The organism is Halomonas sp. NCCP-2165 (assembly GCF_023708045.1).
In the GTDB taxonomy this organism is placed as follows: Bacteria; Pseudomonadota; Gammaproteobacteria; order Pseudomonadales; family Halomonadaceae; genus Bisbaumannia; species Bisbaumannia pacifica.
This window is the reverse complement of the sequence record NZ_BRCY01000022.1, coordinates 1-55,675: the sequence shown is the minus strand read 5'-3', so window position 1 is coordinate 55,675 and position 55,675 is coordinate 1. Positions and strand designations below refer to the sequence as shown.

Here is a 55,675-nt window from a genome sequence, read left to right as displayed (position 1 = left end):
CCGGCCGGCCGGCGTCGTCGTAGACCGCCACCGCCATGCCCAGGCCGCGGCACTGTAGCTGGCCGCGGTAGACCGGCCGGACGGGGCAGCCCAGGGCGAAGCAGGAGACGATATCGGTGCCCCCGGAGATGGAGGCCAGCAGCAGGTCGGCCTTGATCTCCCGGTAGACGTAGTCGAAGGCCTCGTGGGGCAACGCCGAGCCGGTGGAGAGCAGGCTCTTCAGGGCCGAAAGGTCATGGTCGCGGCCCGGGCTGAGCCCGGCCTTGGCGCAGGCGGTGAGATAGCGGGCACTGGTGCCGAAGCAGGTCACCCCCTCCCGCTCGGCCAGGCGCCAGAGGCTGGCCCGGTCCGGCGCGAAGGGGGAGCCATCGTAGAGCACCAGGCGGGCGCCCGTGGCGAGCCCCGAGACCAGCCAGTTCCACATCATCCAACCGCAGGTGGTGTAGTAGAAGAGGACGTCCTCCTCGCCCAGGTCGCAGTGCAGGCGGTGTTCCTTGAGGTGCTGCAGCAGGGTGCCGCCGGCGCCATGCAGGATGCACTTGGGCCGACCGGTGGTGCCGGAGGAGTAGAGCACATAGAGGGGGTGATCGAAGGGCAGGAGGGAAAAGGGCGGATCGCTGGCCTCGTTATCCAGGGCCTGGGACCAGGCCATGGCGCCGAGGATGGCGTCGAGCTCGGGGGCCGCCCGGGGATCGAGAAACGGGAAGACGATCAGCCGCTCCAGCCCGGGTAACTGCCCGGCGAGCTCTGTCAGTTTGTCATGGAGGGGGATCGCCTTGCCGTTCCAGTAATAGCCGTCGGCGGCGATCAGCACCCGGGGGGCGATCTGGCCGAAGCGGTCGAGCACCCCCTGAACGCCGAAGTCCGGCGAGCAGGAGGACCAGATGGCCCCCAGGCTGGCGCTGGCCAGCATGGCGATCAGGGCATGCTCGCTGTTGGGCACCAGGCCGGCGACCCGATCACCGGCGGTGACGCCGAGCTCGCCGAGGGTCCGGGCCAGCCGGGCGACCCGGCGATAGAGCTCGGCATGGCTCAGCGGCTCGCGGCGGCCGCGCTCGTCGCAGGCCACCAGGGCGATGGCGTCGTCCTGTCGGCGCAGCAGGTTGGCGGCCATATTGAGCCGGGCCTCGGGGAACCAGCGGGCGCCGGGCATCGCCTCGGGGCGCTCCAGGACCCGCTCGCCGGGCTCGCCGATCACTCCCAGCGCCCACACCTTGCGCCAGAAGGCCTCGGGGTTGGCCAGGCTCCAGGCATGCAGATCGGCGTACTCGTCCATGGCGATGCCGCTCTCCCGGGCCACCTCGTTCATCAAGTGGGCGAGCCGAGTGGCCTGGCGATGCCGTGGGCTGGGTTGCCAGAGGGGCGTGGTCATGGCGGCCTCCCTTATGGGGTAACGTATGCCTATAACCCTAGCAGGGCGGGACGTCCTGGCCTCTCACCCTGCTATCACGCCCTGGCACACCCTGTTAGGCCATGCCCCGTAGTGGCTCGGCGAGGATCTCGCGCAGCGCCTGGGCCGCCACCGAGAGCTCCTGGCCGGCGGGGCAAAGCACCCCCACCGGGCGCGAGATGATCGGTGCCTCCAGGGGCAGGCAGCGGGCACCCAGCTCGTGCATCTGCTGGCGACACAGGGCCGGCACCGCGCTGACCCCCAGGCCGCTGGCCACCATGCGTCCCACCGTCACCAGTTGATGGCTCTCGAAGGTCACGGCCAGCTCGATGCCCTGGGCGGCCAGTTCCGACTCCAGCAACAAACGCACCATGGAGGGGCGCTGCAGGGTGATCAGGTCATAGGCCAGCAGGTCGGCCCAGCGCAGGGTACCGGCCGCGGCCAGGGGCGAGTCCGCGGGGACCACCGCGACGAAGCGATCCTCGAACAGCGGGGTAAAGGTCAGGCCCCGCTCGGCCTCGGGGGCGAAGGCGATGCCCAGCTCCACCTGGCCGCGGCGCACCATCTCGATCACCTGCTCGTTGATCACGTCATGCACCGTCACCGTGATACGCGGGTGGCGGCGGCGAAAGGCCATCAGCGCCGCCGGCAGCAGGTTACAGGCGAAGGCGGGCATGGCGGCCACCGCCACCCGCCCCAGTTGCAGGGTAAAGCGCTGGCGCAACAGCTCTTCGGTGTTGTCCCACTCCGCCAGCAACCGCTTGGCCAGGGGCACCAGGGACTCCCCCTCCGGGGTCAGGCGCACGCTGCGGGTACTGCGGATCAGCAGCGGCCCGCCGAGGCTCTCCTCCAGTCCCTTGATGGCCAGGCTCAGGGCCGGCTGGGAGAGGTGCAGGCGCTCGCAGGCCTGGGTAAAGCTCAGGGTCTGGGCCACCGCCAGGAAGGCCCGCAGCTGCTTGACGGTCATCGCCTTCGGCTCCGTGATTTATATGGCTGGTAAATTAATCCATAAAAAAAACAAACTTAACAAATATATTGTCCGGGGCAACACTGGGAGCACTTCTCCGACACCAAGACGAGGCAGAGCAATGGCCGGATTCGACAAGCGGGTCTACTCCTATGAAGACGCCATGGCGGGCATCGAGAGCGGCATGACCGTGATCGCCGGTGGCTTCGGGCTGTGTGGCATCCCCGAGAACCTGATCGACGAGATCAAGCGCCGCGGCGTGCGCGATCTCACCGTGGTCTCCAACAACTGTGGTGTCGATGGCTTCGGCCTCGGCGTGCTGCTGGAAGACCGCCAGATCAAGAAGATCCTCGCCTCCTACGTGGGCGAGAACGCACTGTTCGAGCGCCAGATGCTCGACGGCGAGATCGAGGTGGTGCTGACGCCCCAGGGCACCCTGGCCGAGAAGATGCGTGCCGGCGGCGCCGGTATTCCCGCCTTCTACACCGCCACCGGCTACGGTACCCCGGTGGGCGAGGGCAAGGAGGTGCGCGAGTTCAATGGGCGCCCGCATATCCTCGAGGAGGCCATCACCGGCGACTTCGCCATCGTCAAGGGCTGGAAGGCCGACCGCTACGGCAACGTGGTCTATCGCCATACCGCCCAGAACTTCAATCCGGTGGCCGCCACCGCCGGACGCATCACCGTGGTCGAGGTGGAGGAGATCGTCGAGCCCGGCGAGCTGGATCCCAGCCAGATCCATACGCCCGGCATCTACGTGGATCGCATTATCCAGGGCCGCTTCGAGAAGCGCATCGAGAAGCGCACCGTCCGCGACTGAGACCGGGACCCGACGACAGCGACTCCGAGTGTCCGGCATCGCCGGGCTTCTCCCCCAGACAAGAGGCAACACAGCATGGCACTGACCCGCGAACAGATGGCGCAGCGCGTGGCGCGCGAACTCCAGGACGGCTTCTACGTCAACCTCGGCATCGGCATTCCCACCCTGGTGGCCAACTATGTGCCCGAGGGCATGGACGTGATGCTGCAGTCCGAGAACGGCCTGCTGGGCATGGGCCGCTTTCCCACCGAGGAGGAAGTGGACCCGGACATGATCAACGCCGGCAAGCAGACGGTCACCGCCCGCCCCGGGGCGGCGATCTTCTCCTCGGCGGAATCCTTCGCCATGATCCGTGGCGGTCACGTGGACCTCACGGTGCTGGGCGCCTTCGAGGTGGATCAGCAGGGCAATATCGCCTCCTGGATGGTGCCCGGCAAGCTGATCAAGGGCATGGGCGGCGCCATGGACCTGGTGGCCGGGGCGGATAACATCATCGTCACCATGACCCACGCCTCCAAGCATGGCGAATCCAAGCTGCTCTCCGAGTGCAGCCTGCCGCTGACCGGTGCCGGCTGCATCAAGCGGGTGCTCACCGACCTGGCCTACCTGGAGATCGAGGACGGCGCTTTTATTCTCAAGGAACGCGCCCCAGGAGTCAGCGTCGAGGAGATCGCCGAGAAGACCGCCGGTCGCCTGATCGTCCCGGACGAGGTGCCGGAGATGACCTTCGAGTAAGGCGGTCTGCGGCTCAGACGACGCCTTCTAACAAGCAACGCCCGGGTCCGCCCGGGCGTTTGTCGTTGGCCCAGGGGTTATTGAACGCCTGATGACGAAAAACTGACCAAGTCGTGACGGTGTCCCTGCGGCTCTCGCCGGACGTCCCCTATGCAGGCCCTTTGCACAGCGTTATCCACAGAAACTGTGCATAACCCGCGGCCTCGCCGTTGAACTAGACCAGCGCGCAGCGGGTGGTGTGGGTATCGCGGGCAGCCGGTCGAGCCCCACCCGCATGTTGATTCTGTCGCCAGGCTTAGACCAGCGCGCAACGGGGGGCGTGGGTATCGCGGGCAGCCGGTCGGGCCCCTTCCGCATGTTGATTCTGTCGCCAGGCTTAGACCAGTTCGCAACGGGTATGACTGGGCAGCAGCAGTTCGGCGGCGCGTTCCTGGCCCCCGACCAGGCAGCGCTGGATCAGAGCCAGGCCACCCAGGGGAATACGGTGCTCGTCACCGTCGGCGAAGGCCAGGCGGCGGGAACCGGTGGCATAGAAGCGATACTGGAGCAGCGCCGAGACCGGGAAGATGCCGTGGTGGCGGTCGGCGTCGCCATCGAGGCCGGCCTGCTGCAGCTCGTCGTCCAGCCGCTCGATGGGGCTGCCCAGGCGATCGCAGTCGAAGCCCACATGGTGCAGGCGTGGCCCCATCACCGCCAGCCAGGCGGCGATGGGGTGGGCGGCCAGCAGCCGCTGGTAGCCGTCCCAACTGGGCATCGGCCAGGGGCGGCCGCGACACAGCAGGTTCTGGCCGCGGCAGTCTTCCCGATGGGCCTGGTCGATCAGGGCCTGGAGCTCGGCGCGCGGCTTGCGGGTCAGGGTGCCCAGCTGCAGTTCGCCCAGGGCCAGCCAGGGGCCGTCATCGGGGGGCGCCAGCAGGGTGACCAGCAGGCCTCGGTCGGCCATGGCATAGTGTTCGCAGCGGCGATAGCCGAAATGGCTCAGGGTGGGCAACAGGGCGGCCGCCGAGAAGTTGCCGTGGTTAAGGGTCAGCAGGGCCAGGTATTCCGGCGACTGTTCCAGGGGCCACAGGCGAAGCGCGCCGATCTCGGGATGCTGGTGCACATAGTCGAGCCACAGCTGTTGTAGGAATTCGTCCCGTTGCATTGCCTGGTCGCTCCTCACCCTGGTTATGGCCCGAGTATAGGTGGGCGGCGATCTTAAGCTTTCAACGAGGGGAGAACGCGGGCCCTGGGCTCGGGGCAACCCTTCGGCAAGGCGGGACGGGGCCTCTCGGCTCGCGGGCTAGCGGTTGGTCGCTCGCGTCAGCGTCATGGCCTCCCGGCGCATCTCGGCCTCCTCGTCGGTGGCCAGGACCCAGAGCCTCGGCCCGTGACCGCGGTCCAGGCGTGGCCCGTGCGCGGCATTGCGTTCGGGATCCAGCGCCACGCCCAGCCAGGCCAGCGCCTCGCAGACCCGCCGGCGAATCGGCGCGGCATGCTCGCCGATGCCGGCGGTAAACACCAGGGTATCGAGGCCGCCGAGGACCGCCACCAGGGCGCCGGTCTCGCGCACCAGGCGATGCACGAAGAGATCCACGGCTTCTTGGCAGGCCGCCTCCTGGCGGCTCAGCAGGTCGCGCATATCGTCGGAGTGGCCGGAGACCCCCAGCAGGCCGCTGTCGTGGTAGAGCAATCGTTCGATTCGCCGGATATCCCAGCCGCGCTGCTGCTGGAGGTAGAGCACGACCCCCGGGTCCAGGGCGCCGCAGCGCCGGCCCATCATCAGCCCGTCCAGGGCGGTAAAGCCCATGGTGGTGGCCTGGCTCCGGCCCCGGTGCATGGCACACAGGCTGGCGCCCTGGCCCAGGTGGGCGACGATGGCGCGGCCGCCGGCCTCATCGCCATCGAGCTCGGCCAGGCGGCGAGCGATATAGGCATAGGAGAGGCCGTGGAAGCCGTAGCGCAGGATGCCCTCCTCGCTGAGCGCCCGGGGCAGGGCGAAGAGCTGATGGAGCCGCGGCTGGTCGTGATGGAAGGCGGTATCGAAGCAGCCGATCTGGAGGGTCCCGGGCAGGCGCTCGCGGCAGGCGCGCACCACCGCCAGGGCCTGGGGCTGATGCAGCGGCGCCAGGGGCGAGAGGGCGTCGAGGCGGGCCAGGGTCGCCTCGTCCAGGATCACCGGATCGGCGAAGTCGCGCCCCCCATGGACGATCCGGTGGACGATGGCGTCGAGGCCCGTGAGTTCGTCACTCGCCGCCAGCCAGTCGAGCAGTGCCGCGGCCGCGGCGGGGGTGTCCGGCGCCGCGAGGGCCGCGGGGGGCGAGAGACCGGCGGGGGCCCGGGAGAGGCGCAGCCGCGGCGTCGCGCCGATGCGCTCGATCAGCCCGCGCAGGCGGCGCACCTCGCCCTCATAGAGCGCGAACTTGAGGGTCGAGGAGCCGCCGTTGAGGATCAGGTGCCGTGGTGCCGTCATCGCCAGTCTCCCGGGTAGGCCATAGATCGCTCACTCATCGTCCGCCGCGTCCCGGCCCTGATAATAGCGGGCCAGCAGCAGGGCCAGGGCCGCCGAGGCCAGGCGTGACTGGCAGTCGTCGGAGCGACTGGTCAGCATGATCGGCACCCGGGCCCCGATCACCAGCCCCGCCGCCTGAGCGCCGGCCAGGTGAATCAGCAGCTTGGCGATCATATTGGCGGCCTCCAGGTCGGGCGCCACCAGCACATGGGCCTGCCCCGCCACCTCGGAATGCAGGTGCTTGCCGTGGGCGGCGGCCAGCGACACGGCATTGTCGATGGCCAGGGGGCCATCGAGCAGGCCGCCCTCGATCTGGCCGCGCTCGGCCATCTTGCACAGGGCGGCGGCCTCCAGGGTCGAGGGGATGGTGGGACGCACCGTCTCCACCGCGGAGAGCAGGGCCACCCGGGGGCGATCGATGCCCATGGCCCGGGCCAGGTCGATGGCGTTCTGGACGATATCGCGCTTGGCGGTCAGATCCGGGGCGATATGCAGGGCGCCGTCGGTGATCAGCAGCGGCAGGCCATAGCTGGGCACGTCCAGCGCGTAGACATGACTCATCTGGCGTTCGGTGCGCAGTCCGGCCCGGCGGGCAAGGGTCGCCGACATCAACTCGTCGGTATGCAGGGCGCCCTTCATCAGTGCCTCCACCGTGCCCTCGGCGGCCAGGCTCACGGCGCGCTCGGCGGAGGCGTGGCTGTGGGGGGTGTCGATCAGCTCGATGCCCTCCAGGTCCCAGTCGATGGCCTCGGCGGCGGCGACGAGGCGTCGCCGGGGGCCCACCAGCACCGGCTGGATCAGTCCCTCGCGCCAGGCGGCCAGGGCGCCGCCGAGGGAGGCCTCGTCGCAGGGATGAACCACGGCGGTGCGCAGGGCGGGCAGGCCATGGGCATTGACGATCAGGCGGCGGTGACGCTCACCGGGACGGGGCTGGGCTTCCATGGTGCTGACTCCCTGGGGCGGCAATCGAGAGTCTCACTCTAGGCCATGGCGGGCGAGGGGATAAGGGGAGCGACTTGATCCAGGTCATCGGAGTGGACAATAAAAAACGGCCCCGAGGGGCCGTTGGCGAGGGACGCTGGCGCTTACTGGGCGGAGGTTTCCGGCAGCAGGGCCTGGTCGCGCACGTACTGGTCGAATTCGGTGAAGCCGCCGATATGGGTCTGGCCGACGAAGATCTGCGGTACGGTTTCCACCGGCTTGCCGATGGTCTTCTCCATGTCGGCCTTGGTGATGCCCTCTTCGTGGATATCGATGTAGCGGTAGCCCTCGATGGCCTTGGCCTCGCTGAGGCGCTCGGCGAGCTCCTTGGCACGCACGCAGAAGGGGCAACCGGGACGACCGAAGATGGCAACGAACATGAATCTCTCCTCTAGAAAAACCGGGGGTAACGAAAAACTGGCGCCATTGTCACCGATCGCCCCCCGCTTGGCCAATAGGGCCTGGCTACATCGGCCATTGGGTCGGCTTATCGGCGGCCAGGCTTCCGGGGGGATCACTCGCCCTGGCCCGGCTCATAGCGATCCTCGTCGGCCAGGCGCAGCAGCTCGCCCAGGGCGTCATGGATGGCCGGGGCGGTCACCAGCAGGTTTTCCCCATAGAGCTCCTCGTGCAGGCCGCTGGGGCAGGGGTAGAGGTGGCCGGCGCTGGCGCCGGCCTCCCGGGCGATCAGCAGGCCGGCGGCGAAGTCCCAGGGCGAGACGCTCTCGTAGTAGGCGTCCAGGCGGCCGCAGGCCACGTCACACAGGTCCAGGGCCGCCGAGCCATTGCGCCGCACGTCGCGGCACTGGTCGAGCACCGCCGCCAGGCGTCGCAACAGGGGCGCGCGGCTGTCGCGGCGATAGGGAAAGCCGGTGGCGATCAGGCTACTAGAGAGCGTATCCGCGCGGCTGGCGCGGATCCGTTGCCCGTTGAGGAAGGCTCCCTGGCCGCGCATGGCGGTAAAGGTCTGGCCCAGGAAGGGGGCATGCACCACCCCCAATTGCGCCTTGCCGTGTTCCATCCAGGCGATGGAGACCGCCACATGGGCCAGGCCGTGGGCGAAGTTGACGGTGCCGTCGATGGGGTCCACCACCCACAGCGGCCCCGACTGCTGCATGGCCTCGCGATCCGGGGCGAGCTCCTCGGTGAGCCGTGCCTCCGTGGGGAAGTCCCGATCCAGGCCATCGCGAATCGCTTCGTCCACGGCGAGGTCCACATCGGTGACCAGTTCCTGGCCCGCCTTCATGCGGGTGGAGAAGCCGTGATCGCGGCGGGCGGCGACGATCATCTCGCCGGCGGCTTCGGCCAGGGCCTGGGCGCGGGCGAGGCGTTGGGAGAGGTCCATGCTGACTCCTTGAGTAACCGGGCTTGCTTGCCAAGCCTAGCATCGCCCTTGGAATGATGGAGGGGGCGCTGTGCCCAGGCCCAAGCACGAGAGGTGTACTCACGGCGTCAGGTGTGACCTCCACGGAGGCGCCGTTATACTGGTCCCTCGATACGCCGGAGAGATGCCATGCAGGCCCTGAGCGCCGACGACTACGTCCGTTTACAGCAGCTGGCGCAGCGCTATTCGCAGCGCTTTGCCGCCGAGATTCACCGCTCGCCCCACTACAACGACCGCTTGCGGGTCGACCTGCTCTGCTTCCAGCGCTTCGCCGGGGAGTGGTGCGGGGCCCTGCTGACGCCGGTCTCGCTCTCCCTGGTGCTGGTGTCGCCGACGCCGGGGGGCTTCGATGCGGAGGCGCCGCCTCGCCGGGTCGACCTGCCCGGCGGCGGCTACCCCTTCGAACCGCTCGACCTGGGCGAGGGGGAAGGGCTGTGGTGCTGTGAGCTCCTCGACGACCTGAGCGACCTGGACTCCGCCGCCGAGGCCAGTCGCCTGGCCCAGCATCTACTGGCACGGGTCATGACCCCGGCGGAATAGCGCGGCGGCTTGTCGCCATACGGGCCGCTTCTGCAGCTTGCCCTGTCGAGGGTGCGGCGCCTTATCGCCGTACGGGCCGCTTCTGTAATTTTCGCTGCAGGGTGCGGCGGTGCATCCCCAGGGCCCGGGCGGTGGCGGAGATATTGCCATCATGCTCCTGGAGCACCTTCTGGATATGCTCCCAGGTGACCCGGTTGATGGAAGGCGGGTTATCGGCCAGCTCGGCGTCTGGGTCACCGCCCTGCTTGTCGAAGGCGGCGAGGATCTCGTCGGCGTCGGCGGGCTTGCACAGGTAGTTGACGGCCCCCAGCTTGATCGCCTCCACGGCGGTGGCGATGCTCGAGTAGCCGGTGAGCACCACCACCCGGCAGGCGGGCGCCACCTCGAGCAACTCGGGCAGCAGCTTGAGGCCGGAGTCGTGCTCCAGCTTCAGGTCCAGGGTGGCCAGGGCCGGCGGCGCCTGGCGTGCCTTGGCCAGGGCCTCCTCGGCATCGTGGGCCACCTGCACCTCATAGCCACGGCGGCTCATGGCACGCTCCATCACATGACAGAACATCTCGTCATCGTCGATGATCAGCAGTCGTTCGGGGCTCTCGCTCATGGGGTCCTCTCTCGTCGGGGTCAGGCGTCACCGGGCGCCTGGCGGGGCAGCTTCACCTCGGTCAGGGTGCCGCCCTCCTCGTGATTGTACAGGCTGACGCCACCCCCGAAGCGATTGATGGTGGAGTGGGTCAGGAACAGGCCGATCCCCATGCCCTTGGACTTGGTGGAGACGAAGGTGTCTCCCAACTGGTCGGCGATGGACATCGCCACCCCGGGGCCGTGATCGCGAATGTCGATGATCACCTCCTCGGCGTTCCAGTCGAGGCTGATGGAGATATCCTGGGGATTGGCGTCGGCGGCGTTGTTGAGCAGGTTGAGCAGCGCCTGCTCCAGGGTGGTGTCCACCGCCATGCTCGGCGTGCCGCGCCGGTCGGCGACCTCGAAGCGGTGGCTGACATCGGGGCGCAGCACCAGCCAGCGCTGGATCACCCCGCGCAGCCAGGCCACGGCGGGGGCGAGCTCGGGTTCCGCCAGGCGTCGTCGGTCGGCATTGGCCACCAGCGCCTGGAGGCGCGTCTTGCAGGTATCGACCTGCTGGCGCAGCAGATCGATATCCGCCTCCAGGTGGGGGTGTCCCGCGGCGTCCTGGCGCATCTCCTTGAGCAGTACCGCCATGGTCGAGAGCGGCGTGCCGAGCTCATGGGCGGTGCCCGCCGCCTGGGTGGCCACCGCCAGGACCTGTTCGTTGCGCAGGGCCGCCTCCCGGGTGCGCGACAGGGTCTGGTCCCGGCGCCGCAGGGCATGGGCCATCTTGAAGATAAAGAAGGTCACCAGGCTGGCCGAGAGCCCGAAGTTGATCCACATCCCCAGCACATGCAGGTTGACGTCACCGATCAGGGCGCCCGGCCCCAGGGCGCCGTGGCTGAGCTGGGGCACCGGCTCGTAGAACACCATCAAGAAGGTGTAGCCGGCCATGGCGCCGCTGGCGGTGATCCAGGCGTAGAGCCAGGGCAGGGTGGCGGCGGCGATGGTCACCGGCACCAGGTAGTAGGTGATAAAGGGGTTGGTGGAGCCGCCGGTGAAGTAGAAGAGCAGGGTCAGGCCGGTGATATCCGCCAGCAGATGGACGAGGTACTCGGTATCGGTGACCGCCCGGGGGCGGCTGAGTCGCCACCAGGTGGCGATATTGATCAGTCCCATGGCGATGATCACCGCCACCACCGGCAGGGTGCTGAGCTCGAAGCCCAGTACCTCGATGCCGAAGATGATCATCCCCAGGAACCCGGTCCAGGTGATGCCGCGCACGAAGGTCAGGCGCACCAGGTTGCGGTTGGGGGTCGATAGCGGCAGGGGCAGGGCGGCTTGCATGGGGGCTCCATCCGGTCGGTGGGCTTATGATACCGCAAGGCGCCGTGCCCCGGGCCGGCGACGGGGTGGCCGTTGCGCCTTGGCGGTGGGGCAGGTTGTCGCAGCGAGCGCCGGGTGAGGCTCGTCGCCGAATCGCGGCGCCTCCGGCTCGGCTGATCTTCGCTGTCGGTGCCGATCGGGGGGCGGGGCCATCAGCCCCCGGAACCAGGCGGGGGCACGCCCTGGGTGAGTTCCTTGTGGGTAACGATGGCGTTACCATAGTACTCCCGTTCCCCCATTCGTCGATCCGACCAGGATAAGGAAAGGTTTCAATGCCCCTGCTGGACAGTTTTCGCGTCGATCATACCCGCATGCAGGCCCCGGCGGTGCGCATCGCCAAGACCATGCAGACCCCCTCCGGTGACCCCATCACCGTCTACGACCTGCGTTTCTGCGTGCCCAACGAGGAGCTGCTCTCCGAGAAGGGCATCCATACCCTGGAGCACCTCTTCGCCGGCTTTATGCGTGACCACCTCAACGGCGATAACGTGGAGATCATCGATATCTCGCCGATGGGCTGCCGCACCGGCTTCTATATGAGCCTGATCGGCACCCCCGAGGAGGCCCGGGTCGCCGAGGCCTGGAAGGCCGCCATGCAGGACGTGCTCCGGGTGCCCGGCATGGACCAGATCCCCGAGCTCAACGAGTACCAGTGCGGTACCTACACCATGCACTCCCTGGACGAGGCCAAGGCCATCGCCGAGCAGATCCTCGCCCGTGGCGTCAGCGTCAACAGCAATGACGAGCTCTACCTCAGCGAAGCGTTCCTCGACCAGGCCACCGCCAAGCCCGCCGACTAAGGGCTCCCGAGAGCCGACGGCCGCCCCGCCGGGTGCGGCCGTCACGTCATCGGCTTGCGCCGCCCACCCGGGCGGCGTTTTGCTGCCGAGCCGGCGGGTGCGGTCCTGGCGACAAGGCGGGGCCGGGCAAGCTACAATGCGCGCCAACCGACACCCATCGCCCCGCTCGCTACCCCTGGCGAGCCCCGGGGCGAATACAGATAGGCGACAGCGGATAATGCAAGACCAACAGCTGGCCCACGAAGCGGGGCTTCGACGCACTTTCGCGATCATCTCGCACCCGGATGCGGGAAAGACCACCATCACCGAGAAGATGCTGCTGTTCGGAAACGCCATCCAGATGGCCGGCTCGGTGAAGAGCAAGCGTGCCGATCGCCACGCCACCTCCGACTGGATGAAGATGGAGCAGGAGCGGGGCATCTCGGTGACCACCTCGGTGATGCAGTTCCCCTATGGCGGGCGCATCGTCAACCTGCTCGATACCCCGGGCCACGAGGACTTCTCCGAGGACACCTATCGCACCCTGACCGCGGTGGACTCGGCGCTGATGGTGATCGACGGCGCCAAGGGCGTCGAGGATCGCACCATCAAGCTGATGGAGGTGTGTCGCCTGCGCACCACGCCGATCCTCACCTTTATCAACAAGATGGATCGGGATATCCGCGACCCCATCGAGGTGATGGACGAGGTCGAGACGGTGCTCAATATCCAGTGTGCGCCCATGACCTGGCCCATCGGCATGGGGCGCCATTTCCAGGGGGTCTATCACCTCTACAACGACACCATCCATCTCTATACCCAGGGTCAGGGCAATCGCATTCCCGAGGACAAGCGCATCGAGGGGCTCGACAACCCCGAGGTGGACGCCGTGCTCGGCGAAGACCAGGCCGAGGAACTGCGCATGGAGGTGGAGCTGGTGCGCGGCGCCTCCCACGAGTTCGATCTCGAGGCCTACCGTCGCGGCGAGCTGACCCCGGTCTATTTCGGCACCGCCATGGGCAACTTCGGGGTGCGCGAGATGCTCGACGGCTTCGTCGAGTACGCCCCGGCGCCCCAGCCCCGTGAGACCGATAGCCGTTCGGTGGAGGCCGGCGATGGGCGCTTTACCGGCTTCGTGTTCAAGATCCAGGCCAACATGGATCCCAAGCACCGGGATCGCATCGCCTTCCTGCGGGTCTGCTCGGGCAAGTACGAGAAGAACATGAAGATGCGCCATGTGCGGATCGGCAAGGACGTGAAGATCGCCGATGCCTTGACCTTTATGGCCTCGGACCGGGCCCAGGTGGAAGAGGCCTGGCCCGGCGATATCATCGGCCTGCACAACCACGGCACCATCCAGATCGGCGATACCTTCACCCTCGGCGAGGACATGCGCTTCACCGGCATTCCCCACTTCGCCCCGGAGCTCTTCAAGCGCGTGCAGCTCAAGGACCCGCTGAAGATGAAGGCCCTGCAGAAGGGCCTGCAGCAGCTCTCCGAGGAGGGCGCCACCCAGCTGTTTATGCCGCTGGACAACAACGACCTGATCCTCGGCGCCGTGGGTAGCCTGCAGTTCGACGTGGTGGCCCACCGCCTCAAGGAGGAGTACAAGGTCGACTGTGTCTACGAGGCGGTGAACGTCCAGACCGCCCGCTGGGTCTATAGCGACGACGCCAAGAAGTTCGAGGAGTTCAAGCGCAAGGCCAGCGCCAACCTGGCCATCGACGGTGGCGGTTACCTGACCTATATCGCCCCCACCCGGGTCAATCTGCAGATGACCCAGGAGCGCTGGCCGGAGATCCGTTTCCAGCCCACCCGAGAACACTGATCCCCTTCGGGGAGCTGTAAGCTGTAAGCTTGAAGCTGTAAGAAAAACACGGGCCTTTTGCCATCGCCAACATGTGTGGCAAGGTCTCCGGCTTCCGGCTTCCGGCTTCCGGCTTCCGGCTTCCGGCTTCCGGCTTCCGGCTTCCGGCTTCCGGCTTCCGGCTTCCGGCTTCCGGCTTCCGGCTTCCGGCTTCCAGCTTCCGGCTTCCAGTTTGTGCTTATGCTAATCGACGCCCACTGCCATCTGGACTTTCCCGATTTCGATGCCGACCGGGAGGCGGTGCTGGCGCGGGCGCATGCCGCCGGCGTGGGGCACCTGGTGGTGCCGGGAACCACCCGGGCCCGCTGGCCGAGCGTGCTGGCGCTGGGGGCGCGTGACGACATCAGCGTCTGCCTGGGGCTGCATCCCTACTTTCTCGACGAGCACGGTGACGGTGACCCGGAGGCCCTGGACGCGGTCCTGGTCGAGGCCTTAGCCGAGGCGGGTGGCGGGCCGCGCATCGTGGCGCTGGGGGAGTGTGGGGTGGATGGCCGCCTCGGCGACACCCTGGCGGCCCAGTGGCGACTCTTCGAGGCCCAGGTGCGCCTGGCCAAGGCGCATCGCTTGCCCCTGGTGATTCACTGTGTGCGGGTCAATGACCTGATGGCCAAGCGGCTGCGTCAGCTGGCGCCCCCCCAAGGGGGGCTGATCCATGCCTTCGCCGGCTCCCCGGAGCAGGCCCGGCGCTTTATCGACCTGGGCTTCGTGGTGGGACTGGGCGGCGCCCTGACCCATGACCGCGCCAAGCGCTTGCATCGCGCCGTGGCGAGCCTGCCGGACGATGGCTATGTGCTGGAGACCGACAGCCCCGATATGCCCCTGGCGGGGCATCGGGGCGAGCGCAACGAACCCGCCCGGGTCGCCGAGGTGTGCCGGGCGGTGGCCGCGCTGCGCGGGCAGTCGGTGGCCCGGGTGGCGGCGGATAGCAGCGCCACCGCGCGACGCCTCTTCGGCCTCGAGGCGCCGCGCTGATGCGGCATCCGGCGCGGCTCAGCCCTTGTCGGCGAGTGCCTCGGGGTCGAGGCGCTCGATGGGGTAGGGCAGCTTGAGGCGCTTGAGGGGCTGCCCTGTCACCGACAGGGGGCCCAGGTCCTCCTTGGTGCTGAGCACCGCCAGCACTTCCGGCTGACCATAGGCGTCCAGCTCGGCACCGAGCACATCCCCCACCGACTTGCCGGCGGCGTCCTCCACCGCGCTACCCGGGGCCGGCCGCCGGTCGCCCTCCAGTTGGGCACGCACCAGGCGCTTCTTCACCTGGCCCCGGAAGTGGGCCCGGGCCACTACCTCCTGGCCGGTGTAGCAGCCCTTCTTGAAGCTGATGCCGCCCAGCGCCTCCCAGTTGATCATCTGCGGCAGATAGGCATCGGCCTGCTCGGCGCCTAGCCAGGCCAGCCCCGCCTGGATATCGTGCAGGCGCCAGATGGCGTTGCCCACCGGCTCGGCCTGGGCGCCGAGGGTCCGCCAGGTGTCGGCCAGGGCGGCCTCGGGAATTGCCAGCAGCAGCCGGGGGCGCGGTCCCGGGTGGCGCAGCACCAGGGTCTCCTCATCTGCCACCTGGTGCCAGATGGCCGGTGGCACCATATCCAGGCGGGCTTCGGCCAGGGCCGGGGCTTCCTGACCGATCAGTCCCAGCAGGGCAATATCGTCCCGCGGCGTCAGACTGGCCCGATAGAAGGGGGCGAACTTGCCCAGGTGCTCCGCCAGGGGGGTGACCAGGTCCCGGGAGAGGATCAGCCAGTAGGTCTGCTCCCCGCGGCGCAGCAGTTGCGCATTGGCCAGCACCCGCCCCTTGACCGAGCAGAAGCAGGTGAGCGGAGCGAAGTCGCCATCGGCCAGGTCGACCTGGGCGCTGGTCTGTCCCTGCAGGAAGCGCGCCGCGTCGCTGCCCTGGATCTCCAGCACGCCCAGGTGGGCCAGCGGGGCGATCACGGTGGCATCCAGGGCGCGGCGGGCCGGGTCCGGGGTGGGGAAATCGAGGTGTTCGGCATCCACGACCCGAACCCTGTCCAAAACACTCCAATCAATCATCGGGATCTCCTTGGCGGTGGTGCATCGACTCGATAGGGCCATGATACCGCAGGCGCTCCCCGGGGCCGATCCTCGTGGCGCCCCGATTGGCGAGCGGGCGGCGGCCGATGGGGCTCAAGGCGAGGCGATGGGCATGCTAAACTGCCAGGCTCTTTTCATTGGCGACATAAAGGTGGGGCCATGGCTCACTATTCCCTGGAATTCGAGGGCGTCGAAGGCGTCGAACTGATCAACCGCATCACCACCGCCCTGATGATGATGGATGGCGTCGAGAGCGTCGAAGTGGGGCGTCATGGCGCCGAGGTGGAAGGACGCGTCAGCCGCCAGGCGCTGCTCGGCGAGCTCAAGAAGCTCGGGGTCCGGGCCAAGTAGCCGTCCGAACGATCTTATACCGTTATCTTGCCGGGGGTTCCCCGGGCGTCCGATGGAGACAAGCGCATGAGCAAGTCCTTTCGACTGGCATCCAAGTTTCGGCCCGCCGGTGACCAGCCCCGGGCCATCGAGGGCCTGGTCCAGGGGCTGGAGGCGGGGCTTGCCCATCAGACGCTGCTGGGGGTCACCGGCTCCGGCAAGACCTTCACCATGGCCAATGTGGTGGAACGACTGCAGCGGCCGACCATCGTCATGGCCCCCAACAAGACCCTGGCGGCCCAGCTCTACGGCGAGTTCAAGGCGTTCTTTCCCGATAACGCCGTCGAATACTTCGTCTCCTACTACGACTACTACCAGCCCGAGGCCTATGTGCCCGCCTCGGACACCTTTATCGAGAAGGACGCCTCGATCAACGACCATATCGAGCAGATGCGTCTCTCCGCCACCAAGGCGCTGCTGGAGCGGCGCGACGCGCTGATCGTGGTCTCGGTGTCGGCCATCTACGGCCTGGGCGACCCCGACCAGTACCTCAAGATGCGCCTGCACTTCACCCGCGGCGAGCTGATCCACCAGCGCGATTTCCTGCGCCGCCTGGCGGAGCTGCAGTACACCCGCAACGACATGGACTTCAAGCGCGGTACCTACCGGGTGCGCGGCGACGTCATCGATATCTTCCCGGCGGACGCCGAGGACGAGGCGGTGCGCGTCGAGCTCTTCGATGACGAGATCGATTCCATTCGTCTCTTCGACCCGCTGACCGGGGAGGTGCGGGGCCAGGTCCCGCGGATGACCATCTACCCCAAGAGTCACTATGTGACGCCTCGGGAGACCATCCTCGAGGCCACCGAGTCGATCAAGGCGGAGCTGGTGGAGCGCCTCGACTGGCTGCGCAAGCACGACAAGCTGGTGGAGGCCCAACGCCTGGAGCAGCGCACCCACTATGACCTGGAGATGATGCTGGAGCTGGGCTACTGCAACGGCATCGAGAACTACTCCCGCTACCTCTCCGGGCGGGCCCCGGGGGAGCCGCCGCCCACCTTCTTCGACTACCTGCCGGACGATGCCCTGCTGTTTATCGACGAGAGTCACGTCAGCGTTCCCCAGGTGGGGGGCATGTACAAGGGCGACCGCTCCCGCAAGGAGACCCTGGTGGAGTACGGCTTCCGCCTGCCCTCGGCCCTGGACAACCGGCCCATGAAGTTCGAGGAGTGGGAGGCGATCTGCCCCCAGACCATCTTCGTCTCCGCCACGCCGGGCAACTACGAGGCGGAGCACGCCGGCCAGGTGGTGGAGCAGGTGGTGCGTCCCACCGGCCTGGTGGACCCGCAGATCGAGGTGCGGCCGGCCTCCACCCAGGTGGACGACCTGCTCTCGGAGATTCACCTGCGCACCGCGGTGGGGGAGCGGGTGCTGGTGACCACCCTGACCAAGCGCATGGCGGAAGACCTCACCGATTACCTGGACGAGCACGGCGTGCGGGTGCGCTATTTGCACTCGGATATCGATACCGTGGAGCGGGTCGAGATCATCCGCGACCTGCGCCTGGGCGAGTTCGATGTTCTGGTGGGGATCAACCTGCTGCGGGAGGGCCTGGATATTCCCGAGGTCTCCCTGGTGGCCATCCTCGACGCGGACAAGGAGGGCTTCCTGCGTGCCGAGCGTTCGCTGATCCAGACCATCGGCCGGGCGGCGCGCAACGCCAACGGCAAGGCGCTGCTCTATGGCGATCGCATCACCGATTCCATGCGTCGCGCCATGGAAGAGACCGAGCGGCGCCGGGCCAAGCAGCTGGCTCACAACGCGGAGCACGGCATCACGCCGCAGACGGTGACCCGCTCGGTGGCGGATATCCTCGAGGCGGCCCAGGCCCCGGGCAAGAAGGGCGGTCGCCGGCGTGGCGAGCGCAAGGTGGCCGAGCCCCAGGGGGCCTATGATCCCGCCGCGCTGTCTCCCGAGGCGCTGCACAAGGAGCTGGCCCGGGTCGAGGACGCCATGTTCGAGGCGGCCCAGAACCTGGAGTTCGAGGAGGCGGCGCGGCTGCGTGACCGCTTGCACGAACTTCAGGAGCGCCAGCTGGCCCTGGGGACCGTCTAAGCCCTGAGGTGGCGGGCGGAGTGAAGGGGATATTGCCGGGTTTATACCGTTATCATGTGTCGCGACACCTTGCCTGGTGCGACCTTGGGGGTAGGGCGTACCGCGGGCAGGGGGGATCGGGTATAATCTTCGCCGCCTAATAGCCCGCGCCTCGATGGGCCATGGGCACGACCCGACTAGCCAAGGAGTTCCTCCTAATGACCGTGATCCGCCAGGATGACCTGATCCAGAGCGTGGCCGACGCCCTCCAGTACATCTCCTATTACCACCCCAAGGACTTCATCGATGCCATGCATGAAGCCTACCAGCGGGAGGAGAACCCGGCGGCCAAGGATGCCATCGCCCAGATCCTGATCAACTCGCGGATGTGTGCCCTGGGCCATCGCCCGATCTGCCAGGACACCGGCATCGTCACCGTCTTCGTCCACGTGGGCATGAACGTCCAGTGGGACGCCCAGATGAGCCTCGATGACATGATCAACGAGGGGGTGCGTCGCGCCTACCAGCTCCCCGACAACGTGCTGCGCGCCTCGGTGCTGGCCGACCCGGACGGGGCCCGCAAGAACACCGGAGACAACACCCCGGCGATCATCCACCACAAGCTCGTCCCCGGCGACACCGTCGAGGTGCATGTGGCCGCCAAGGGCGGCGGCAGCGAGGCCAAGTCCAAGTTCGCCATGCTCAACCCCTCCGACAACGTCGTCGACTGGGTGCTGGAGCAGCTGCCCAAGATGGGCGCCGGCTGGTGCCCGCCCGGCATGCTGGGCATCGGCATCGGCGGCACCGCCGAGAAGGCCATGGAGATCGCCAAGGAGGCGCTGCTCGATCCCATCGATATCCAGGAGCTGCAGGCCCGCGGCGCCTCCACTCGCGCCGAGGAGCTGCGTCTCGAGCTGTTCGACAAGGTCAACCAGAGCGGCATCGGCGCCCAGGGCCTGGGCGGGCTGACCACGGTGCTGGATATCAAGGTCAAGGACTACCCGACCCACGCCGCCAACAAGCCGGTGGCGATAATCCCCAACTGCGCCGCCACCCGTCACGCCCACTTCACCCTCGACGGCTCCGGCCCCGCGGCCCTGCCGGCCCCCAAGCTGGAGGACTGGCCGGAGATCACCCGGGAGGCCGGCGACAACGTCAAGCGCGTCGACCTGGACAAGGTCACTCCGGAAGAGGTGCAGAGCTGGCAGCCCGGCGACACCCTGCTGCTCAACGGCAAGCTGCTCACCGGCCGCGACGCCGCCCACAAGCGCATGGTCGACATGATCGGCAAGGGCGAGTCCCTGCCGGTGGACCTGAAAGGGCGCTTTATCTATTACGTGGGCCCGGTGGATCCGGTGGGCGATGAGGTGGTCGGCCCGGCCGGCCCCACCACGGCGACCCGCATGGATAAGTTCACCCGCACCATGCTCGAGGAGACCGGCCTGCTGGGCATGGTCGGCAAGGCCGAGCGCGGCCCGGCGGCCATCGAGGCGATCCGCGACAACCAGGCGGTCTATCTGATGGCGGTGGGCGGCGCCGCCTACCTGGTGGCCCAGGCCATCAAGCAGTCCCGGGTGGTGGGCTTCGAGGACCTGGGCATGGAGGCCATCTACGAGTTCGAGGTGGAGGACATGCCGGTGACCGTGGCGGTGGACAGCCAGGGGACCTCGGTACACCAGACCGGCCCCGCCAAGTGGAAGGAGATCATCGCCGAGAAGGTCTCCTGAGGCGAACCCCGCCGTACATTCTGATAGTCTTGGGTGGCCCCGTGGGCCCGGCGACGCGCGCCGGGCCCCCGGGGGCCACCGCCGTCTTGCAGAAGGAGCCTGCCATGACCGCCTGGTTGCTGGGCCTGGGGATCTTCCTGGTACACCTGCTGGGTTTGCTGTCGGCACTGCTCGCGCTGATGTCCAGTCGCACCTCCCAGGGGGCCGTGGCCTGGATCATCAGCCTGATCACCTTTCCTTATGTGGCGCTGCCCGCCTACTGGGTCTTCGGTCGCCCGCGATTCTACGGCTATGTCTCCGCCCGGGGCGAACGCGATACCGTGCTGCGCCGGGTGCTGGTCGACTACCGTCGGCGCCTGGAGCCCTATCGGGCCGACCCGGGGCATGGCGATATCCGCGCCGTGGAGCAGTTGGCCATGATGCCCCTGACCAGCGGCAACCGCACCCGGCTGCTGATCGATGGCGAGGCCACCTTCGAAAGCCTCTTCGCCGGCATCGAGGCCGCCGAGGAGTATCTGCTGGTGCAGTTCTTTATCGTCCGTGACGACCCCCTGGGCTATGACTTCAAGCGTCGCCTCGAGCGGGCCGCCGAGCGCGGCGTGCGGGTCTATTTCCTCTATGACGAGATCGGCAGTCACAAGCTCGGGGACGGCTACCTCAAGGACCTGGCGGAGGCGGGGGTGCATGTCACCGCCTTCAACTCCTCCCGGGGGGTGCGTCACCGCTTCCAGCTCAATTTCCGCAATCACCGCAAGGTGATGGTGGTCGACGGTCAACGGGGTTGGCTGGGGGGGCACAATGTCGGCGTGGAGTACCTGGGCAAGAGCTCGCGGCATGGGCCCTGGCGGGACACGCATCTGCAGTTGGAGGGGCCCAGCGTCCTGGGCCTCCAGGAGGCCTTCTGGGAGGACTGGCACTGGGCCACCGGCGAGGTCCTGAGCCTGGAGTGGCGGCCGCGCAGCACCTGCGAGGAGTGCCAGAACGTGGTGATCGTGCCCTCCGGCCCCGCCGACCGCCAGGATACCGCCAGCCTGCTGGTGCAGCAGGCCATTCACAGTGCCGAGGAGCGACTCTGGGTGACCAGCCCCTATTTCGTGCCGGATCAGGGGGTGCAGGATGCCCTGCGCCTGGCCGCCATGCGCGGGGTGGACGTACGTATCATGATCCCCGAGCGCCCCGACCATCTGCTGGTCTTCCTGTCGGCCTTCTCCTTCCTGCCGGACATGCTCAAGGCGGGGGTCAAGGTCTATCGCTACCAACCGGGCTTCCTGCATCAGAAGGTGATGCTGATCGATGACCATAGTGCCAGCGTCGGCACCATCAACCTGGACAACCGCTCCTTCCGGCTCAATTTCGAGATCACCGCCTTCGTCCCCGATCGTCGTTTCGCCGCCGAGGTGCGGTTGATGCTGGAGCAGGACTTCGCCGCCTGTCGGCGTATCGATTATACGGAGATCGAGGGGCGGGCCCTGTGGCGCAAGTTGCTCTCCCGCGCCGCCTATCTGATGTCACCCATCCAGTGACAGGCGCACTCCAGGACGGTTGGTTTACGAAAAGCCGACCCCGCCCCTTGGCCTGGTATCGACTTACCGCTAAATTACCCGCTTCGGTGCGGCCCTGGGAGGCTGCCGGGCGTCTTCCGCCGGCTTCCCGGGCCGCCGCTTGTCCTGTCGTCCATCGGGAGTCGTGGTGAACCTCGAAACCAAATGGCTGGAAGACTTCGTCGCCCTGGCCAATACCCGCAGTTTTTCGGGCTCGGCGCGTCAGCGTCATGTGACCCAGCCGGCCTTCAGCCGGCGGATTCGTTCCCTGGAGCAGGCGGTGGGGGTGACCCTGGTCGACCGCTCTACCACCCCGGTGGGCCTGACCCCCGAGGGCCAGCTCTTCCTGGTCACGGCGCGCCACCTGGTGGAGCAGCTCAATGAGTGCCTGGGCCACCTGCGTGGCGTCTCCATGGCCAACGAGGCCCTGGATATCGTCGCCGCCCACTCCCTGGCGTTGACTTTCTATCCCCAGTGGATCTCGCGGCTGCAGCAGGGGACCGGCGAGCTGCCCACCCGGCTGGTGGCCATGAACATGGGCGAGGCGATCCATGTGCTGCGGGAGGGCAACTGCGACCTGATGCTGGGCTACTACGACCCCTATGCCACCATGCAGCTCGACGCCAAGGTCTTCCCCTCCTTCTCCATCGGCCAGGTCAAGATGATCCCGGTCTGCCTGCCCGATGGCGACGGCGAGCCGCGCTTCCCGCTGGAGGGGGAAACGTCGATTCCCTACCTCTCCTATACCCAGGGCGCCTTCCTGGGACGCAGCGTGCGTATGCTGCTCAAGAACGACCCGCTGCGCCTGCGGCTGCGCACCGTCTACGAGACGGCCATGGCGGAAGGCCTCAAGGGCATGGTGATGCAGGGCGTGGGCATGGCCTGGATTCCCGACTTCTGCATCCGCGAGGAGCTGGCCAGTGGTCGGCTGGTACGCGCCGGGGACACCGCCTGGGACGTGCCCCTCGAGATTCGCTTGTATCGTTGTTCCCTGGTGCACAAGCCCGGCGTCGAGAAGCTGTGGCGGCAGATGATGAAGCTGCCGCGGGACTTCCTGCAAGGCTAGGGCGGATAAGCGAGCCTGGGCGAGCGCATCCGACATCGGCGTCGGATGCGCCTGTGGTTTACCCGATCTACTCCCCCGCGGTAATTCAGGGAGTCCCGAAGTCGGCGGGCAGGCCCAGGAAGTTCTGGATAATAAAGAAGTGATCCTCGAAGAGGCTCTCCGGCTCCAGGTCGGCCAGGGCCACCCAGCGGGCCTGCTCGCCCCCCTTGGCGGGCTTGAGCTGGGGGAGCTGCTGCTCGGGGCGCAGGGCGAAGTAGAAGGCCTCCGCCAGGGTGCGGCCCCGCCAGCTGCGATGGGGCTCGTCGAAGAGTCGCTGGCCGCGCAGCGATCCCTTGAGTACCGGCTCCGGGACCTTGAGGCGCACTCGCTCGCGCAGCTCCCTCAGGCAGGCATCCAGCAGCCGTTCGTGGGGGTTGATAAAGCCCCCCGGCAGGGCCAGCAGCCCCTTGCCCGGCGCCGCGCCGCGGCGCACCAGCAACACATGACCCGACTGCACCACCACCGCATTGACGGTAACGAAGATGGGCGGGTAGGGCGCCTGTTCCCAGGCCTTGCGGTACTGGTTGAGCAGGTGCTGCTCCTCGAGCAGGCGCTGGAAGGCCTCCGAGCGTTCCACGAACCCCGCCAGGGTGTGATGAATGCTGGGGGGCAAGTCGTGGTGGGCGCCGGTGGAGAGGTAGTCGGCGGCCGAGGAGGGGGAGCGGAACAGGCGCTCGCGGATCTGGGTGGCGGCGATTCCCTCCACCAGGGGCACACTCACCGACTCCCACTGGGGAAACAGCGTCAGGTAATAGCTGGACTGGCCGCGACTGGCGCCGATCAACCCGATGCGCGGCAGCCTGCCGTGGCTCGGACTGGCGATATCCCGCACCTTGCGTTGCACGTCACGCACCCAGACATCGTCGTTGTAGAGGGCGTCGAGCAGGGGCGCGATCTCCAGGCGGGCATTCTCTTCCGGATCGAAGCAGCTACGCAGCAGGTCGTGGCGCTCCTCGAAGCGCCAGGGATTGCGCAGCGAACGCGCCTGCCAGGCCGAGCCCACCAGCACGATGACCTGACGAGCCCGCTTGAGGGCCTCGTGGATCACCGCCAGATGCCCGAGGTGGGGAGGCTGGAAGCGGCCGATAAAGACCAGGCAATCGAAATCGTACCCGGAGGGGGTAGGGGACATGGGGGACTCCGCCAGGATCGGTGGCGCCTATTATGGAGAGCCCTCCGGCGGGCGGCAACCGAGACCCCGTGAGCACGGCGTTCGGCATCCCGGGTGGCCTTACGGTATGCTGGCCACCCTGGCCAAGATGAAAAGGAGCGCGGTGTGATCAAGGAAACGGTGATCTTCTGGTGGCGGATCGTGCATGACGCCATCCGCCTGTGGCTGGAGCGTAACGCCTTCAGTTATGCCGGCTCCCTGGCCTTCTATACGCTTTTCTCTTTGGCGCCCACGGTGATCATCGCGGTCACCGTTATCGGCATGGTGCTGGGCGAGGAGGCCGCCCAGGGGCAGATCGTTGCCCAACTCCAGGGCACCATGGGGAATGACGCCGCCGCCGCCATCGAACAGGCGGTGGCTCAGTCGCGAATCGAGGAGTCGGGGCTCCTGCCCACCCTGCTGGGGGTCGGCGCCCTGCTGGTGGGTGCCACCACCGTCTTCGCCCAGATGCAGTTCTCCCTCAATACCCTCTGGGGGGTGACCGCCAGGCCCAGCAGCAACAGCCTATTCGTCTTTCTCAAGAATCGGGTGCTGTCGCTGACCATCGTGCTGGCCATCGGCTTTATCCTGCTGGTCTCGCTGGCTTTCGGCGTCATGGTGAAGAGCCTGCTCGGGCATGCCGAGAACCTGGTCCCGGCGGTGGGAATGCTGGCCGGCAGCGCCGAGTTCCTGATCTCCCTGGCGATGATCGCGGCGCTCTTCGCCACCATCTTCAAGGTCCTGCCGGACGTGGTGCTGAGCTGGCGGGATGTGCTGGTGGGCGCCCTGGTCACGGCACTGCTCTTCGCCCTGGGGCGCTATGGCATCGCCAGCTACCTGGCCTATACCGCCACCGCGTCGACCTATGGCGCCGCCGGCTCCGTGGTGGTCATCTTGCTGTGGGTATATTACTCATCGCTGATTCTTCTGTATGGCGCGGCCTTTACCAAATGCCACCTGCTGGCCCGCCACAAGACCATCACCCCACGCAATACCGCCGTGGTGGTCAGGCACGAACTGCTGGAATGATCGCGCCGGTGTCGATAACCGCCGTGGTGGTCAGGCACGAACTGCTGGAATGATCGCGCCGGTGTCGATAACCGCCGTGGTGGGTAAGCATCAGTTGCCGGAGTAAGGTCCTCCCTATGAACTGCCGAGGCCGCGCCCACTGGGCGCGGCCTCGGCGTTGAGGGTGCCGGCCGGAGGCCTCAGGCGGCTCGTGGGCGGTCGGGACGAAAGCGTTCCTCGGCCAGGCGGTCGGCGACCTGTTCGGGGCGCTTGCCTTCCCGCCTGGCGCCCTCGAAGATCGTCGCCAGGGTGGTGCCGATGCGCTCCACCTGGGCGATAACCGCCTGGCGGTCATAGTCGCTGCGGCGCTGCCAGGCCACCTCGATCACCCCGCCGGCATTGGTCACGTAGTCCGGCGCATAGAGAATGCCGCGGCGATGCAAAGCCTCGCCGGCGGCGGGCGTCGCCAGCTGATTGTTCGCGGCCCCGGCCACCACCTTCGCCCTGAGGCGTCGACAGGCGGTCTCATCGATGGCGCCACCCAGCGCACAGGGGGCGAAGACATCGACATCGGCATCGAAAATCGCCTCCGGGGGCAGCGTCGCGGCGCCGAGCTCCTCGGCCAGGTGGGCACCGACGCTGCCGACGCCCTGGATCGCGACGCGCACGCCATCGAGGTCGTCCCGTCCCAGGCCGTGGCGCACCGCGGCCTGCAGGCCGTGAAAGACCCCCAGGGCGGTGAAGGGCGAGGGGTCGCCGGACTCGTCCTCGCTGCGGCGCAGGCCGGTGACATACGTGGTCTCCTCGGCGATCCACTGCATGTCCGCCTCGCTGGTGCCGGAATCCTCGGCGGTGATATAGCGTCCGCCCAGGCGCTCCACCAGTCGACCCATGGCACGCATCAGCGCCGGGGTCTTGTCGCGCCTGGGGTCGGCGATGATCACCGCCTTGCCGCCGCCCAGGGGCAGGCCGGCCAGGGCCGACTTGTAGCTCATGCCCCGGGAGAGCCGCAGCACATCGCTGAGGGCCTCGCCGTCGCTGGCATAGGGGAAAACGCGTAGCCCTCCCAGGGCGGGGCCCAGGTGGGTATTGTGAATGGCGATGATCGCCTTGAGGCCGCTGGCCTCGTCACAGCCGTAGACCACCTGTTCGTGGTGGTCGAAGTCGGGATGATCGAACATGGCAGGGTCCCTTCGTGGGGGTGACTCATTGTTATGCGCACGCCAGGGGTGATGGCGTCGCCAGGTCGGGCTTATGGCCCTGTGCCCAGATTAGCCAAAGGCGATGCCGCTGCCTAGCGGCTCGCCGGGTTTTCGATCGTCTCGGGAGAGGCGCCCGACATGCCGGTGGCGGAGCAAGGCCGCCCCCTTGGCGCCGGCGGACTCGGGTGCTAGAACAGGGGGACAGAGGCCGCCGCCGGCGGAATCATCGAAGGGAGGAGTCAGCATGAGCAAGCAGTGCATCAAGGCCTGGGTCAGCGGCAAGGTGCAGGGGGTCTGGTACCGCCGGGCCACCCAGGAGCAGGCCCTTCAGCACGGCCTGACCGGCTATGCCAAGAACCTGCCCGATGGTCGCGTCGAGGTGCTGCTGTGTGGCGAGGAGGAGGCGGTCCGCGCGGTGACCCAATGGCTCTGGCAGGGCCCCGCCGAGGCCCGGGTCAGTCAGGTCAGCCTGGAAGAAGCGGCGCCCCGTGACCCGGATGCCTTTATCACTCTCTAGAGCAGGGGTGGATGTAGGCCGCGCCCGTATTGCTGAGGAGCGCTGGGGGAAGACCGGAGCAAAGCGTCTTTTTCAGGGATGAAAAAGTCGAGCGCCCAGGGAAGGGTTCACAGCGTCTTTGCGAAGTGTCATCCCCCAGAATAGCTCCGAAACTCAAAGAGCTGAGTTTCCTCAGAGGTCTGCCCTACAACGCTATTTTAGGGTGTCGACGATCCACTGCACCACGGCGGGGCCATCGGCGCCCAGGCAGGCCTCCACCAGGGGCGTTTGTGACCAGCGCGCGTCGATAAAGGCGCGGCCTTCCGGGGCGAAGAGCGTCTGTCCCGCGGCGTCCCCCTCGGTGATCACGCTCAGGTGGCCCCGGGCGGTGGTGAAGAGCTCCGGGTGCAACAGCCAGGCCAGGGCGCAGCTGTCGTGGGGGCAGCAGCCATCGATGCCCAGGGCCTGCTGGTAGAACTCCCGATAGAAGGCGTAACTGCCCTTGAGCACGGCGCCGAGTTCGCCCTGGCCGGCGGCGATGGCATCCATGTCGGCGGGGCTCAGCACGCAGCGATGGGTGGCGTCCAGGCCGACCAGGGTCAGCGGCCAGCCGGCGGTGAGGACCCGCGAGGCGGCGTGAGGATCATTGAAGATATTGGCCTCCGCCACCGGCGAGACGTTGCCCCCCTCCCTGATGGAGCCGCCCATGATGACTACCCGCTTGACCGCCTCGACGATGCCCGGATCAAGCTGCAGGGCCGCGGCCAGGTTGCCGAGGGGACCCACCGCCACCAGGGTCACCTCGCCGGGACGGGCGCGTACCGTCTCGACGATAAACTGCGCCGCACCGATCGGCTTCGCTCGGCCCTGGACCTCCGGCAGGTCGATATTGCCCAGGCCATTGGCGCCATGGATATGCGCCGGCGCCGGGTGCCGGGGCTTGACCAGGGGGCCGGCGGCGCCCTGGGCTACCGGGATGCGGCGCCCGGCCAGCTCGCTGAGCAGCAGGGCGTTGCGGGTGGCGACATCGATATCCACATTGCCGTAGGTGGTGGTCAGGCCCAGCAGCTCGATCTGCGGATGGCGCAGGGCGATGGCGATGGCCTGGGCATCGTCCACGCCCGGGTCGGTATCGAAGATGATCGGATAACTCATGGGGGATCTCCATCTAGGGCCAGGTTGAGAGGACGGCGACCTAGGCTTGTACGAAAACTGCCTGCGCTCGCCCATACGGCGTTAAAAATCGGCTCGTGCGCGAGTCCGATCAAAGTACTCATTTACACCCCGTAAACTCGTACGCGTGCCCGGTCCGTCTTTTCGCCGATTTTTGCCTTGTCTGTCCATCGCTCGCCGACGTTTCGTACAAAACCTAGTGGCCGTCGTCGCTTTCCAGGGGGCAGGGTGGCCATTCGGCCAGGGCGGCATCCACCGCCTGAGCCCAGGGAATGCTCGGGGCGGCGCCGGGGCTCTGGACGCTGAGGGCGGCGGCGGCACTGGCCCGTCGCAGGCAGGTCTCGATATCGCCTCCGGCCTGGCGGGTCGCTAGGAAGACGCCGATAAAGGTGTCGCCGGCGGCGGTGGTATCCACCGCGGCGACCCGATGGGCGGCCAGGCGCAGGCGCGTCTCCTTGTGGCGGTAGTGGACCCCGTCCGCGCCCAGGGTCAGCACCAGTTCCACCTCGGGGAGGCGCCCGGCCAGGGCATCGAGCAGGGCCGCGGCGGGGCTGGTCTCGTCTGCTCCGGCCAGGGCCGCGGCCTCGCCGCGATTGACGAACAGCAGGTCGCAGGTCTCCAGCGGCAGCCGGGTGGCCGCCTCGTCCATGGGCGCCGGATTGAAGGCCAGGGTCAGGCCGTGCCGCTTGGCGGCCGCCATGGCCGCGGCCAGGCCATTGCACTCGTTCTGCAGCAGCAGGGTGGTGCCGGGCTCGGCGGCGGCGATCCGCGCCACCAGGGCGTCCTCGTCGAAGCCATGATTGGCGCCCGGGTAGAGGATAATGGCGTTCTCGCCATCGTCGTCGACCTGGATCAGCGCATGGCCGCTGGGGGCGTCGACCAGTTCGAGGTCATCGAGCGCGACCCCGGCCTCATCGAGGGGCGCCAGGGCCCAGGCGTCACCGCGACCCAGGCGCCCCCAGTGGGTGACGCGGCCCCCGGCCCGGGCCAGGGCCAGGGACTGATTGGCGCCCTTGCCACCCAGCACCCGTTGGTAGTCGCGGCTGGCCAGGGTCTCGCCGGGCCGCACCAGGTGCGGCACCCGATAGACATGATCGATATTGATGGAGCCCAGGTTATAGAGCATGGCGTCCTTCCTGCGGTCCGGCGCGGCGGCCGGATGGAAAAAGCGGTGACATTTGCCCCGGCGTCTCGCCTAAGCCTAGCCGGGGCACGCCTGGCGCGTTTTCACGCTGGCGGTTCAGGGCAACGCTCGCGCCAGGTTCTCGGCGGTCAGTTGGACCACCCGGGCCCGCGCCTCCGGGGTGATCCAGGCATTATGGGGGGTGACGATCAGGTTGAGGGACTCGTCGAGGGCATCGAGGAGCGCATGGCCCCGGCGGGGCGGCTCCTCGGGCAGGCTGTCGACCCCCAGGCCGCCGAGGTGTCCCGCGCGCAGTGCCGCCAGCGCCGCCGTCTCGTCGATGATCCCGCCCCGGGCGCAGTTGATCAGCAGGGCGCCGGGCTTGAGGCGGGCCAGCAGCGCCGCGTCGACCAGGTGATGGGTGGCCTCCGTCAAGGGGCAGTGCAGGCTCAGTACATCGGCCCGGGGGGCCAGCTCGGCGAGGGCAGGGCGGGAGTCGTCGGCCTCCCGGCCGGGGCGCGCGGCATAGTCGACGCGCATGCCGAAGGCCCCGGCCAGCTCGCCGACGCGGCGCCCCAGCTCCCCCTGGCCGACGATCACCAGGCGCTTGCCTTCCAGTTGCAGGGTGGCGGGAGAGAGCAGGCAGAAGAAGTCGCTGCGCCCCCAGTCACCGGCGGCGACCCGGCGCTGGTAGTGCGGCAGGCGATTGGCCAGGGCCAGCATCAGCATCAGGGTGTGCTGGGCCACGCTGGCGGTGCCATAGGCGCTGACGTTGCGTACCCTGATGCCGAGGCGCTCGGCGGCGGCCATGTCGATATTATTGGTGCCGGTGGCCAGCACGCAGATCAGCTTCAGCTCCGGCAGGTCCTCGAGCAGCTCGCCATCCAGCACCACCTTGTTGACGATGGCGACCCGGGCGCCCGCGAGGCGTTCCCGGCGCTCGTCCGGGGCGGTGGCGGCATGCACCGCCAGTTGGTCGACCCGCTCGCGCAGGGGGCTGAGGTCGATATCCTCGCCGAGGCTGGCGGCATCGAGTAGCACGGCTTTCATCACAATTCCTCGAGTGGCTTCGGCACCTTGCCCCCATGGGGGCGCGACGCGCTATAATGCGGGGCTTTCCGGTGGCCTTGGAAAGGCCGGCGCCAGGCCCCATATCGGCCATCGCCGGCCTGGTCGGGGTGTGTTCCAGGCCAATAGCGTATTCAGGAGTGATTAGAACCATGCCCATCTACGAATATGAGTGCAAGGCCTGTGGCCACCGTCTCGAGAAGCTGCAGAAGGTCAGCGCCGCGCCGCTCACCGACTGCCCCAGCTGCGAGGCCGCCGAGCTCTCCCGCCTGGTCTCCGCGGCGGGCTTCCGCCTGGCCGGTGGCGGCTGGTACGAGACCGATTTCAAGTCCGGCAGCAAGAAGAACCTGGCCGGCGACGGCGCGGCCAGCAAGGCGCCGAGCAAGGACGGGGCCGCCGCCTGAGGCGGCCCGATTCCCCCTCTTCGATAAACGCTAGAAAACAGGATTCGACATGCGCAGCCATTATTGCGGCCAGCTTAACGAGACACTGGTGGATCAGACGGTCACCCTCTGTGGTTGGGTGCACCGTCGCCGTGACCACGGTGGGGTGATCTTCCTCGACATGCGCGACCGTGATGGCATCGCCCAGGTCGTGGTGGACCCGGATACCGCCGAGGCCTTCGCCAATGCCGACCGCTGCCGCAACGAGTTCGTGCTGCGCATCGTCGGCCGCGTGCGGCCGCGCCCCGAGGGCACCCAGAACCCCAACATGCCCACCGGCATGATCGAGGTGCTGGCCAAGGAGGTGGAGATCCTCAACACCGCCGCCACCCCGCCCTTCCAGCTCGACGAGCATGGCAAGGTGGGCGAGGAGGTGCGCCTCAAGCACCGCTATATCGACCTGCGCCGCCCGGAGATGCTCGACAAGCTGCGCCTGCGCTCGCGGATCTCCCACAGCGTGCGGGCCTTCCTCGAGGGCCAGGGCTTCCTGGATATCGAGACCCCGATCCTGACCCGGGCCACCCCGGAAGGCGCCCGGGACTACCTGGTGCCGAGCCGTACCCACGCCGGCAGCTTCTTCGCCCTGCCGCAGTCGCCGCAGCTGTTCAAGCAGCTGCTGATGGTGTCCGGCTTCGACCGCTACTACCAGATCGCCAAGTGCTTCCGCGACGAGGACCTGCGCGCCGACCGTCAGCCGGAGTTCACCCAGATCGACCTGGAGGCCTCCTTCGTCGACGAAGACGAGATCATGGGCATCACCGAGTCGATGATCCGCCAGCTCTTCCAGGAGGTCCTCGAGGTCGAGCTGCCCGAGTTCCCGCGCATGCCCTACGGCGAGGCGATGAGCCGTTACGGCTCCGACAAGCCGGACCTGCGCATCCCCCTTGAACTGGTCGACGTGGATGACCTGATGGCCCAGGTGGACTTCAAGGTCTTCTCCGGCCCGGCCAAGGCCGACGACGGCCGCGTCGCCGCCCTCAAGGTCCCCGGTGGCGCCGAGCTCTCCCGCAAGGCCATCGACGAGTACACCAAGTTCGTCGGCATCTATGGCGCCAAGGGCCTGGCCTGGATCAAGGTCAACGAGCGCGCCAAGGGGCTTGAGGGGCTGCAGTCGCCCATCGTCAAGTTCATGGAGAACGTGATCGACGAGCTGCTGGAGCGTGTCGACGCCCAGGACGGCGATATCATCTTCTTCGGCGCCGACAAGGCGCGGGTGGTCAACGAGGCCCTGGGCGCCCTGCGCGTCAAGCTGGGCGAGGACCTGGACCTCTACACCCAGGCCTGGGCACCGCTGTGGGTGGTCGACTTCCCGATGTTCGAGGACGACGGCAGCGCCCGCATGCAGGCCCTGCACCATCCCTTCACCGCGCCCTCCTGCGACGTGGAGGCCCTCAGGGCCGACCCGGCCCAGGCGCTCTCCCGCGCCTACGACATGGTGCTCAACGGCACCGAGCTGGGCGGCGGCTCCATCCGTATCCACGATCAGGAGATGCAGCGGGCCGTCCTCGAGGTGCTGGGCATCGACCAGGCCGAGGCGGAAGAGAAGTTCGGCTTCCTGCTCGACGCCCTCAAGTACGGTGCGCCGCCCCACGGTGGCCTGGCCTTCGGCCTCGACCGCCTGGTGATGCTGATGACCGGGGCGCGGACCATCCGCGAGGTGATCGCCTTCCCCAAGACCCAGAGCGCCGCCTGCCTGATGACCGACGCCCCGGGCGAGGTCAGCGCCGAGCAGCTCAAGGAGCTGAATATCCGCCTGCGGGCCAAGGCCAAGCCGGAAGCCGCCGAATAAGGCGAGCCACTCCGACACGCACGACTCCTACCGGCGCCCCTGTGGCGCCGGTATGTTGTTGGGGCCGTGGTTGTCGCGGCCAGAATGGCTGAGGGACGCTGGGGGCAGGGCGGAGCAAAGCGTCTTTATCATGGACGATAACGTCGAGCTTCCAGGGAAGGATTCACGGCGTCTTTGTGCGGGGCCGGCCTTCCGGGGCTGTCCCCAGGGTAGTTCCGTAAAAACCAGGAAGGATGGCATGACAGATAGCGGCATATGCAGAGGTACCGAGATATGCTGATCCTGGGGATCGATCCCGGCTCGCGGATCACCGGTTATGGGGTGCTCGACGTCGGCGAGACGCGGCCCCGCTACGTGGCCAGCGGCTGCATCCGTACCCGGGGCGATGACCTGGCCCAGCGCCTGGCACAGATCTATGCCGGGATCAGCGAGCTGATCGGCCTGCATCGCCCGGGCGAGCTGGCCATCGAACAGGTCTTTATGGCCAAGAATCCCGACTCGGCCCTCAAGCTGGGGCAGGCCCGGGGCACCGCCATCGTCTGCGCCGCCAACCATGGCCTACCGGTGAGCGAATACGGGCCGCGCCAGATCAAGCAGGCGGTGACCGGCACCGGCGGTGCCGACAAGGCCCAGGTGCAGCACATGATCAGCGCCGTGCTGGGTCTCGACGGCACGCCCCAGGCGGATGCCGCCGATGCCCTGGCCATCGCCCTGACCCATGCCCATGCGCGCCTCGGCCTGATCAGCCGCGGCAGCTATGGCGGGCGGCGCGGCGGCGGCAAGGGGTGGCGCGCCTTCGACCCCGGCAGCCGCGGATCCTGAGGGCCGGGCACGGATGCCCGGCCTGCGACTCACGGCGGCGCCTCGGCTGAGGCGTGCGTGCACACTAGATGACGATTCTGGCCTCTGGTCAGCCTAGCGGGCGGCCAGTATAGTGAACGCCAGTCTTAGCAAGGATCGATTCACGGCATGATTGGACGCCTGCGTGGCACCCTAGTGGAGAAGCAGCCGCCCTGGCTGGTGGTCGACGTCGCCGGCGTCGGCTATGAACTGGAAGCCTCCCTCACCACCCAGATGGCCCTGCCGGCGGTGGGCGAAACGGTCTCCCTGCACACTCACCTCAGCATTCGCGACGATGCCCACCTGCTCTACGGCTTCGCCCGTGGCCAGGAGCGGGAGCTGTTCCGCGCCCTGATCAAGGTCAATGGCGTGGGGCCCAAGCTGGCCCTGGCGATCCTCTCCGGCATGGACGAGGCGGCCTTCGTGCGCTGCGTGCGGGAGGATGACATCAAGTCGCTGACCCGGCTGCCCGGCGTCGGCAAGAAGACCGCCGAGCGGCTGATCATCGAGATGCGCGACCGCTTCCCCCACTGGACCGGCGACGAGGGGGGCGGCCTCGAGGTGCTGGAGGCCGCGGCGGCGGGGCAGGGAGCGGCCCCCCAGAGCGATCCCCTGGTGGATGCCGAGGCGGCCCTGGTGGCGCTCGGCTACAAGCCCGCCGAGGCCGCCAGGATGCTCGCCGGCTGCGAGCGCGGGCTCTCCACCGAGGCCCTGATCAAGGCCGCCCTGACCCGCAAGCTGGCGGGCTAGGGCGGCTGCCCCCATCGATGCCGGCCCCCTGAGGCGGCCGCGCAGGATCGGAAGTCACTATGCTCGACAATGATCGACTGATCGCCGCCGCCCCCCAGGGCGGGGAGCTGGTCCAGGACCATGCCATCCGCCCCAAGCGGCTGGCCGACTATATCGGTCAGCCGCGGGTGCGCGAGCAGCTGGAGATCTTTATCCAGGCCGCCCGGGGGCGTGGCGAAAGCCTCGACCATACCCTGGTGTTCGGCCCCCCGGGGCTGGGCAAGACCACCCTGGCCAATATCATCGCCGCCGAGATGGACGTGGATATCAAGTCCACCTCGGGACCGGTGCTGGAGCGCCCGGGGGACCTGGCCGCCATGCTCACCAACCTCGAACCCGGCGACGTGCTCTTTATCGACGAGATCCATCGCCTCTCGCCGGTGGTGGAGGAGGTGCTCTATCCGGCCATGGAGGACTTCCAACTGGATATCGTCATCGGCGAGGGGCCGGCGGCGCGCTCCATCAAGCTCGACCTGCCGCGCTTCACCCTGGTGGGGGCCACCACCCGGGCGGGGCTTTTGACCTCGCCGCTGCGCGACCGCTTCGGCATCGTCCAGCGCCTGGAGTTCTACGGCATCGACGACCTGACCGGTATCGTCTCCCGCTCGGCGCGGCTGCTGGGCGTGGAGGCGGATGGCGCCGGCGCCGCGGAGATCGCCCGCCGCGCCCGGGGCACGCCGCGCATCGCCAATCGCCTGCTGCGGCGGGTGCGCGATTACGCCGAGGTGCGCGGCCGCGGGGTGATCGATGTCGAGGTGGCGGATCGCGCCCTGGACATGCTGCACGTGGATCACCACGGCCTCGACCATATGGATCGCCGCCTGCTGCTGGCGATGATCGAGAAGTTCGATGGCGGCCCGGTGGGCGTCGACTCCCTGGCCGCCGCCATCGGCGAGGAGCGCGACACCATCGAAGACGTGATCGAGCCCTACCTGATCCAGCAGGGGCTGATGATGCGCACCGCCCGGGGGCGGGTGGTGACTCGCCAGGCCTATGCCCACTTCGACCTGGTGCCCGACTCCGCCACCCCGGATGCCAGCGGCGAGGTGCGCCCATGAGCGGCACGGGCGAGTTCCGCCTGCCGGTACGGGTCTATATCGAGGACACCGACGCCGGGGGCATCGTCTATTACGTCAACTACCTGAAATTCATGGAGCGCGCCCGCAGCGAGTGGTTACGGCGCCTGGGCCATACCCAGCGCGAGCTGCTCGCCGAGGGCGTGCAACTGGTGGTCCATCGCCTGGAGTGCCGCTATGCCCGCCCGGCGCGTCTCGATGACGACCTGGTGGTCAGCGCCGCCGTCGCCGAGCGGGGCGCCAGCCGTGCCACCTTCGTCCAGCGGGTCAGCCGCGCCGGGGAACCCCTGTGCGAGGCGAGTGTCGACATCGCCTGTCTGGATGCCCAAACCCTGCGGCCCCGCCGCTGGCCGGCGGCCCTGGCCGCGGCCCTAACCCCCGAGCTTCGATGAGGACGCCCGTGAACGACAGCATGTCCATTCCCCACCTGATCATGAATGCCAGCACCGTGGTGCAGCTGGTGATGCTGATCCTGGTGCTCGGCTCCATCCTCTCCTGGGTGGTGATCTTCCAACGCAGCCTGGTGCTGCGCCGTGCCAAGAAGGCGCACAAGGCCTTCGAGGAGCACTTCTGGTCCGGGGTCGATCTCAACGACCTCTATCGCCAGATTCCCGCCGAACGCGAGAGCCTGGGAGGCGAGCACCTGTTTCGCGCCGGCTTCCGGGAATTCCACCGCCTCTTGCCCAAGGCCAAGAGCCCCCAGGCGATCCTCGATGGGGTGCAGCGCAGCATGCGCGTCGCCTGGTCCCGGGAAGAGGAGCGCCTCAACCTGCACCTGGTGTTCCTGGCCACGGTGGCCTCGGCGAGCCCCTATATCGGCCTGTTCGGCACCGTCTGGGGCATCATGGGCTCCTTCCAGTCGCTCTCGATGGCCCAGCAGGCGACGCTGGCCACCGTGGCGCCGTGGATCGCCGAGGCGCTGATCGCCACCGCCATGGGGCTGTTCGCCGCCATTCCGGCGGTGATCTTCTACAACCGCCTCTCCGCGGAGACCGGGCGCCTGCTCGGCAAGTACGAGGATTTCGCCGAGGAGTTCCACTCCATCCTGCACCGGAACCTGCAGGGCCGCGGCGAGAGCGCGGCGGCCTGACGGAGACCCCACCATGCATGGACCCTTCAACCGGGGCGGTCGCCGCCGTCCCATGGGCGAGATCAACGTGGTGCCCTTTATCGATGTCATGCTGGTGCTGCTGGTGATCTTCATGATCACCGCACCCATGCTGACTCAGGGCGTCCAGGTCGATCTGCCCCAGGTGAGTTCGTCACCCATCGAGGATAACGAGGAGCGCGAGCCCATCGTGGTCTCGGTGGACCGCGACGGTAACTACTATATTTCTCTCGGCGACGAGGAGACCCCGCTGGGGCTCGACGAGCTCGCCGAGCGGGTGATCATCGTGCTGGATCGCAACCCGGGCACGCCGGTGATGGTGCGTGGCGATCGCAATGTCAGCTATGGCCAGGTGGTGACCCTGATGAGCACCCTGCAGAGCGCCGGCGTCGGCAATGTGGGGCTGATCTCCGAACCGCCGCCGCAGGAGGGCTAGGGGTGGCCAGAGAGAAGCATCGTGTCGGCTACGGGCTGCCGGTCCTGCTCGCCATCGGCGTGCATCTGCTGGTGGTGGGCCTGAGCATGCTGAGCCTGGTGCCCAGTGCCAGGACCGAGCCACCCTCCGCCGCGGTGGTTCAGGCCACCCTGGTGAGTACCGAGACCGCCACCGACCAGGCCCAGCGCGCCGAAGCGGCCAGGGCGCGTGCCGCGGCCCGCCAGCAGGCCGAGGCGGAGGCCGCCCGGGAAGCCGAGCGCCAGGCCCAGGAGGTCGAGGCCCGCCAGGCGCAGGAACAGGCCGCCCGCGAGGCCGCCGAGGCCGAGGCTCAGCGCCAGGCGGCGGAGGAGGCTCGGGTCGAGGCCCAGCGACGCGCCGAGGAGGCCGAACGCCAGGCGCGGTTGCGGGAAGAGCAGGCCGCCGAACAAGACGCCGAACGCCAGCGCCAGGCGGAGGAGCAACGCCGCCGCGAAGAGGAAGCCGAGCGCCAGCGCCAGGCGGAGGAGCAGCGCCGCCGGGAGGAAGAAGCCGAGCGCCAGCGCCGGGCGGAGGAGCAGCGCCGCCGGGAGGAAGAGGCCGAGCGCCAGCGCCAGGCCGAGGAGCAACGCCGCCGCGAAGAGGAAGCCGAGCGCCAGCGCCAGGCGGAGGAGCAGCGCCGCCGGGAGGAAGAGGCCGAACGCCAGCGCCAGGCCGAGGAGCAGCGCCGCCGGGAGGAAGCCGCCCGCCGGGCCGCCGAAGCCGCCAATGGTAGCCTGGATAGCCTGATCGCCAGCGAGCAGGAGGCCATCGCCAACGCGCGCCAGGCCAGCGAGGCCGCCAACGGCTTCCAGGCCCTGGTGCGCCGGGCGGTGGAGCAGGCCTGGATCATTCCCCCGGGCAGCGTCGACGGCCTGGAGGCGACCCTGGCACTCAACCTGCTCCCCACCGGCGAGCTGGTCGGGGTGAGTGTGGTGCGCGCTAGCGGCGACGCCGGCTTCGACCGCTCGGCGCTGCAGGCGGTGGAGCGAGCCGCGCCCTTCCGTGAGATGCGCCAGTTGCCGGCGGCGGCACAGAGTCAGTTCCGTCAATTCAATCTACGCTTTCGACCGGGGGATATCCGCTGATGAAACGCTATCTTGGCTTATGGCTGGCGGCCTGCCTGCTGCTCTTCGTGCAGCAGGCCCAGGCCAATCTGACCATCGAGATCACCCGCGGCAGCGACCGCGCCATCCCCATCGCCATCGTGCCTTTCGCCGGTGAGGGCCTGCCGCAGGACCTGGCGCGCATCGTCAGCGATGACCTGGAGCGCAGCGGCCAGTTCGAGCCGCTGCCCCGCGATTCGATGATCTCCCGCCCCGCTCGCGGCGAGGCGGTCAACTACCGCGACTGGCGGGCGGTCTCCGCCGACTACCTGGTCGTCGCCGAGGTGGCCGCCGAGGGCAGCGACTACCGGGTGCGCTATGAGCTGCTCGATGTCTATGGCGAGAGCCGCCTGCTGGGCGAGGTGGTCACCGCCGACCCGCAGCGTCTGCGGGCCGCCGCCCACTACATCAGTGACCAGGTCTTCGAGGCGATCACCGGGATCCGCGGCGCCTTCTCCACGCGGATCGCCTATGTCACGGCCCGGGGCGCCGGCGACGCGCGCCGCTACGGCCTGCATATCGCCGATGCCGATGGCCGCAACAGCCAGCAGATCCTCGACTCCGATCAGCCGATCATGTCGCCGGCCTGGTCACCGGATGGCACCAAGCTCGCCTATGTCTCCTTCGAGACCGAGCGCCCGGCCATCTATATCCAGGACGTCACCACCGGCCAGCGGGTCCGGGCCAGTTCCTTTACCGGCATCAACAGCGCCCCGGCCTGGTCGCCGGACGGTCGCCGACTGGCCATGTCGCTGTCCCGGGATGGCCAGCCGGAGCTCTACCTGATGGATATCGCCAGCCGCGAGTTCCGTCGCCTGACCGATAACAGCGCCATCGATACCGAGCCCAGCTTCGCTCCCGATGGGCGCAGCCTGGTCTTCACCTCGGACCGCAGCGGCGGGCCCCAGCTCTACCGCTATGACCTGGCCAGCGGCCGGGTGGAGCGCCTGACCTTTACCGGCAACTACAATGCCCGGGGACGCTTCAGTCCGGATGGCGAGGCGCTGTTTATGATTCACCGCGGCAATCGCGGTTATCAGGTGGCCCGCCAGGAACTGGAGAGCGGCCGCCTGGTGACCCTGACCGAGGGTCGCTGGGACGAATCTCCCAGTGTTGCCCCCAACGGGAGCATGGTACTCTTCGCCACCCAGCAGGGCAGCGCCGGGATGCTGGGCGCCGTGTCGGCGGATGGGCGAGCCTCCTTCCGCTTGCCGGCGGCCCAGGGTGACGTGCGGGAACCCGCATGGTCACCGTTTCTGAACTGATATTGTCATTCATCAAGGAGTGGAAAATGCAATTCAAGCCTTATGCCAGGAGCCTGGCCATCGCGCTCTCTCTCGCCTTCGTGGCCGGTTGTTCCAGCACGGGCGGCACCCAGGATGGCTCCATGGATGGCAGTCGCGACGGTGTCAGCACCAGCGGCGCGGCGAGCGGCCAGGTCGGCGGCGTGGGGGTCGGCGGCACCGCTCAGAACGGTCAGCAGGCCGGCATTCCCGGCGTGCGCACCATCTACTTCGACTACGACAGCGAGCGCATTCGTGGCGAGTTCGAACCGGTGCTCAATGCCCATGCCCAGTACCTGCGCAATAACCCCAGCGTCCGGGTGATGCTGCAGGGCCATACCGACGAGCGCGGTACCCGCGAATACAACCTGGGGCTCGGCGAGCGTCGCGCCAAGGCCGTCGAGCGCTTCCTCTCCGTGCAGGGCGTCTCTCCCTCGCAGCTGGAGGTGGTCAGCTATGGCGAGGAGCGCCCGGCGGTGAGCGGCTACAATGAGGATGCCTACGCCCAGAACCGTCGCGTGGTGTTCGCCTACTGAGGCCGAGGAGCGAGTGATGAATCACAGTCACAGCAGCCGTCGTTGGCTGACCCGACTGTGCGGTGCGGGAGCCCTGGTGCTCCCGCTTTCCGTACTGGCCCAACCGGTCATCGAGGACCTCTCGGCGGGCTCGCGTAGCTTCTACGATCACACCGAGGCCCGGGAGAGCGCATCCGGCAGTCTGCTGCTGCTCAACCGCCTCGACGACCAGCAGCGCGAGATCCAGCAGCTGCGGGGGCAGGTCGAGGAGTTGCGCTATCAGCTCGAGCAGTTGCGCCGCGACTCCCAGGCCCGCTATCTCGACCTGGAGGAGCGTCTCGCCGGCACCGCCCCGGCGGCGGTGGACGCCGCCGCCGCCCAGGCGGCCACCGCCGGCAATGGCAATGGCCAGGCCTCCGCGGCCGACGCCCAGGCCGCCTATCAGGCCGCCTTCCAGCGGGTTCAGGCCCGCGACTTCCCCGCCGCCATCGCCGCCTTCGAGGCCTTCGTGGCGGACTACCCGGACACCGACCTGGCCGCCAATGGCCACTACTGGCTGGGTGAGCTCCACTCCGCCGAGGAGGACCTGGAGGCCGCCGCCGCCGCCTTCCAGACGGTGCTGGATGACCACCCGCAGAGCAACAAGGTGCCCGATGCCCTCTACAAGCTGGGGCTGCTCAAGGCGCGCCAGGGGCAGCCGGAAGCCAGCCGCGAGCTGCTCGAGCGGCTGATCGCCGATTACCCGGACAGCAATGCCGCCCTGATGGGGCGTGACTTCCTCAACGACAGCGGCCTCTAGGAGTCCCGATGAACTGCAAGATCGACTATCGTCCCCCCGCGGAGCTCCTGGCGGGACGCATCGTGCTGGTGACCGGTGCCGGCGATGGCATCGGTCGTGCCGCGGCCCTGGCCTATGCCCGGCATGGCGCCACCGTGATCCTGCTGGGGCGGACCATCGCCAAGCTGGAGAAGGTCTACGACGAGATCGAGGCGATGGGGGGGCCGCAGCCGGCCATCTTCCCGCTGAACTTCGAGGGGGCCACCCTCAAGGACTACCAGGACATGGCCGAGACCCTGGAGCGGGAGTTCGGGCGCCTGGATGGCATCCTGCACAATGCCGGCCTGCTGGGTCGCCTGACCCCCTTCGACCAGTACAATCCCCAGCTCTGGGAGCAGGTGATGCAGGTCAACTTCAATGGCCCGGTGTGGATGACCCAGGCCCTGCTGCCGCTGCTCAAGGCCTCCGAAGACGCCTCGGTGATCCTCACCTCCTCCAGCGTGGGCCGCCAGGGGCGTGCCTTCTGGGGCGCGTATGCGGTCTCCAAGTTCGCCACCGAGGGCTTTATGGAGGTGCTGGCCGACGAGCTGGAGAACCTCACCGCGGTGCGCGTCAATAGCCTCAACCCGGGAGCCACCCGCACCCAGATGCGGCGCAGCGCCTACCCCGCCGAGGACCCGGATACCCTGCGCACCCCCGAGGAGATCATGCCCACCTACCTGTGGCTGATGGGCCCGGCGAGCCGTGGCGTGACCGGGCAGCGCTTCGATGCCCAGCCGCCCAAGGCGTAAGGTTCGGGCCAGGGCGTGAGGCTTGAGCCGCGCTAACACAAGAACGGGCCCCATATGGGGCCCGTTCTTGTATCGGCACGTTAGCGCTCTAACAGGGCGCTAACCAGGGCCTCGGGGGTGGCGAAGCGCAACTCCGCCGGCCACTCCTCGATGGCGTCCGCCGCGTCCAGGTAACCATACCCCACCGCCACCGCGGTCATGCCGGCGGCCCGGGCGGCCTCCATATCGCGACGATGATCGCCGATATACCAGCACGCCTCGGGGGCGACGCCGAGGCGCTCGGCGGCGACCCATAACGGCTCCGGCGCGGGCTTCTTCACCGGCAGGTCATCGGCGCAGAGCAGGGCGCCGGGACTCAGCCCCAGGGCCGTGATCAGGGGAGCGGCATAGGCCCGCGGCTTGTTGGTAACGATGCCCCAGGCGCGGGGTGCCAGGCTCCAGCCGGCGATCAGCCGCTCCAGCCCGGGAAAGAGACGGCTCTCGGCCGCCACGTCCCGACCATAGGCATCGAGCAGGAACTGGCGGGCCTCGCCATGGCCCGGCGCCTCCAGGGGCAGGCCCAGGGCCAGGGTCACCAGGGCGCTGCCGCCATTGGAGACCTGGGCGCGAATCGCCCCATAGGGCAGCGCCGGCAGGCCATGGTGCTGTCGCAGGGCATTGGTGGCCCGGGCCAGGTCCGGGGCGGTATCCACCAGGGTGCCATCCAGGTCGAAGAGCAGGGCGCGGGGCAGGGCGCTCATGCGGCCTCCCGTCGGCCGTACGGCCGGCAAGCGATCGAGACGTCGCGCGGGTCGCAGCGAGCCCCGCAAAGGGCGCGTGTCGGGCGGTTCATTCGGCCTCCCGGCGACAGTGCGGCCGGTAAGCGACCGAAACATCGCGCGGGTTACAGCGAGCCCCGCCAAGGTCGCGTGTCAGGCGATTCATGGGGCCTCCCGGCGACAGTGCATCAGGTAATTCACCGAGACATCCCGGGCATCCAGGCGGTAGCGTCGCGTCAGCGGCTGGTAGACCAGGCCGCTCTGCTCGCAGACCTTGAGCTCGGCCTCCCGGGCCCAGCGGGAGAGCTCCGCGGGACGGATAAACTTGCGGTACTCGTGGGTCCCCTTGGGCAGCAGTCGCAGCACATATTCGGCGCCGAGGATGGCGAAGGCATAGGCCTTGGGATTGCGATTAATCGTCGAGAAGAAGACGTCGCCGCCGGGCTTGACCAGGGTCATGCAGGCACGCACCACCGCCGCCGGGTCCGGCACATGCTCGAGCATCTCCAGGCAGGTGACCACGTCATATTGGCCGGGGGCCTCGGCGGCCATCTCCTCGGCGCTGGCCTGGCGATAGTCCACCGTTACCCCGCTCTCGGCCAGATGCAGGCGAGCCACCGCCAGAGGGGCCTCGCCCATGTCGATGCCGGTGACCCGGGCGCCACGATGCGCCATGGACTCGGCCAGGATGCCGCCGCCACAACCCACATCGATCACCGATTTGCCCGCCAGGCCGACGCGGGCATCGATAAAGTCCAGGCGCAGCGGATTGATCTCGTGGAGGGGCTTGAACTCCCCTTCGCTGTCCCACCAGCGGCTCGCCAGGGCCTCGAACTTGGCGATCTCGGCGGCATCGACGTTATGACGGTAGTCGCCGCTATCCTGGGTGCGGCTCGCATCCCGGCTATCGCGGGGGTCGGCGGTATGGGACATCTTAACTCTCTCCTTGTGCGCGCAGGGACGCCAGGCGTTGCCGCCAGGCTTCGTAATCGGCCGTGATGGCGTCCGGCGTGATATCGATAAAGTGGCCCTCGCTCATGGGCAGCAGCCAGCGAACCTCGATCAGCAGGTCGATGTCCGGCAGGGTGAGCATCGTCGGGCTCCTCGAAAAAGATGCCGCCATTCTACCCGCCCGGCGTGGCCTTGTCCGCCGCCACCCACCGCGAGCGCGGCGGGGCGGCGTGCCCGGGTCGGGTCTGGCATACTAGGGCCTATCAATCCCGCTCAGGAAGGAACCCGATGATTCGCAAGGCCGTTCTGCCGGTGGCCGGTTTCGGTACTCGCTGCCTGCCCGCCTCCAAGGCGATCCCCAAGGAGATGATCACCATCGTCGACAAGCCGGTGATCCAGTACGTGGTGGAAGAGGCCGTCGCCGCCGGTATCACCGAGATCGTGCTGGTGACCCACTCCAGCAAGGGCGCCATCGAGAACCACTTCGACAAGCATTTCGAGCTGGAGACCACCCTGGAGGCCAAGGGCAAGCACGAGCTGCTCGAGGAGCTGCGCAATATCGTCCCCGACACGGTCAAGATCATCAGCGTGCGTCAGCCCGAGCCCCTGGGCCTCGGCCATGCGGTGCTCTGCGCCCGCCCGGTGGTGGGGGAGGCCCCCTTCGCGGTGCTGCTGCCGGACGTGCTGGTGGATGGCGAGGGCCTGCCGCGCAACGACCTGGCGGGCATGGTGGCGGCCTTCGAGGCCAGCGGCCAGGCCCAGCTGATGGTGGAAGAAGTGCCCTGGGAGCGGGTCGAGAAATACGGCATCGTCGAGCCCGAGGCCGCTGTGCCGGCCCCGGGCGAGTCGCTGCCCCTGGCCGGAATGGTGGAGAAGCCGTCCCGGGATCGGGCGCCGTCGAATCTGGCGGTGATCGGCCGCTATGTGCTGCCCGGGGAGATCTTCCCGCTGCTGGCCGAGACCCCGCCGGGGGCCGGGGGCGAGATCCAGCTCACCGACGCCATCGAGGCCCTGCGGGCGCGCGCCGGCGTGGCCGCCTATCGCATGCAGGGCGTCACCTATGATTGCGGCCACCAGCTCGGTTACCTGGAGGCGATCCTCGCCTTCGCCCGGCGCCATCCCAAGTATGGGGCGGGCTTCCGGGACCTGCTGGACCGCTATGCCGGCGAGGCCTGAGCATGCGTATCCGCCTGATCGGCAGTGAGCTGGCCGCGGTGACCGCCGCCGCGGCCCTGGCCAGCGTCGGCCACCGCGTGCACTGGCGGCCCCATCCGCAGACCCCCTGGCCGAGCCTGGCCCGAGCCGACTGGCTCAGGCGCGAGCCGCAGTTGCTCGCCCAGCTGGAGCAGGCCCTGGCCGAGGGTGGCCTGGTCGTGGACGAGGCGAGTGCTCCCGAACCGGTGGAGGTGCTGTGGCTGGCCCTGGCGCCGGATCAACGCCGCGAGGCCCGGGAGGCGGCGGCCCAGGCCGCCGACCAGCGCGAGCCCCTGGTGGTGATCAATAACGCCACCTTCCCGGTGGGCGAGACCGAGCGTCTGGGCGAGTGCCTGGGCGCCGAGCAGTGGGCGGTCTGCCTGCCCGATATGCTCCAGGAAGGGCGCGCCTGGGAGAGCTTCACCCGCCCCAGTCGCTGGCTGCTGGGCAGCGAATCGCCGCGGGCCACCGCACGGGTCAAGGAGCTGCTGCGCGCCTTCAACCGCCGCCGCGACGTCTTCCAGTGCATGCCGCTGCGGGCCGCCGAGCTCACCAAGCTGGCCATCAACGGCATGCTGGCCACCCGCATCAGCTACATGAACGAGGTGGCCGGCCTCGCCGATACCCTGGGTGTCGACGTGGAACTGGTGCGCCAGGGCATGGGCGGCGATTCGCGTATCGGCTACGAATACCTCTATCCCGGTTGCGGCTTCGGTGGCCCCAACTTCTCCCGGGACCTGATGGGGCTGGCCGACGTCCAGTCCGCCCAGGGGCGTGCCTCGGCCCTGCTCGAGCAGGTGCTGGAGATCAACGAGCAGAAGAAGGAGACCCTGTTCCGCAAGCTGTGGAGCCACTTCCGGGGCGAACTCGCCGGGCGCCGGGTGGCGATCTGGGGGGCGGCCTTCAAGCCGGGCACGGCGCGCATCGATCAGGCCCCGGTGCTGCCCCTGCTGAGGGCACTCTGGGCCCAGGGGGTCGAGGTGCACCTGCACGATCCGGCGGCGCTGCCGGCGCTGGCCGCCGCGGTGGGCGAGCAGCCGCTGCTGACCCTGTGCCCAGACGATCCCTATGCGGCCTGCGAGGGGGCCGATGCGTTGCTGCTGGTCACCGAGTGGAAGTGCTACTGGAACCCGGACTGGTCGCGGCTCGCCGCCGGCCTCCGGGAGCGGCTGATCCTGGACGGGCGCAATATCTATGATCCCGACTATGTGGCGAGTCAGGGGTTGGCCTATCGTGGCATCGGTCGTCGCGCCGATCCCTGAGGCAGCATCGGTACACCACCAACGACAAGGCCCCGCCGTGTGGCGGGGCCTTGTCGTGTCGGCCCGGGGGGCGCGGGCCGCTTCGCCAGGCGGAGTTAGGCGAAGTTCTGGGCCACGAAGTCCCAGTTGACGATGTTCCACACGCTCTCCAGGTACTTCGGGCGAGCGTTGCGGTAGTCGATGTAGTAGGCGTGCTCCCACACATCGATGGTCAGCAGCGGGGTCTGGCCGTGGGCGATGGGGGTGTCGGCATCGTCGGTGTTGACGATGTCCACGCCGCCGTCGTCGGTCTTGATCAGCCAGGTCCAGCCGGAGCCGAAGTTACCCACGGCCTTGGCGTTGAAGGCCGCCTTAAACTCGTCGAAGGAACCGAACTTGGCCTTGATGGCGTCGGCCAGGGCGCCGCTGGGCTCGCCGCCGCCGTTCGGGGAGAGGCAGTGCCAGTAGAAGGTGTGGTTCCACACCTGGGCCGCCTGGTTGAACAGGCCGCCGGAAGAGGACTTGATGATCTCTTCCAGGGACTTGTTGGCATTCTCGGTGCCGTCGGTCAGCTCATTAAGCTTGGTCACATAGGCCTGGTGATGCTTGCCATAGTGATATTCCAGGGTCTCGGCGGAGATATGCGGTTCCAGCGCGTTCTTCTCGTACGGCAGGGCGGGAAGTTCGAATGCCATGGTTTGCTCCTTTTTATCACCGATGAATACAGCACCTGGTGTTGTGGGGGCGGAACCGAAACGAATCAAGGCGCTATCGGTGCCGCCGCAAAAAACCTTACAATACCAAGCATCTGCGTAAGTGGTGTCGGCACATCATAGCACCCCGCCGGGGTGTCGCCAATTCCGACGACGACACTCGGGATTGCCCCGCCGGCCCCGCGCCCAACCGCCCGAAGAGGAGTCCCATCCATGGCCCAGCCCCCGGAGGAACGGCATCCTCCCCCCCTGGTGGCCGACCGTGATGCCAGCCTCGATCCCCCACCGTCTCGCCATGCCGTCCCGGTCTCGGCGTCGCCCAGACCCTGGGGCCTGCGCCTGGCGGTATTGGGCTTGGCGCTGAGCCTGGCGGGCGTGAGCGTCCTGGCCTGGGAAGAGCGTCAGCTGCTGCATGACGAGATCGCCCGCCTCGAGGGGCAGTTCTCCAATGTCCATGCGCGTTTCGACGGCCTGGCGCCCGGGGAGGCCCTGACCCGCCTCGACGAGGCGCAGCGCGCCCAGGCCTCACGGCTGGAGGCCCTGGCGGTGAGCCTCGACGATCAGCAGCGGCGCCTCGAGGCGCTGCGCCAGGGCCAGGAGGGGCCCAGGCCCCAGGCCCTGGCCGAGGCCCTGAGTCGCCTGGAGGCGCAGCAGGCCACCCTGCAGGAGTGGTTGAGTGCCAGCCGCGACTCCCTGGCGGCCCTGGAGACCCTGGGAGAAGAGGCCCGCGGCGAGCTGAGCCAGCGCCTGGATGGCCTGGAGGCGCGCAGCACCGCGGCCCGGGAAGCGCTTGATGAGCGCCTGACGGCAAGGGTTGCCGAGGAGGACGCGGAGCGGGAGGCACGCCTGGCGGCCCTGGAAGGGCGTCTGGACGAGGCGGCGACGAGCCGACGCCTGGCCGTCGAGGAGCTTCGCGAGACCCTTGAGCCTTTGGCCAGCCGCCTCGATAATGCCCGGGAAGCCCGCGGGGAGTTGCGCGATCGCCTGGCGTCGCTGCACGCCGAGGTGCAAGCGCTGCGCCGCTCCCAGCTGGCCATCGAGGCGCGCCTGGAACTGCTCGCGCCGTGATTGCGGCGCGCCCAGGCGCCCAACAGGGAGGTCGTGTTATCCGAGACTTACGACGAGGAGGGCGTCGCCTGGGGCGGGTCCTGTTGGCCATGGCCCTGAGCCTGCCGGTGCCCGCCTGGGCGCTGTCCGCCCGTATCGAGGGTATCGATGGCGAGGCGGCGGACAATATCGAGAACTACCTGGCGCCGCTGGATGGCGCCCAGTACAGTCCCGCCCGCCTGGAGGCGGAGGTGCGCCGCCGGGCCGCCGAGGCGTTGCGCCCCTTCGGCTATTATGAGCCCGAGTTCGCGCTGACCCTGATCGGGGAGCCGGTCGGCCGGGTCGAGCTGGCCGTGACTCCGGGGCCCCGGGTGAGGATCGGTCGGCTGGCCCTCGGGGTGCGCGGCGGGGCCGCCGATGATCCCCGCTTCGACGAGCTGATGGCGTCCCATGGCCTGGCCGAAGGCGACCCGCTCCTCCATGCGCCCTATGATCGATTGCGTAACCGCTTGGCGGGCCTGGCCCTGGAGCGGGGCTACTTCGACGCCTACTTCCGCGACCGCCGCCTGGAGGTGCGCCCCTGGGAACAGAGCGCGCATATCACCCTGACCTTCGATAGCGGCCCGCGCTACCGCTTCGGCGCCATCGACTTCCGCGGTAGTCATATTCGCCTCGACCGCCTCGAGAACATGCTCAACTTCGCCCCCGGCGAGCCCTACCTGGCCGGCGATCTCTCCGAATACACCCAACGCCTGAGTCAGAGCGGCTGGTTCGAGTCGATCACGGTGCGTCCTCGCCTCCCCGGGGAGGAAGGCGGCGCGACTCCGGAGGGGCCCGACGAGGTGCCGGTGAGTGTCGAGCTGACCCCCGCGGATCGCCACCAGTTCGAGGTTTCCCTGGGCTATGCCACCGACGTGGGGCCGCGTACCCGCTTCGCCTGGAAGCAGCCGTGGGTCAATAGTCGTGGCCATGGTCTCGACCATGACCTCTTCCTCTCCGCCCCGGAGCAACGCTTCTCCGGGGAGTACCGGATGCCCCTGGCCGATCCGCTGCGGGACAGCTATCGCCTCCAGTATGGCCTGCGCCACCGCGACCAGGACGACACCCGCAGCCTGGAGAGCAGCGTCGAGCTGGCCCGCCAGTGGCATTTCGACAACGCCTGGGTGCAGAGCCTCTACCTGCGCTCCAGCTTCGAAGACTTCACCCAGGGGGGCGAGGCGGAACGGGTCTGGCTGCTCTATCCCGGCATCAGCTGGTCGCGAACCCGCACCCGGAACCCGCGCTTTCCCACCTGGGGAGATCGTCAGCGCATCGCCTTCGAGTACTCCGATACCGCCTGGGGCTCCAGCGCGCGCTTCTTCCGCACCACCCTGGATTCCCAGTGGATCCGCATGTGGGGGGAGAACACCCGCCTGATCGGCCGCACCGGCCTGGGCCTGATCGAGACCGACGACTTCGACAAGATCCCTCCCTCGCTGCGCTTCTTTACCGGCGGCGACCGCAGCGTGCGCGGTTACGGCTACGAGAGCCTGGCGCCGCGCAACGACGAGGGGCGCCTGCGCGGCGGGCGCCAGCTGTTTACCGCCAGCGCCGAGGTGCAGCGGCGCATCACCGGCGACTGGTGGGGCGCGGCCTTCGTCGATACCGGCGATGCCTTCGATCACTGGTGGCCCGAGACCCTCAATACCGGGGCCGGCCTGGGCATTCGCTGGGTCTCGCCGGTGGGCCCCATCCGCCTGGATATCGCTCACCCCTTCGACGATGAGGAGGACCCGTGGCGCCTACACTTCGCCATCGGACCGGAATTCTGAGCTGGGCCCTGCTGCGCCTGCTGGTCTGGCTGCCCCTGTGGTTGCTGGGCCTGGTCTGTTTCCTGCTGGGCCTGCTGCTCTCGCCCTGGGGGACCGGCCTGGCCCTGGATCAGGCCAGGGAACGCGGCCTGATCGATTATCAGAGCGTCGCGGGGGCGCCCCTGGACGACCTGCGCATCGACGGGCTGCGCCTCGACGCCGGCCCCGCCGAGATCGCGATTGGCCAGCTGGAGTGGGCCTGGGCCGAGGAGTGCCTGTTGAACGGGCGCCTGTGTCTCGATCACCTGCGCCTGGAGGGCCTGAGGGTGCGCCTGGCGGCGACCGAGGCCGAGGAGCGCCCGCCGGGGGAGCCCCTGGAGTCCATCGTCCTGCCACTGCCCATCGAGCTGCGTGAGCTGTCGGTGAGCGATGCCGAGATTCGTCTCGCCGATGGCACGCGCCTGAGCTGGCGGGAATTCGTCAGCGGCGCCGTGGGGGAGGGCGAGGCCGCCACCCTGCTGGCGACCCGCCTCTCGGGGCTGCGCATTTACCTGCCGCCGAGTCCCGGACAGCGCCTGGCCGGGCGCCTGGACGCCGAGGCGATCGACGCCGCCATCGCCGTCGCCGAGGGCGAGCCCCCCGCGCCGCCGGCCCCGCCCCTGACCGAGCGTGAGCGACTCTCGCTGCCCCAGGTACAGCTGCCGCTGGGCCTGACGGTGCGCGAGCTGCTGGTGGAGGATGTCGAGCTCATTGGTGCCGTGTCGCAGCGCCTGGAGCGTCTCTACCTGGAGGCCAGCGCCCGCGGCGAGACCCTGACCCTGGAACGCCTGGAGCTCGATCATCCCCAGGCCAGCCTGCGCCTGGCCGCGGAGGTGACCCTGCGCGACGACTACCCCCTGGAGGCCAACCTCGAGGGGAGGGTGGATACGCTGCCGGCACTGCCCGAGCTGGAGGGCGAGCGCTTTACCCTGAGCCTGAGCGGGGGCCTCGGCGACCTGGAGGCGGGACTTCAGGGGGACGGGGCGATCGACGCGCGGCTGGGGCTGGAGATCGACGCCCTGGATCCGACGCTGCCATTCCATCTGCGCCTGGTCAGTGACCGGGTGCAGTGGCCCCTGACGCCGGATCGGCCCGCCGATTACCTGGTCGAGGAGCTGGCCCTGGACCTCCAGGGGGACCTGCTCGGCTATGAGGCCCGCCTGCGGGGCCGGCTCAGCGGTGGCGACCTGCCGGTCACCCAGCTCGCCCTGCTGGGCAGCGGCGATATCGGCCACTTCACCTGGCGGCCGCTGTCGCTGACCCTGCCCCGGGGGAGTCTGGTCAGCCGCGGACGCATCGCCTGGCAGGAAGGCATCGACCTCGCCGCGGATCTCGTCATGGAATCGCTCGACCCGGGGCTGTTCACATCGGCGGTGGAAGGCCAACTCTCCGGCACGGCGGCGGTAAGTTTCCGGCTGCTCGACGAGTCCTGGCAACTGGCGGTGCCGGAGCTGGCCATCGACGGGGCGCTGCAGGAACAGCCCCTGTCGCTGCGAGCCAGCCTGAGCGGCACCAGCGAGATGCGCTGGGATATCCAGCGCCTGGAGGCCCGCCAGGGGGACAATCGTCTCGCCATCGACGGGCGCATCGCCGAGACCCTGGCGCTCACCGGCCGCCTGGAGGCGCCCGCCCTGGAGAGCCTGATGGAGGGGCTCCAAGGGCGTTTGAGTGGCGACTTCACGGTGGCCGGCAGCCTGGAGCGTCCCCGCGCCGAGCTTACCCTAGACGGCCGGCAACTGGCCTTCCAGGACACGCGCCTGGCCAGGCTGGGACTGACGGCGCAAGTGGAGGGCCTGGAGGATCCTCGCCTGGTCGCCGAGCTTGAGGCCGATTCGCTGAGCGCCGCGGGGCAACGCTTCGACAACCTGACCCTGACCCTGGCGGGCCGCCTGGCCGAACACCGTCTCGCCCTCGAGGTGCTGGGCGAGGAGTCGGGAGCCCTGGATCGCCTGGAGCTGGTCCTCGAGGGCGCGCTGAGCGAGGATCGCCAGGCCTATCGCGGCAGCCTCCTGCCCCTGGAGGTGAGCCTACCCCAGGGCACCCTGGCCCTGGCGGAGGCCCTGCGCTTCTCGGTGGCGCTGCCGGCGGGGCGGCTCACCGCCGAGCCCTTCTGCCTGGTGCGCGCCGAGGGCGGGCGCCTGTGCAGCGTCGCGCCCCTCGTCGCCTCGGCGGCCTCCGGCGAGGCGAGGCTGCGCCTGGAGACGCTGCCCATGGACCTCGTCGACCCCGCCCTGCCGCCGGGCTGGAGCCTGAACGGGGAGAGCGATGGCGAGGTGATCCTCGGCTGGTCCGAAGGCGGCACCCGCTGGCAACTCTCGGGGGAGCTCGGCAGTCGCTTCGCCCTGAGCGGCGAAGACGCCTATGGCCAGCCCTGGGCGCTTCCCGAGGCCCGGCTGCGCCTGGGCCTCGAGGCCAGCGAGGCCCGTGCCGAGGCCGATCTCGCCCTGACTCTGGCCCCGAGCGGTGCGGTGACGCTGCGCACCATCGTCGAGGACCCCCTGGGCAGCCAGGCCCTGAGCGGCGAGCTGGGCGTCGAGGCCATCGACCTGGCCGACTACCGTCGCCTGGTGGCGGGCATGGAGGGGCTCGAGGGGCGCCTCGATGGCCGGGTCGCCATCGCCGGCCGCCTGGAGGCGCCGGACCTGCGCGGTGACCTGGCCCTGGAGGGGCTGAGGGTCACGGGCCCGGACCTGCCGATCAACGTGCGCGACGGCCGACTGGCCCTGAGGCTGGCCGGCGATCGCGGTACCCTCGAGGGCATGATCCGGGGCGAGGAGGGGCGTCTCGACCTCGCCGGTGAGGCGGCCTGGCCGAGTCTCACGGAGTGGGCCCTCGAGGTCCGTCTCGAGGGGCGCGACGATCCCCTGCTGGCGGTGCTGCCGGAGATCGGTCGCCTGCGCCTGGCCCCGCAGCTGACCATCGCCGTGACCCCGCAACGCCTCGAGGTGGGGGGGCGGGTGCAGATTCCCTGGGCGCGCCTGGAGATCGGTCAGTTGCCGCCGGGCGTGGTCTCGCCGAGTCCCGACGAGGTGATCGTCAGCGAGGAGGAGGTCCGCGAGCGGCTGCGCCTGGCGGCCTTCTCCGAGGATGACCTGGCCGCCCAGGAGTCCGCCGCCGCGGCCCTGCGCCAGGCCGGCATGACCACCCGGGTGCGTATCGACCTGAGCCTGGGGCCGGATATGCAGCTGCAGGCCTACGGCCTCGAGGCCGGCCTCACCGGCGAGCTGGAAGTGCGCCAGGCCGATGGCCCGGTCCAGCTGTTCGGCGACGTCAACCTGGTGGATGGGCGCTTCCGCGCCTACGGCCAGGACCTGCTGATCCGCGAGGGGCAGCTGATCTTCAGCGGCCCGCCGGATCAGCCGCTGCTGGAGGTGGAGGCGATTCGCAATCCGGACGTCACCCAGGACGAGGTGATCGCCGGCCTGCGCGTCACCGGACTCGCCGACGAGCCGGAACTGCGCATCTTCTCCGAGCCGGCCATGGACGAGGCCCGGGCGCTCTCCTACCTGTTGCGCGGCCGCGCCCCCGACGAGAGCGATGCCGATGGGGCCCTGACCTCCGCCCTGGTGGGGCTGACCCTGTCCCGCACCGGTGGCGCCGTGGGCCAGGTGGGGCAGGCCTTCGGCATCGAGGACCTGCGCCTGGAGACCGCCGGCGCCGGGGAGGAGAGCCAGGTGGTGGTGGCCGGTCAGCTCACCGAGGACCTGAGCGTCAGCTACGGGGTGGGGATCTTCTCGCCCATCGCCGAGCTGACCCTGCGCTATACCCTGTGGCGCGACCTCTATGTGCAGGCGGTCTCGGGGGCCGCCCAGGCGGTGGATCTGGTCTATACCTTCAGCAGGCGCGGCAATCCGCGCCTGCGCGACAGTGGAGAGTGAGATGTTCGACAAGCAGACCCCGATCTCCCCCGAGCAGGCCCTGCCGGGGCGAGACACGCCGCTGAGCCTCGGCGGCAGCCATCATGTCAACGGGCGCAGCCTCTTCCCCCCCTGGCCGGCGGGGCAGGCCGAGATCGTGCTGGGCCTGGGCTGTTTCTGGGGCGCCGAGCGGCTCTTCTGGCAGCTGCCCGGCGTCCATGTCACCGCGGTGGGCTACGCCGGGGGCGTCACTCCCAACCCCACCTACGAGGAGACCTGCACCGGTCTGACCGGCCATACCGAGGTGGTGCGGGTCGTCTTTGATCCCGCCGAGCTGCCCCTGGAGCGGTTGCTGGCGGTGTTCTGGGAGGCCCATGATCCCACCCAGGGCATGCGCCAGGGCAATGATATCGGCACCCAGTACCGCTCGGCGATCTACACCACCGACGCCACCCAGCGGGAGGTCGCCGAGGCCAGTCGCGAGCGCTATCAGCGGGCCCTGAGCCGGGGCGGGCGTGGCACCATCACCACCGCGATCGCGCCGCTGGCGGCCTTCTACTACGCCGAGGAGTATCACCAGCAGTACCTGGCCAAGAATCCCGGCGGGTATTGTGGCCTCAAGGGCACCGGCATCGGCTGCCCCGGCTGATCAGGAACTGCTGGTGGCGATGGACGAGGCCCCCGAGCCCGTCGGTACCCGGGCCCAGTCGTCGAGCTGGCGGGCGACCCGGCGGGCCAGCCAGGAAGCGAGGCGCGCGCCGCGCCGCTCGATATAGCCCACATGGCCGCCCTGGCGGCTGATCTCGACCCGCACCGCCGCCGAGGGCCTCGGCAGGTGCTCGAACAGGTCGCCGGGCATAAAGGGGTCGTCGGCGGCATGCAGCAACAGGGTGGGCAGCTCGATCTCGCCGAGCAGGGGCCCCGCCGAGGCGCGGCGATAGTAGTCGCTGGCCGAGGCGAAACCGTGCAGGGGGGCGGTGACCTCGTTGTCGTAGGCCCAGAAGGTATTCAGCTCCTTGAGCTGATGAGGCGAGACGCCGATGGGCAGGGGCCCCTGGGCCATCTTCATCGCCACCTTGCGCTTCAGCGAGGCCAGCAGGTGGCGCTGATAGCCCCGGGCCGCGCCGCGGTTGAGGACATCGGCGCTGGCGGCGAGATCCAGGGGCGCGTTGATGGCGATGGCGCCGGCCAGGTCGAGGCCGTCGCCACCCTGTTCCGCCACCAGCTTGAGCAGCATATTGGCGCCCAGGGAGACGCCGGCGGCGACCTTGAGGGACTGGGGATAGCGCTGGGCCAGCTGCCCCAGCACCCAGTAGGCGTCCGCGGTATCGCCGCTGTGGTAGGCCCGCGGCAGGCGGTTGGGGGCCTGACCACAGCCGCGGAAATGCATCAGCACCGCCCGCCAGCCGAGGTCCGCCGCCGCCCCGAGCAGCTCCCGGGCGTAGGGAGAGTCGAAGGAGCCCTCCAGGCCATGGAAGAGCACGAACAGCGGCGCCTGAGGCCTCGACGGTGCCGGCCGCACCCAGGCCAGCTCGACGAAGTCACCATCCGGCAGGTTGACGATCTCGGTGTCCCGCGCCAGGGGGCGGCGCGGCAACAGCCGGGGCAGCAGGGTCTGCAGGTGGCGGTTGCCGAGCCCCCGGGGGGGATGAAAATCGGCGGGAACAATCGCGTGGGTCATGCCGGCCTCGTGGAGCGTGCCGGGGCCTGGCGCGGCCCCTACCCCTCCTAGCTTATCGTGGTGCCGGCCAGAGGCAAGGGCCGCCGTCGATGGCCTTGCCCTCGGTCAAGGGGTCGTCTCGAGGTCGCGGGTCAGGTTGTCGCGCCCGGTCGGGGTGATCAGCACATTGTCTTCGATACGGATGCCGCCATGCGCGCCCAGGGCCTCGACCCGGGCCCAGTCGAGCAGGCCGGCGGTGGCGCCCTGGCGCAGCGGCTCCAGCAGCATGGGGATCACATAGAGTCCCGGCTCCACGGTGATCGCCATGCCCGCCTCCAGCTCCCGGGTCAGACGCAGCGCCGGATGTGTCGGGGGCGGGGGCAGGGGGCGGCCCTGCTCGTCCTGGCGCCCGCCAACGTCGTGGACCTGCAGCCCCAGCTGATGGCCCAGCCCATGGGGACAGAAGGCACGGGTGATACCGCGTTCGACGGCCGCCTCGGCGCTGGCCTTGACCAGGCCGTGCGCCACCAGCAGCTCGGCCAGGCCCTGGTGCATCTGCTCTTGCATCGCCACATAGGAGACCCCCGGGGCCAGCGCCTCCACCAGTTGCCGCTGCAAATGATCCATGCCGGCGAGCAGGGCCCGATAATCGTCGCTGGCCGCCGGCCCCGCCCAGCTGCGGGTGATATCGGCGCAGTAGCCACGGAAGCGGTGGCCGCCGTCCACCAGCAGGCTATGCGCCCGTGCCGGGGCCTCGAGGTCGTAGTGCTGGTAGTGGAGCACGCCGCCGTGGGCATTGATGCCGACGATGCTCTGGTAGGGCAGCTCGCTCTCGCGGATCCGCGCCGCCTTCAGGTAGGCCAGTTGGCAGTCGAGCTCGGCGCCGCCGGCCAGGAAGGCGTCCCGGGCCGCGGCGTGGCCGGCCAGGGCCCGGCGGTTGGCCTCCCGCAGGCAGGCCACCTCGTAGTCGCTCTTGCGCACCCGTAGTTCGTCCAGGGCCCGGGTGAGGGCCTCGGGGTTGGCCTCGGCCCCCAGGCGTTCGGCCTGGGCCGCGCTTACCTCGCCCAGCACCGCGAAGCGGCCCGCGGGCAGCCGCGGCGCCTCCCTCTCTTCCCGGGTCACCACCTCGAAGGCGTCCACCCAGGGCGCCTCGGGCAGGCGGGGAGGCAGGTGCCAGAAGTCCCGGGGGGCGTGGAAAAAGAGGCGCGGCTTGTGTCCCGGGCGAATCAGCAGCCAGCTGTGCTCCAGCCCGGCCAGGGGCACCCAGTGCAGGAAATGGCCATAGGTGGCGAAGCTGGCGTGCTGATCATCGGCGAAGTGCCGGTGGGCACAGCCGCTGTAGAGCAGCACGCCATCGTAGCCGTGGCGCGCCAATTGGGTCTCGTAGGCTCGGGCCAATTGGGTCAGGTGGTGACGCTGGGCATCGGCGAGAGGCGGCATCATCGGGTCTCCATGATGGGGGCGGTGGGGGTGGCCAGTGGCTCGG

53 protein-coding genes (1 of these 53 cut by a window edge) are annotated in these 55,675 nt (G+C 68.7%); 32 read left to right on the top strand and 21 right to left on the bottom strand.

Annotation, left to right across the window (positions count from 1 at the left end; all coding sequences use genetic code 11):
* Both NFU04_RS12150 and NFU04_RS12145 read right to left on the bottom strand, forming a co-directional pair.
* Positions 1-1,372 carry the 5' portion of an acetoacetate--CoA ligase gene (locus tag NFU04_RS12150; RefSeq protein ID WP_251309685.1) on the bottom strand. Its footprint begins 581 nt before the window's first position, so the window shows 1,372 of its 1,953 coding nt (coding positions 1-1,372); the start codon lies at positions 1,370-1,372; the stop codon falls past the left edge of the window.
* Between the two features lie 94 nt (positions 1,373-1,466).
* Positions 1,467-2,357 (bottom strand): LysR family transcriptional regulator, encoded by an 891-nt coding sequence (locus NFU04_RS12145; protein WP_251309684.1) that lies wholly within the window; start codon positions 2,355-2,357, stop codon positions 1,467-1,469.
* Between the two features lie 121 nt (positions 2,358-2,478).
* Between NFU04_RS12145 and NFU04_RS12140 the strand changes: the two genes are divergently transcribed.
* Complete coding sequence (locus NFU04_RS12140; RefSeq protein ID WP_251309683.1) at positions 2,479-3,177, top strand: CoA transferase subunit A; 699 nt, start codon at positions 2,479-2,481, stop codon at positions 3,175-3,177.
* A gap of 75 nt (positions 3,178-3,252) precedes the next feature.
* Positions 3,253-3,912: a CoA transferase subunit B gene (locus NFU04_RS12135; protein WP_251309682.1), complete on the top strand. Its 660-nt coding sequence runs from the start codon at positions 3,253-3,255 to the stop codon at positions 3,910-3,912.
* Between the two features lie 376 nt (positions 3,913-4,288).
* Here the strand turns inward: NFU04_RS12135 and NFU04_RS12130 are convergent, their stop codons facing one another.
* From NFU04_RS12130 to NFU04_RS12110, 5 genes are all read right to left on the bottom strand, one after another.
* Positions 4,289-5,056, bottom strand: a complete 768-nt coding sequence (locus NFU04_RS12130; protein WP_251309681.1) for a VOC family protein — start codon at positions 5,054-5,056, stop codon at positions 4,289-4,291.
* 138 nt (positions 5,057-5,194) lie between these two features.
* Positions 5,195-6,364, bottom strand: coding sequence for an acetate/propionate family kinase (locus tag NFU04_RS12125; protein ID WP_251309680.1), 1,170 nt, complete (start codon positions 6,362-6,364; stop codon positions 5,195-5,197).
* A 30-nt stretch (positions 6,365-6,394) separates the two neighbouring features.
* Entirely contained in the window at positions 6,395-7,345 is a 951-nt protein-coding gene (locus tag NFU04_RS12120) for a bifunctional enoyl-CoA hydratase/phosphate acetyltransferase (protein ID WP_251309679.1), read from the bottom strand.
* A 143-nt stretch (positions 7,346-7,488) separates the two neighbouring features.
* On the bottom strand, positions 7,489-7,764 hold the full coding sequence (locus tag NFU04_RS12115; protein ID WP_251309678.1) for a GrxA family glutaredoxin: 276 nt from the start codon (positions 7,762-7,764) through the stop codon (positions 7,489-7,491).
* A gap of 134 nt (positions 7,765-7,898) precedes the next feature.
* Entirely contained in the window at positions 7,899-8,729 is an 831-nt protein-coding gene (locus NFU04_RS12110) for an inositol monophosphatase family protein (protein WP_251309677.1), read from the bottom strand.
* 168 nt (positions 8,730-8,897) lie between these two features.
* On the opposite strand from NFU04_RS12110, the gene hybE reads away from it, so the two are divergent.
* Positions 8,898-9,308: a [NiFe]-hydrogenase assembly chaperone HybE gene (hybE, locus tag NFU04_RS12105; protein ID WP_251309676.1), complete on the top strand. Its 411-nt coding sequence runs from the start codon at positions 8,898-8,900 to the stop codon at positions 9,306-9,308.
* A gap of 61 nt (positions 9,309-9,369) precedes the next feature.
* Here the strand turns inward: hybE and NFU04_RS12100 are convergent, their stop codons facing one another.
* Both NFU04_RS12100 and NFU04_RS12095 read right to left on the bottom strand, forming a co-directional pair.
* Positions 9,370-9,909: a response regulator transcription factor gene (locus NFU04_RS12100; protein WP_251309675.1), complete on the bottom strand. Its 540-nt coding sequence runs from the start codon at positions 9,907-9,909 to the stop codon at positions 9,370-9,372.
* A 20-nt stretch (positions 9,910-9,929) separates the two neighbouring features.
* On the bottom strand, positions 9,930-11,219 hold the full coding sequence (locus tag NFU04_RS12095) for an ATP-binding protein (RefSeq protein WP_251309674.1): 1,290 nt from the start codon (positions 11,217-11,219) through the stop codon (positions 9,930-9,932).
* 311 nt (positions 11,220-11,530) lie between these two features.
* Here NFU04_RS12095 and luxS point away from each other — a divergent pair, with 311 nt between their 5' ends.
* From luxS to NFU04_RS12080, 3 genes are all read left to right on the top strand, one after another.
* Positions 11,531-12,058, top strand: a complete 528-nt coding sequence (gene luxS / locus NFU04_RS12090) for an S-ribosylhomocysteine lyase (protein ID WP_251309673.1) — start codon at positions 11,531-11,533, stop codon at positions 12,056-12,058.
* Positions 12,059-12,275: 217 nt separating this feature from the next.
* Positions 12,276-13,865: a peptide chain release factor 3 gene (locus tag NFU04_RS12085; protein ID WP_251309672.1), complete on the top strand. Its 1,590-nt coding sequence runs from the start codon at positions 12,276-12,278 to the stop codon at positions 13,863-13,865.
* A 219-nt stretch (positions 13,866-14,084) separates the two neighbouring features.
* Positions 14,085-14,876: a TatD family hydrolase gene (locus NFU04_RS12080; protein ID WP_251309671.1), complete on the top strand. Its 792-nt coding sequence runs from the start codon at positions 14,085-14,087 to the stop codon at positions 14,874-14,876.
* An 18-nt stretch (positions 14,877-14,894) separates the two neighbouring features.
* Here NFU04_RS12080 and ygfZ read toward each other — a convergent pair whose 3' ends face one another.
* Positions 14,895-15,932 carry a CAF17-like 4Fe-4S cluster assembly/insertion protein YgfZ gene (gene ygfZ, locus NFU04_RS12075; protein ID WP_251309670.1) on the bottom strand — a complete coding sequence of 346 codons (1,038 nt, stop codon included), beginning with the start codon at positions 15,930-15,932 and terminating at the stop codon, positions 14,895-14,897.
* 180 nt (positions 15,933-16,112) lie between these two features.
* On the opposite strand from ygfZ, the gene NFU04_RS12070 reads away from it, so the two are divergent.
* The 5 genes from NFU04_RS12070 to NFU04_RS12050 all read left to right on the top strand — a co-directional run bounded on the left by NFU04_RS12070 (position 16,113) and on the right by NFU04_RS12050 (position 22,711).
* Positions 16,113-16,304: a hypothetical protein gene (locus NFU04_RS12070; protein ID WP_146801144.1), complete on the top strand. Its 192-nt coding sequence runs from the start codon at positions 16,113-16,115 to the stop codon at positions 16,302-16,304.
* A 66-nt stretch (positions 16,305-16,370) separates the two neighbouring features.
* Positions 16,371-18,398 carry an excinuclease ABC subunit UvrB gene (gene uvrB, locus NFU04_RS12065; RefSeq protein WP_251309669.1) on the top strand — a complete coding sequence of 676 codons (2,028 nt, stop codon included), beginning with the start codon at positions 16,371-16,373 and terminating at the stop codon, positions 18,396-18,398.
* 197 nt (positions 18,399-18,595) lie between these two features.
* Complete coding sequence (locus tag NFU04_RS12060; protein WP_251309668.1) at positions 18,596-20,104, top strand: fumarate hydratase; 1,509 nt, start codon at positions 18,596-18,598, stop codon at positions 20,102-20,104.
* Between the two features lie 104 nt (positions 20,105-20,208).
* On the top strand, positions 20,209-21,627 hold the full coding sequence (cls, locus tag NFU04_RS12055) for a cardiolipin synthase (protein ID WP_251309667.1): 1,419 nt from the start codon (positions 20,209-20,211) through the stop codon (positions 21,625-21,627).
* A gap of 166 nt (positions 21,628-21,793) precedes the next feature.
* Positions 21,794-22,711, top strand: coding sequence for a LysR substrate-binding domain-containing protein (locus NFU04_RS12050; protein WP_251309666.1), 918 nt, complete (start codon positions 21,794-21,796; stop codon positions 22,709-22,711).
* Between the two features lie 85 nt (positions 22,712-22,796).
* Here NFU04_RS12050 and NFU04_RS12045 read toward each other — a convergent pair whose 3' ends face one another.
* Positions 22,797-23,882: a bifunctional nicotinamide-nucleotide adenylyltransferase/Nudix hydroxylase gene (locus tag NFU04_RS12045; RefSeq protein WP_251309665.1), complete on the bottom strand. Its 1,086-nt coding sequence runs from the start codon at positions 23,880-23,882 to the stop codon at positions 22,797-22,799.
* A gap of 144 nt (positions 23,883-24,026) precedes the next feature.
* Between NFU04_RS12045 and NFU04_RS12040 the strand changes: the two genes are divergently transcribed.
* Positions 24,027-24,929 carry a YihY/virulence factor BrkB family protein gene (locus NFU04_RS12040; protein ID WP_251309664.1) on the top strand — a complete coding sequence of 301 codons (903 nt, stop codon included), beginning with the start codon at positions 24,027-24,029 and terminating at the stop codon, positions 24,927-24,929.
* Positions 24,930-25,108: 179 nt separating this feature from the next.
* Here NFU04_RS12040 and NFU04_RS12035 read toward each other — a convergent pair whose 3' ends face one another.
* On the bottom strand, positions 25,109-26,089 hold the full coding sequence (locus NFU04_RS12035) for a Glu/Leu/Phe/Val family dehydrogenase (RefSeq protein WP_251309663.1): 981 nt from the start codon (positions 26,087-26,089) through the stop codon (positions 25,109-25,111).
* A 265-nt stretch (positions 26,090-26,354) separates the two neighbouring features.
* On the opposite strand from NFU04_RS12035, the gene yccX reads away from it, so the two are divergent.
* Complete coding sequence (gene yccX / locus NFU04_RS12030; RefSeq protein ID WP_251309662.1) at positions 26,355-26,627, top strand: acylphosphatase; 273 nt, start codon at positions 26,355-26,357, stop codon at positions 26,625-26,627.
* Between the two features lie 192 nt (positions 26,628-26,819).
* On the opposite strand, the gene NFU04_RS12025 is transcribed toward yccX, so the two are convergent.
* The 3 genes from NFU04_RS12025 to NFU04_RS12015 form a co-directional block, all read right to left on the bottom strand.
* Positions 26,820-27,761 carry a nucleoside hydrolase gene (locus NFU04_RS12025; RefSeq protein WP_251309661.1) on the bottom strand — a complete coding sequence of 314 codons (942 nt, stop codon included), beginning with the start codon at positions 27,759-27,761 and terminating at the stop codon, positions 26,820-26,822.
* A 214-nt stretch (positions 27,762-27,975) separates the two neighbouring features.
* The gene (locus tag NFU04_RS12020) at positions 27,976-28,905 is read right to left on the bottom strand and encodes a ribokinase (RefSeq protein WP_251309660.1); all 930 of its coding nucleotides are present in this window, start codon (positions 28,903-28,905) and stop codon (positions 27,976-27,978) included.
* A 114-nt stretch (positions 28,906-29,019) separates the two neighbouring features.
* On the bottom strand, positions 29,020-29,952 hold the full coding sequence (locus NFU04_RS12015) for a D-2-hydroxyacid dehydrogenase (protein WP_251309659.1): 933 nt from the start codon (positions 29,950-29,952) through the stop codon (positions 29,020-29,022).
* Positions 29,953-30,122: 170 nt separating this feature from the next.
* Here NFU04_RS12015 and NFU04_RS12010 point away from each other — a divergent pair, with 170 nt between their 5' ends.
* The 13 genes from NFU04_RS12010 to NFU04_RS11950 all read left to right on the top strand — a co-directional run bounded on the left by NFU04_RS12010 (position 30,123) and on the right by NFU04_RS11950 (position 40,939).
* Positions 30,123-30,374 carry an FmdB family zinc ribbon protein gene (locus tag NFU04_RS12010; protein ID WP_146801924.1) on the top strand — a complete coding sequence of 84 codons (252 nt, stop codon included), beginning with the start codon at positions 30,123-30,125 and terminating at the stop codon, positions 30,372-30,374.
* 49 nt (positions 30,375-30,423) lie between these two features.
* Positions 30,424-32,202 (top strand): aspartate--tRNA ligase, encoded by a 1,779-nt coding sequence (gene aspS, locus NFU04_RS12005; protein ID WP_251309658.1) that lies wholly within the window; start codon positions 30,424-30,426, stop codon positions 32,200-32,202.
* A gap of 273 nt (positions 32,203-32,475) precedes the next feature.
* The gene (gene ruvC, locus NFU04_RS12000) at positions 32,476-33,024 is read left to right on the top strand and encodes a crossover junction endodeoxyribonuclease RuvC (RefSeq protein ID WP_146801922.1); all 549 of its coding nucleotides are present in this window, start codon (positions 32,476-32,478) and stop codon (positions 33,022-33,024) included.
* Positions 33,025-33,171: 147 nt separating this feature from the next.
* Entirely contained in the window at positions 33,172-33,792 is a 621-nt protein-coding gene (ruvA, locus tag NFU04_RS11995) for a Holliday junction branch migration protein RuvA (RefSeq protein WP_251309657.1), read from the top strand.
* Between the two features lie 59 nt (positions 33,793-33,851).
* The gene (ruvB, locus tag NFU04_RS11990) at positions 33,852-34,889 is read left to right on the top strand and encodes a Holliday junction branch migration DNA helicase RuvB (RefSeq protein ID WP_146801920.1); all 1,038 of its coding nucleotides are present in this window, start codon (positions 33,852-33,854) and stop codon (positions 34,887-34,889) included.
* Positions 34,886-35,299, top strand: a complete 414-nt coding sequence (gene ybgC / locus NFU04_RS11985; RefSeq protein ID WP_285835149.1) for a tol-pal system-associated acyl-CoA thioesterase — start codon at positions 34,886-34,888, stop codon at positions 35,297-35,299. The genes ruvB and ybgC overlap by 4 nt, the downstream gene beginning before the upstream one ends.
* 8 nt (positions 35,300-35,307) lie before the next feature.
* Positions 35,308-35,997 carry a protein TolQ gene (gene tolQ / locus NFU04_RS11980; RefSeq protein WP_251309656.1) on the top strand — a complete coding sequence of 230 codons (690 nt, stop codon included), beginning with the start codon at positions 35,308-35,310 and terminating at the stop codon, positions 35,995-35,997.
* A 13-nt stretch (positions 35,998-36,010) separates the two neighbouring features.
* Complete coding sequence (tolR, locus tag NFU04_RS11975; RefSeq protein WP_251309655.1) at positions 36,011-36,451, top strand: protein TolR; 441 nt, start codon at positions 36,011-36,013, stop codon at positions 36,449-36,451.
* 2 nt (positions 36,452-36,453) lie between these two features.
* Positions 36,454-37,554, top strand: a complete 1,101-nt coding sequence (gene tolA, locus NFU04_RS11970; protein WP_251309654.1) for a cell envelope integrity protein TolA — start codon at positions 36,454-36,456, stop codon at positions 37,552-37,554.
* Entirely contained in the window at positions 37,554-38,837 is a 1,284-nt protein-coding gene (tolB, locus tag NFU04_RS11965; protein WP_251309653.1) for a Tol-Pal system beta propeller repeat protein TolB, read from the top strand. The genes tolA and tolB overlap by 1 nt, the downstream gene beginning before the upstream one ends.
* A 26-nt stretch (positions 38,838-38,863) precedes the next feature.
* A complete protein-coding gene (gene pal, locus NFU04_RS11960) occupies positions 38,864-39,391 on the top strand; it encodes a peptidoglycan-associated lipoprotein Pal (RefSeq protein WP_251309652.1) in 528 nt (175 codons plus the stop codon).
* Positions 39,392-39,407: 16 nt separating this feature from the next.
* Positions 39,408-40,169, top strand: coding sequence for a tol-pal system protein YbgF (gene ybgF / locus NFU04_RS11955; RefSeq protein WP_251309651.1), 762 nt, complete (start codon positions 39,408-39,410; stop codon positions 40,167-40,169).
* A gap of 8 nt (positions 40,170-40,177) precedes the next feature.
* A complete protein-coding gene (locus NFU04_RS11950) occupies positions 40,178-40,939 on the top strand; it encodes a YciK family oxidoreductase (RefSeq protein WP_251309650.1) in 762 nt (253 codons plus the stop codon).
* An 80-nt stretch (positions 40,940-41,019) separates the two neighbouring features.
* On the opposite strand, the gene NFU04_RS11945 is transcribed toward NFU04_RS11950, so the two are convergent.
* From NFU04_RS11945 to NFU04_RS11935, 3 genes are all read right to left on the bottom strand, one after another.
* Positions 41,020-41,679 (bottom strand): HAD family hydrolase, encoded by a 660-nt coding sequence (locus NFU04_RS11945; RefSeq protein WP_251309649.1) that lies wholly within the window; start codon positions 41,677-41,679, stop codon positions 41,020-41,022.
* Positions 41,680-41,859: 180 nt separating this feature from the next.
* Entirely contained in the window at positions 41,860-42,630 is a 771-nt protein-coding gene (gene ubiG / locus NFU04_RS11940) for a bifunctional 2-polyprenyl-6-hydroxyphenol methylase/3-demethylubiquinol 3-O-methyltransferase UbiG (RefSeq protein WP_251309648.1), read from the bottom strand.
* Between the two features lies 1 nt (position 42,631).
* Positions 42,632-42,790, bottom strand: a complete 159-nt coding sequence (locus NFU04_RS11935; RefSeq protein ID WP_251309647.1) for a hypothetical protein — start codon at positions 42,788-42,790, stop codon at positions 42,632-42,634.
* Between the two features lie 146 nt (positions 42,791-42,936).
* Between NFU04_RS11935 and galU the strand changes: the two genes are divergently transcribed.
* A complete protein-coding gene (galU, locus tag NFU04_RS11930; protein WP_251309646.1) occupies positions 42,937-43,824 on the top strand; it encodes a UTP--glucose-1-phosphate uridylyltransferase GalU in 888 nt (295 codons plus the stop codon).
* Between the two features lie 2 nt (positions 43,825-43,826).
* Complete coding sequence (locus NFU04_RS11925) at positions 43,827-45,104, top strand: nucleotide sugar dehydrogenase (protein ID WP_251309645.1); 1,278 nt, start codon at positions 43,827-43,829, stop codon at positions 45,102-45,104.
* Positions 45,105-45,199: 95 nt separating this feature from the next.
* On the opposite strand, the gene NFU04_RS11920 is transcribed toward NFU04_RS11925, so the two are convergent.
* Positions 45,200-45,778, bottom strand: a complete 579-nt coding sequence (locus NFU04_RS11920) for a superoxide dismutase (RefSeq protein WP_146801908.1) — start codon at positions 45,776-45,778, stop codon at positions 45,200-45,202.
* Between the two features lie 231 nt (positions 45,779-46,009).
* Here NFU04_RS11920 and NFU04_RS11915 point away from each other — a divergent pair, with 231 nt between their 5' ends.
* The 4 genes from NFU04_RS11915 to msrA all read left to right on the top strand — a co-directional run bounded on the left by NFU04_RS11915 (position 46,010) and on the right by msrA (position 53,178).
* On the top strand, positions 46,010-46,864 hold the full coding sequence (locus tag NFU04_RS11915; protein WP_251309644.1) for a hypothetical protein: 855 nt from the start codon (positions 46,010-46,012) through the stop codon (positions 46,862-46,864).
* 89 nt (positions 46,865-46,953) lie between these two features.
* Entirely contained in the window at positions 46,954-48,654 is a 1,701-nt protein-coding gene (tamA, locus tag NFU04_RS11910; RefSeq protein WP_251309643.1) for an autotransporter assembly complex protein TamA, read from the top strand.
* Positions 48,618-52,550, top strand: a complete 3,933-nt coding sequence (gene tamB, locus NFU04_RS11905) for an autotransporter assembly complex protein TamB (protein ID WP_251309642.1) — start codon at positions 48,618-48,620, stop codon at positions 52,548-52,550. Before tamA ends, tamB begins: the two co-directional genes overlap by 37 nt.
* Before the next feature lies 1 nt (position 52,551).
* Positions 52,552-53,178, top strand: a complete 627-nt coding sequence (msrA, locus tag NFU04_RS11900) for a peptide-methionine (S)-S-oxide reductase MsrA (protein ID WP_251309641.1) — start codon at positions 52,552-52,554, stop codon at positions 53,176-53,178.
* Here msrA and NFU04_RS11895 read toward each other — a convergent pair whose 3' ends face one another.
* Both NFU04_RS11895 and pepQ read right to left on the bottom strand, forming a co-directional pair.
* Positions 53,179-54,210, bottom strand: coding sequence for a hydrolase (locus NFU04_RS11895; protein ID WP_251309640.1), 1,032 nt, complete (start codon positions 54,208-54,210; stop codon positions 53,179-53,181).
* A gap of 105 nt (positions 54,211-54,315) precedes the next feature.
* Positions 54,316-55,632 carry a Xaa-Pro dipeptidase gene (pepQ, locus tag NFU04_RS11890; RefSeq protein ID WP_251309639.1) on the bottom strand — a complete coding sequence of 439 codons (1,317 nt, stop codon included), beginning with the start codon at positions 55,630-55,632 and terminating at the stop codon, positions 54,316-54,318.
* Positions 55,633-55,675 lie beyond the last annotated feature (43 nt).

Coding starts and splice junctions, on each gene's coding strand:
- NFU04_RS12025 (WP_251309661.1), bottom strand. CDS start 27,761: ATGAGTTATCCGATCATCTTCGATACCGACCCGGGCGTGGACGATGCC.
- NFU04_RS12095 (WP_251309674.1), bottom strand. CDS start 11,219: ATGCAAGCCGCCCTGCCCCTGCCGCTATCGACCCCCAACCGCAACCTG.
- luxS (WP_251309673.1), top strand. CDS start 11,531: ATGCCCCTGCTGGACAGTTTTCGCGTCGATCATACCCGCATGCAGGCC.
- cls (WP_251309667.1), top strand. CDS start 20,209: ATGACCGCCTGGTTGCTGGGCCTGGGGATCTTCCTGGTACACCTGCTG.
- tolB (WP_251309653.1), top strand. CDS start 37,554: ATGAAACGCTATCTTGGCTTATGGCTGGCGGCCTGCCTGCTGCTCTTC.
- NFU04_RS12070 (WP_146801144.1), top strand. CDS start 16,113: ATGGCTCACTATTCCCTGGAATTCGAGGGCGTCGAAGGCGTCGAACTG.
- ybgC (WP_285835149.1), top strand. CDS start 34,886: ATGAGCGGCACGGGCGAGTTCCGCCTGCCGGTACGGGTCTATATCGAG.
- ybgF (WP_251309651.1), top strand. CDS start 39,408: ATGAATCACAGTCACAGCAGCCGTCGTTGGCTGACCCGACTGTGCGGT.
- NFU04_RS12060 (WP_251309668.1), top strand. CDS start 18,596: ATGACCGTGATCCGCCAGGATGACCTGATCCAGAGCGTGGCCGACGCC.
- NFU04_RS11895 (WP_251309640.1), bottom strand. CDS start 54,210: ATGACCCACGCGATTGTTCCCGCCGATTTTCATCCCCCCCGGGGGCTC.
- NFU04_RS12020 (WP_251309660.1), bottom strand. CDS start 28,905: ATGCTCTATAACCTGGGCTCCATCAATATCGATCATGTCTATCGGGTG.
- aspS (WP_251309658.1), top strand. CDS start 30,424: ATGCGCAGCCATTATTGCGGCCAGCTTAACGAGACACTGGTGGATCAG.
- NFU04_RS11920 (WP_146801908.1), bottom strand. CDS start 45,778: ATGGCATTCGAACTTCCCGCCCTGCCGTACGAGAAGAACGCGCTGGAA.
- NFU04_RS12045 (WP_251309665.1), bottom strand. CDS start 23,882: ATGTCCCCTACCCCCTCCGGGTACGATTTCGATTGCCTGGTCTTTATC.
- yccX (WP_251309662.1), top strand. CDS start 26,355: ATGAGCAAGCAGTGCATCAAGGCCTGGGTCAGCGGCAAGGTGCAGGGG.
- ruvA (WP_251309657.1), top strand. CDS start 33,172: ATGATTGGACGCCTGCGTGGCACCCTAGTGGAGAAGCAGCCGCCCTGG.
- ruvB (WP_146801920.1), top strand. CDS start 33,852: ATGCTCGACAATGATCGACTGATCGCCGCCGCCCCCCAGGGCGGGGAG.
- NFU04_RS11935 (WP_251309647.1), bottom strand. CDS start 42,790: ATGCTCACCCTGCCGGACATCGACCTGCTGATCGAGGTTCGCTGGCTG.
- NFU04_RS12120 (WP_251309679.1), bottom strand. CDS start 7,345: ATGGAAGCCCAGCCCCGTCCCGGTGAGCGTCACCGCCGCCTGATCGTC.
- ubiG (WP_251309648.1), bottom strand. CDS start 42,630: ATGTCCCATACCGCCGACCCCCGCGATAGCCGGGATGCGAGCCGCACC.
- NFU04_RS12110 (WP_251309677.1), bottom strand. CDS start 8,729: ATGGACCTCTCCCAACGCCTCGCCCGCGCCCAGGCCCTGGCCGAAGCC.
- pal (WP_251309652.1), top strand. CDS start 38,864: ATGCAATTCAAGCCTTATGCCAGGAGCCTGGCCATCGCGCTCTCTCTC.
- NFU04_RS12010 (WP_146801924.1), top strand. CDS start 30,123: ATGCCCATCTACGAATATGAGTGCAAGGCCTGTGGCCACCGTCTCGAG.
- NFU04_RS11915 (WP_251309644.1), top strand. CDS start 46,010: ATGGCCCAGCCCCCGGAGGAACGGCATCCTCCCCCCCTGGTGGCCGAC.
- NFU04_RS12035 (WP_251309663.1), bottom strand. CDS start 26,089: ATGTTCGATCATCCCGACTTCGACCACCACGAACAGGTGGTCTACGGC.
- NFU04_RS12100 (WP_251309675.1), bottom strand. CDS start 9,909: ATGAGCGAGAGCCCCGAACGACTGCTGATCATCGACGATGACGAGATG.
- NFU04_RS12080 (WP_251309671.1), top strand. CDS start 14,085: ATGCTAATCGACGCCCACTGCCATCTGGACTTTCCCGATTTCGATGCC.
- NFU04_RS12135 (WP_251309682.1), top strand. CDS start 3,253: ATGGCACTGACCCGCGAACAGATGGCGCAGCGCGTGGCGCGCGAACTC.
- NFU04_RS12145 (WP_251309684.1), bottom strand. CDS start 2,357: ATGACCGTCAAGCAGCTGCGGGCCTTCCTGGCGGTGGCCCAGACCCTG.
- NFU04_RS12140 (WP_251309683.1), top strand. CDS start 2,479: ATGGCCGGATTCGACAAGCGGGTCTACTCCTATGAAGACGCCATGGCG.
- tamA (WP_251309643.1), top strand. CDS start 46,954: ATGGCCCTGAGCCTGCCGGTGCCCGCCTGGGCGCTGTCCGCCCGTATC.
- tolR (WP_251309655.1), top strand. CDS start 36,011: ATGCATGGACCCTTCAACCGGGGCGGTCGCCGCCGTCCCATGGGCGAG.
- NFU04_RS11950 (WP_251309650.1), top strand. CDS start 40,178: ATGAACTGCAAGATCGACTATCGTCCCCCCGCGGAGCTCCTGGCGGGA.
- NFU04_RS11945 (WP_251309649.1), bottom strand. CDS start 41,679: ATGAGCGCCCTGCCCCGCGCCCTGCTCTTCGACCTGGATGGCACCCTG.
- NFU04_RS12125 (WP_251309680.1), bottom strand. CDS start 6,364: ATGACGGCACCACGGCACCTGATCCTCAACGGCGGCTCCTCGACCCTC.
- msrA (WP_251309641.1), top strand. CDS start 52,552: ATGTTCGACAAGCAGACCCCGATCTCCCCCGAGCAGGCCCTGCCGGGG.
- uvrB (WP_251309669.1), top strand. CDS start 16,371: ATGAGCAAGTCCTTTCGACTGGCATCCAAGTTTCGGCCCGCCGGTGAC.
- hybE (WP_251309676.1), top strand. CDS start 8,898: ATGCAGGCCCTGAGCGCCGACGACTACGTCCGTTTACAGCAGCTGGCG.
- NFU04_RS11925 (WP_251309645.1), top strand. CDS start 43,827: ATGCGTATCCGCCTGATCGGCAGTGAGCTGGCCGCGGTGACCGCCGCC.
- galU (WP_251309646.1), top strand. CDS start 42,937: ATGATTCGCAAGGCCGTTCTGCCGGTGGCCGGTTTCGGTACTCGCTGC.
- NFU04_RS12015 (WP_251309659.1), bottom strand. CDS start 29,952: ATGAAAGCCGTGCTACTCGATGCCGCCAGCCTCGGCGAGGATATCGAC.
- pepQ (WP_251309639.1), bottom strand. CDS start 55,632: ATGATGCCGCCTCTCGCCGATGCCCAGCGTCACCACCTGACCCAATTG.
- ruvC (WP_146801922.1), top strand. CDS start 32,476: ATGCTGATCCTGGGGATCGATCCCGGCTCGCGGATCACCGGTTATGGG.
- NFU04_RS12085 (WP_251309672.1), top strand. CDS start 12,276: ATGCAAGACCAACAGCTGGCCCACGAAGCGGGGCTTCGACGCACTTTC.
- ygfZ (WP_251309670.1), bottom strand. CDS start 15,932: ATGATTGATTGGAGTGTTTTGGACAGGGTTCGGGTCGTGGATGCCGAA.
- NFU04_RS12115 (WP_251309678.1), bottom strand. CDS start 7,764: ATGTTCGTTGCCATCTTCGGTCGTCCCGGTTGCCCCTTCTGCGTGCGT.
- NFU04_RS12130 (WP_251309681.1), bottom strand. CDS start 5,056: ATGCAACGGGACGAATTCCTACAACAGCTGTGGCTCGACTATGTGCAC.